This is a genomic window from Streptomyces sp. NPDC002044 (assembly GCF_040296725.1).
Taxonomy (GTDB): Bacteria; Actinomycetota; Actinomycetes; order Streptomycetales; family Streptomycetaceae; genus Streptomyces; species Streptomyces antarcticus.
Genome location: NZ_JBEOXU010000002.1, coordinates 1 through 56,178, shown reverse-complemented (window position 1 = coordinate 56,178; position 56,178 = coordinate 1). Strand labels below are relative to the sequence as shown.

At 72.6% G+C, this 56,178-nt stretch carries 53 protein-coding genes and 1 pseudogene (1 of these 54 only partly in view); 29 read left to right on the top strand and 25 right to left on the bottom strand.

Features of this window, described 5'->3' with window-relative positions:
* A protein-coding gene (gene eccD / locus ABT106_RS01015; protein WP_351270396.1) for a type VII secretion integral membrane protein EccD crosses the window boundary here: on the bottom strand, positions 1-1,022 show its 5' portion. The gene continues 334 nt to the left of window position 1, outside the view; 1,022 of the gene's 1,356 nt are visible here — the first part of the coding sequence; its start codon is at positions 1,020-1,022; the stop codon falls past the left edge of the window.
* A gap of 266 nt (positions 1,023-1,288) precedes the next feature.
* Positions 1,289-1,576: pseudogene (locus ABT106_RS01010) on the bottom strand (hypothetical protein); the annotation flags it as partial.
* A 293-nt stretch (positions 1,577-1,869) separates the two neighbouring features.
* Here ABT106_RS01010 and ABT106_RS01005 point away from each other — a divergent pair.
* Both ABT106_RS01005 and ABT106_RS01000 read left to right on the top strand, forming a co-directional pair.
* Positions 1,870-3,093, top strand: a complete 1,224-nt coding sequence (locus ABT106_RS01005; RefSeq protein ID WP_351270393.1) for a serine hydrolase domain-containing protein — start codon at positions 1,870-1,872, stop codon at positions 3,091-3,093.
* A gap of 100 nt (positions 3,094-3,193) precedes the next feature.
* On the top strand, positions 3,194-3,700 hold the full coding sequence (locus tag ABT106_RS01000; protein ID WP_351270391.1) for a GNAT family N-acetyltransferase: 507 nt from the start codon (positions 3,194-3,196) through the stop codon (positions 3,698-3,700).
* A 64-nt stretch (positions 3,701-3,764) separates the two neighbouring features.
* Here ABT106_RS01000 and ABT106_RS00995 read toward each other — a convergent pair whose 3' ends face one another.
* On the bottom strand, positions 3,765-5,513 hold the full coding sequence (locus ABT106_RS00995; RefSeq protein WP_351270388.1) for a bifunctional 3'-5' exonuclease/DNA polymerase: 1,749 nt from the start codon (positions 5,511-5,513) through the stop codon (positions 3,765-3,767).
* A 231-nt stretch (positions 5,514-5,744) separates the two neighbouring features.
* On the opposite strand from ABT106_RS00995, the gene ABT106_RS00990 reads away from it, so the two are divergent.
* On the top strand, positions 5,745-6,923 hold the full coding sequence (locus tag ABT106_RS00990) for a DUF2786 domain-containing protein (RefSeq protein WP_351270385.1): 1,179 nt from the start codon (positions 5,745-5,747) through the stop codon (positions 6,921-6,923).
* Between the two features lie 32 nt (positions 6,924-6,955).
* Here the strand turns inward: ABT106_RS00990 and tatA are convergent, their stop codons facing one another.
* Positions 6,956-7,129: a Sec-independent protein translocase subunit TatA gene (gene tatA / locus ABT106_RS00985; RefSeq protein ID WP_351270383.1), complete on the bottom strand. Its 174-nt coding sequence runs from the start codon at positions 7,127-7,129 to the stop codon at positions 6,956-6,958.
* A 138-nt stretch (positions 7,130-7,267) separates the two neighbouring features.
* Between tatA and ABT106_RS00980 the strand changes: the two genes are divergently transcribed.
* Together ABT106_RS00980 and ABT106_RS00975 are read left to right on the top strand one after the other, a co-directional pair.
* On the top strand, positions 7,268-9,313 hold the full coding sequence (locus ABT106_RS00980; protein ID WP_351270380.1) for an FUSC family protein: 2,046 nt from the start codon (positions 7,268-7,270) through the stop codon (positions 9,311-9,313).
* A gap of 118 nt (positions 9,314-9,431) precedes the next feature.
* Positions 9,432-9,677 (top strand): DUF397 domain-containing protein, encoded by a 246-nt coding sequence (locus tag ABT106_RS00975; protein ID WP_069920830.1) that lies wholly within the window; start codon positions 9,432-9,434, stop codon positions 9,675-9,677.
* A gap of 91 nt (positions 9,678-9,768) precedes the next feature.
* On the opposite strand, the gene ABT106_RS00970 is transcribed toward ABT106_RS00975, so the two are convergent.
* The gene (locus ABT106_RS00970; RefSeq protein WP_351270377.1) at positions 9,769-10,278 is read right to left on the bottom strand and encodes an ATP-binding protein; all 510 of its coding nucleotides are present in this window, start codon (positions 10,276-10,278) and stop codon (positions 9,769-9,771) included.
* Positions 10,279-10,635: 357 nt separating this feature from the next.
* On the opposite strand from ABT106_RS00970, the gene ABT106_RS00965 reads away from it, so the two are divergent.
* The 9 genes from ABT106_RS00965 (at position 10,636) to ABT106_RS00925 (ending at position 20,077) form a co-directional block, all read left to right on the top strand.
* Positions 10,636-11,514 (top strand): Sco1979 family transcriptional regulator, encoded by an 879-nt coding sequence (locus ABT106_RS00965; RefSeq protein WP_351270374.1) that lies wholly within the window; start codon positions 10,636-10,638, stop codon positions 11,512-11,514.
* An 89-nt stretch (positions 11,515-11,603) separates the two neighbouring features.
* Positions 11,604-13,061, top strand: a complete 1,458-nt coding sequence (locus tag ABT106_RS00960; protein WP_351270371.1) for an aldehyde dehydrogenase family protein — start codon at positions 11,604-11,606, stop codon at positions 13,059-13,061.
* A gap of 61 nt (positions 13,062-13,122) precedes the next feature.
* Positions 13,123-15,216 (top strand): penicillin-binding protein 2, encoded by a 2,094-nt coding sequence (mrdA, locus tag ABT106_RS00955; protein WP_351270368.1) that lies wholly within the window; start codon positions 13,123-13,125, stop codon positions 15,214-15,216.
* Positions 15,217-15,336: 120 nt separating this feature from the next.
* Entirely contained in the window at positions 15,337-15,849 is a 513-nt protein-coding gene (locus ABT106_RS00950) for a DinB family protein (RefSeq protein ID WP_351270365.1), read from the top strand.
* A gap of 13 nt (positions 15,850-15,862) precedes the next feature.
* Complete coding sequence (locus ABT106_RS00945) at positions 15,863-16,477, top strand: PadR family transcriptional regulator (RefSeq protein ID WP_351270363.1); 615 nt, start codon at positions 15,863-15,865, stop codon at positions 16,475-16,477.
* Positions 16,478-16,563: 86 nt separating this feature from the next.
* Positions 16,564-17,562: an ATP-binding cassette domain-containing protein gene (locus ABT106_RS00940; RefSeq protein WP_351270360.1), complete on the top strand. Its 999-nt coding sequence runs from the start codon at positions 16,564-16,566 to the stop codon at positions 17,560-17,562.
* Positions 17,563-17,597: 35 nt separating this feature from the next.
* A complete protein-coding gene (locus tag ABT106_RS00935) occupies positions 17,598-18,344 on the top strand; it encodes an ABC transporter permease (protein ID WP_351270583.1) in 747 nt (248 codons plus the stop codon).
* Between the two features lie 93 nt (positions 18,345-18,437).
* Positions 18,438-19,196, top strand: a complete 759-nt coding sequence (locus tag ABT106_RS00930; protein WP_351270357.1) for a MerR family transcriptional regulator — start codon at positions 18,438-18,440, stop codon at positions 19,194-19,196.
* A gap of 182 nt (positions 19,197-19,378) precedes the next feature.
* The gene (locus ABT106_RS00925) at positions 19,379-20,077 is read left to right on the top strand and encodes a VTT domain-containing protein (protein ID WP_502979139.1); all 699 of its coding nucleotides are present in this window, start codon (positions 19,379-19,381) and stop codon (positions 20,075-20,077) included.
* A 156-nt stretch (positions 20,078-20,233) separates the two neighbouring features.
* On the opposite strand, the gene ABT106_RS00920 is transcribed toward ABT106_RS00925, so the two are convergent.
* Entirely contained in the window at positions 20,234-21,898 is a 1,665-nt protein-coding gene (locus tag ABT106_RS00920) for a threonine/serine exporter family protein (protein WP_351270355.1), read from the bottom strand.
* Between the two features lie 171 nt (positions 21,899-22,069).
* Positions 22,070-22,564 carry an inorganic diphosphatase gene (locus ABT106_RS00915; protein ID WP_267723126.1) on the bottom strand — a complete coding sequence of 165 codons (495 nt, stop codon included), beginning with the start codon at positions 22,562-22,564 and terminating at the stop codon, positions 22,070-22,072.
* A 132-nt stretch (positions 22,565-22,696) separates the two neighbouring features.
* Between ABT106_RS00915 and dacB the strand changes: the two genes are divergently transcribed.
* The 6 genes from dacB (at position 22,697) to folE (ending at position 30,217) form a co-directional block, all read left to right on the top strand.
* Entirely contained in the window at positions 22,697-24,151 is a 1,455-nt protein-coding gene (gene dacB, locus ABT106_RS00910; RefSeq protein ID WP_502979138.1) for a D-alanyl-D-alanine carboxypeptidase/D-alanyl-D-alanine endopeptidase, read from the top strand.
* A 38-nt stretch (positions 24,152-24,189) separates the two neighbouring features.
* Complete coding sequence (locus ABT106_RS00905; RefSeq protein ID WP_351270349.1) at positions 24,190-25,335, top strand: Rv3626c family coenzyme F420 biosynthesis-associated protein; 1,146 nt, start codon at positions 24,190-24,192, stop codon at positions 25,333-25,335.
* A gap of 247 nt (positions 25,336-25,582) precedes the next feature.
* On the top strand, positions 25,583-26,644 hold the full coding sequence (gene tilS, locus ABT106_RS00900; protein WP_351270346.1) for a tRNA lysidine(34) synthetase TilS: 1,062 nt from the start codon (positions 25,583-25,585) through the stop codon (positions 26,642-26,644).
* A 66-nt stretch (positions 26,645-26,710) separates the two neighbouring features.
* The gene (hpt, locus tag ABT106_RS00895) at positions 26,711-27,271 is read left to right on the top strand and encodes a hypoxanthine phosphoribosyltransferase (RefSeq protein ID WP_351270344.1); all 561 of its coding nucleotides are present in this window, start codon (positions 26,711-26,713) and stop codon (positions 27,269-27,271) included.
* 207 nt (positions 27,272-27,478) lie between these two features.
* Complete coding sequence (ftsH, locus tag ABT106_RS00890) at positions 27,479-29,512, top strand: ATP-dependent zinc metalloprotease FtsH (RefSeq protein ID WP_351270341.1); 2,034 nt, start codon at positions 27,479-27,481, stop codon at positions 29,510-29,512.
* A 96-nt stretch (positions 29,513-29,608) separates the two neighbouring features.
* The gene (gene folE, locus ABT106_RS00885) at positions 29,609-30,217 is read left to right on the top strand and encodes a GTP cyclohydrolase I FolE (protein WP_351270339.1); all 609 of its coding nucleotides are present in this window, start codon (positions 29,609-29,611) and stop codon (positions 30,215-30,217) included.
* A gap of 107 nt (positions 30,218-30,324) precedes the next feature.
* On the opposite strand, the gene ABT106_RS00880 is transcribed toward folE, so the two are convergent.
* The 6 genes from ABT106_RS00880 to ABT106_RS00855 all read right to left on the bottom strand — a co-directional run bounded on the left by ABT106_RS00880 (position 30,325) and on the right by ABT106_RS00855 (position 35,249).
* Complete coding sequence (locus tag ABT106_RS00880) at positions 30,325-30,813, bottom strand: DUF3180 domain-containing protein (protein WP_351270336.1); 489 nt, start codon at positions 30,811-30,813, stop codon at positions 30,325-30,327.
* Between the two features lie 52 nt (positions 30,814-30,865).
* Positions 30,866-31,474: a 2-amino-4-hydroxy-6-hydroxymethyldihydropteridine diphosphokinase gene (gene folK / locus ABT106_RS00875; protein ID WP_351270334.1), complete on the bottom strand. Its 609-nt coding sequence runs from the start codon at positions 31,472-31,474 to the stop codon at positions 30,866-30,868.
* On the bottom strand, positions 31,471-31,830 hold the full coding sequence (gene folB / locus ABT106_RS00870; RefSeq protein WP_351270331.1) for a dihydroneopterin aldolase: 360 nt from the start codon (positions 31,828-31,830) through the stop codon (positions 31,471-31,473). The genes folK and folB overlap by 4 nt, the downstream gene beginning before the upstream one ends.
* Before the next feature lie 131 nt (positions 31,831-31,961).
* Complete coding sequence (locus tag ABT106_RS00865) at positions 31,962-32,405, bottom strand: nuclear transport factor 2 family protein (RefSeq protein ID WP_351270328.1); 444 nt, start codon at positions 32,403-32,405, stop codon at positions 31,962-31,964.
* 22 nt (positions 32,406-32,427) lie between these two features.
* Positions 32,428-33,297 (bottom strand): dihydropteroate synthase, encoded by an 870-nt coding sequence (folP, locus tag ABT106_RS00860; RefSeq protein WP_351270325.1) that lies wholly within the window; start codon positions 33,295-33,297, stop codon positions 32,428-32,430.
* A gap of 101 nt (positions 33,298-33,398) precedes the next feature.
* Positions 33,399-35,249, bottom strand: coding sequence for a phosphatidylglycerol lysyltransferase domain-containing protein (locus tag ABT106_RS00855; protein WP_351270323.1), 1,851 nt, complete (start codon positions 35,247-35,249; stop codon positions 33,399-33,401).
* Between the two features lie 152 nt (positions 35,250-35,401).
* Between ABT106_RS00855 and ABT106_RS00850 the strand changes: the two genes are divergently transcribed.
* A complete protein-coding gene (locus tag ABT106_RS00850; protein ID WP_351270320.1) occupies positions 35,402-36,511 on the top strand; it encodes an alpha/beta hydrolase in 1,110 nt (369 codons plus the stop codon).
* Between the two features lie 80 nt (positions 36,512-36,591).
* On the opposite strand, the gene ABT106_RS00845 is transcribed toward ABT106_RS00850, so the two are convergent.
* The gene (locus tag ABT106_RS00845) at positions 36,592-37,566 is read right to left on the bottom strand and encodes an ABC transporter ATP-binding protein (protein ID WP_351270317.1); all 975 of its coding nucleotides are present in this window, start codon (positions 37,564-37,566) and stop codon (positions 36,592-36,594) included.
* Between the two features lie 179 nt (positions 37,567-37,745).
* Here ABT106_RS00845 and ABT106_RS00840 point away from each other — a divergent pair, with 179 nt between their 5' ends.
* The 4 genes from ABT106_RS00840 to ABT106_RS00825 all read left to right on the top strand — a co-directional run bounded on the left by ABT106_RS00840 (position 37,746) and on the right by ABT106_RS00825 (position 41,380).
* Complete coding sequence (locus tag ABT106_RS00840) at positions 37,746-38,444, top strand: ABC transporter permease (protein ID WP_351270314.1); 699 nt, start codon at positions 37,746-37,748, stop codon at positions 38,442-38,444.
* Between the two features lie 4 nt (positions 38,445-38,448).
* Positions 38,449-39,117 carry an ABC transporter permease gene (locus ABT106_RS00835; RefSeq protein WP_351270311.1) on the top strand — a complete coding sequence of 223 codons (669 nt, stop codon included), beginning with the start codon at positions 38,449-38,451 and terminating at the stop codon, positions 39,115-39,117.
* Positions 39,118-39,149: 32 nt separating this feature from the next.
* Entirely contained in the window at positions 39,150-40,136 is a 987-nt protein-coding gene (locus tag ABT106_RS00830) for an ABC transporter substrate-binding protein (protein ID WP_351270308.1), read from the top strand.
* Between the two features lie 98 nt (positions 40,137-40,234).
* Positions 40,235-41,380: a hypothetical protein gene (locus tag ABT106_RS00825; RefSeq protein ID WP_351270305.1), complete on the top strand. Its 1,146-nt coding sequence runs from the start codon at positions 40,235-40,237 to the stop codon at positions 41,378-41,380.
* A 94-nt stretch (positions 41,381-41,474) separates the two neighbouring features.
* On the opposite strand, the gene ABT106_RS00820 is transcribed toward ABT106_RS00825, so the two are convergent.
* The 3 genes from ABT106_RS00820 to ABT106_RS00810 form a co-directional block, all read right to left on the bottom strand.
* The gene (locus tag ABT106_RS00820) at positions 41,475-41,690 is read right to left on the bottom strand and encodes a hypothetical protein (protein WP_351270302.1); all 216 of its coding nucleotides are present in this window, start codon (positions 41,688-41,690) and stop codon (positions 41,475-41,477) included.
* An 80-nt stretch (positions 41,691-41,770) separates the two neighbouring features.
* Entirely contained in the window at positions 41,771-42,628 is an 858-nt protein-coding gene (locus tag ABT106_RS00815; protein WP_351270300.1) for an arylamine N-acetyltransferase family protein, read from the bottom strand.
* A 46-nt stretch (positions 42,629-42,674) separates the two neighbouring features.
* Positions 42,675-43,817 carry an NADH-quinone oxidoreductase subunit D gene (locus tag ABT106_RS00810; RefSeq protein WP_351270297.1) on the bottom strand — a complete coding sequence of 381 codons (1,143 nt, stop codon included), beginning with the start codon at positions 43,815-43,817 and terminating at the stop codon, positions 42,675-42,677.
* 76 nt (positions 43,818-43,893) lie between these two features.
* Here ABT106_RS00810 and ABT106_RS00805 point away from each other — a divergent pair, with 76 nt between their 5' ends.
* Together ABT106_RS00805 and ABT106_RS00800 are read left to right on the top strand one after the other, a co-directional pair.
* The gene (locus tag ABT106_RS00805; RefSeq protein ID WP_351270294.1) at positions 43,894-44,385 is read left to right on the top strand and encodes a PH domain-containing protein; all 492 of its coding nucleotides are present in this window, start codon (positions 43,894-43,896) and stop codon (positions 44,383-44,385) included.
* Between the two features lie 26 nt (positions 44,386-44,411).
* On the top strand, positions 44,412-45,764 hold the full coding sequence (locus tag ABT106_RS00800) for a PH domain-containing protein (protein WP_502979133.1): 1,353 nt from the start codon (positions 44,412-44,414) through the stop codon (positions 45,762-45,764).
* Positions 45,765-45,829: 65 nt separating this feature from the next.
* Here the strand turns inward: ABT106_RS00800 and ABT106_RS00795 are convergent, their stop codons facing one another.
* Both ABT106_RS00795 and ABT106_RS00790 read right to left on the bottom strand, forming a co-directional pair.
* The gene (locus ABT106_RS00795; protein ID WP_267723059.1) at positions 45,830-46,507 is read right to left on the bottom strand and encodes a response regulator; all 678 of its coding nucleotides are present in this window, start codon (positions 46,505-46,507) and stop codon (positions 45,830-45,832) included.
* Positions 46,508-46,554: 47 nt separating this feature from the next.
* A complete protein-coding gene (locus ABT106_RS00790; protein WP_351270291.1) occupies positions 46,555-47,754 on the bottom strand; it encodes a sensor histidine kinase in 1,200 nt (399 codons plus the stop codon).
* Between the two features lie 106 nt (positions 47,755-47,860).
* On the opposite strand from ABT106_RS00790, the gene ABT106_RS00785 reads away from it, so the two are divergent.
* A complete protein-coding gene (locus tag ABT106_RS00785) occupies positions 47,861-48,856 on the top strand; it encodes an SAM-dependent methyltransferase (protein ID WP_351270288.1) in 996 nt (331 codons plus the stop codon).
* A gap of 82 nt (positions 48,857-48,938) precedes the next feature.
* On the opposite strand, the gene ABT106_RS00780 is transcribed toward ABT106_RS00785, so the two are convergent.
* Complete coding sequence (locus ABT106_RS00780) at positions 48,939-50,492, bottom strand: M28 family metallopeptidase (RefSeq protein ID WP_351270286.1); 1,554 nt, start codon at positions 50,490-50,492, stop codon at positions 48,939-48,941.
* Between the two features lie 285 nt (positions 50,493-50,777).
* Positions 50,778-51,902, bottom strand: coding sequence for a DUF5937 family protein (locus ABT106_RS00775; protein ID WP_351270283.1), 1,125 nt, complete (start codon positions 51,900-51,902; stop codon positions 50,778-50,780).
* Between the two features lie 199 nt (positions 51,903-52,101).
* On the opposite strand from ABT106_RS00775, the gene ABT106_RS00770 reads away from it, so the two are divergent.
* Positions 52,102-52,338 (top strand): hypothetical protein, encoded by a 237-nt coding sequence (locus ABT106_RS00770; protein WP_351270280.1) that lies wholly within the window; start codon positions 52,102-52,104, stop codon positions 52,336-52,338.
* Positions 52,339-52,354: 16 nt separating this feature from the next.
* Here the strand turns inward: ABT106_RS00770 and ABT106_RS00765 are convergent, their stop codons facing one another.
* The 4 genes from ABT106_RS00765 to ABT106_RS00750 all read right to left on the bottom strand — a co-directional run.
* Positions 52,355-53,164 carry a type III pantothenate kinase gene (locus ABT106_RS00765; protein WP_267723052.1) on the bottom strand — a complete coding sequence of 270 codons (810 nt, stop codon included), beginning with the start codon at positions 53,162-53,164 and terminating at the stop codon, positions 52,355-52,357.
* A gap of 3 nt (positions 53,165-53,167) precedes the next feature.
* Positions 53,168-54,145 carry a carboxylating nicotinate-nucleotide diphosphorylase gene (nadC, locus tag ABT106_RS00760; RefSeq protein WP_502979132.1) on the bottom strand — a complete coding sequence of 326 codons (978 nt, stop codon included), beginning with the start codon at positions 54,143-54,145 and terminating at the stop codon, positions 53,168-53,170.
* Entirely contained in the window at positions 54,142-55,890 is a 1,749-nt protein-coding gene (locus ABT106_RS00755) for an L-aspartate oxidase (RefSeq protein WP_351270275.1), read from the bottom strand. Before ABT106_RS00755 ends, nadC begins: the two co-directional genes overlap by 4 nt.
* Positions 55,887-56,178, bottom strand: a 292-nt coding sequence (locus ABT106_RS00750) for a pantoate--beta-alanine ligase (protein WP_351270272.1), incomplete at its 5' end; no start/stop codon positions are given. The genes ABT106_RS00750 and ABT106_RS00755, both read right to left, overlap by 4 nt.

Here is a 56,178-nt window from a genome sequence, read left to right as displayed (position 1 = left end):
ACCGTCCACACGGTCGGCTCCGCGGCCAGCGTCAGCAGCCAGCCGGCCGCCGCGGCCGAGACCGCGGTGACGATCGTCGCGAGGGCGAGCCCCCGGTGCGTGGCGGCGAGCGCGTTGCCCACCTCGTGGCGGCTGACCGAGGCGCCGCCCGAGCGGCGGTCGTCGAGCGCGGTGAGCCCCGAGGCCATCAGGGCGAGCCGCGGCAGCAGGCCGAGCAGCACCACGGAGAAGAGGAGCATGACCGCGCCGAGCCGGGCCGGATCGCCTTGGACGGCGGCGACGGCTTCCCATACGGCGGTGATCACCGCGGTGACCACGGCGCCGATGAGCCCGCCCCGGCCGAGCGGCGAGAAGTAGCCGAGCAGCACCAGCGTCAGGACGAGCGCGCCCGCGACGGCGGCGAGCCGTGCGCCGCCCGACCAGTGGTGGGCGTCCGCGGCGGTCCACGCGGTGAGGACGCCCAGAGCGCCGGAGGCGAGCAGGAGGGCGGTGGCCAGGCCCCGGTTGCCCTGCCCGATCCGGGCGACGAGCGCACCGGCCGTCAGCAGGACGAGCGTGACGCCGCCGAGGGCCACGGCCAGGGCGTCGAGGGTGAACTCGCGGCGGGCGAGCAGCGCGGCCGTCACCGCGAACGCGACGGTCGCCGCGCCCGCGCTGCGCCGGCGGGCGGCCGGCCGCCAGCGCCAGGCCCGCAGGTCGAGGTCGTCGGCCACCAGGTCGGTGACGTCGTGGACGACGGGCGCGGGCGGCGCGGAGTGGGACCGTACGAGCCGTAGGACGGCGCCGTCGGCTATCCCGGCCGACGCGAGCGTGCTGTCGTGCGGCAGCGCGGAACCGTCCGCCGTGATCAGCTGCCGCGTCATCGGGCGGGACGCGGCCCGGTCGTCGAGCAGGTGCAGAACGTCCGGGAGCAGTTGCCCGATCGGAGTGTCGGAGGGCAGGACCATGTCGGCCCGGCGCCGCTCGCCGACCAGGGTCACCCGGCTCAGTTGCGCCCGGGAAGTCGTTGCTGTGCTCACCACTTACCGGAACCTATCATCGCGGAATGGCGACCTTTCGGGGCGAAGGGGGCATAGTTCTGCTGCGGGGCGGTGAGCTTTCCCGGATCTGCACACGTCTGCGTCCCCACTTTCTCCCACTGCCCCTACGACGCCGCCGGCTGGGGCGGCTTGGGCGTACGCGTGGGCTGGGGCGACTTCTGGGGCTTGCGCGACGACGACGCGCGGGGCGAAGCGGACGCGTGCGGCGCTGCGGACGAGTGCGGCGACGAGGACGCGGGGGGCGCCGCGGCCGGGCCCGTCGGCCGCGGTGACTTCGCCGGCGGCACTCCCTGTTCCACACGGCTCTGCTGCCGCTGCTGCTCGGCCTTCTGCTTGGCGAGCGTGTGCTGGATGAAGGACCACCCGACGCAACCCGCACACAGGACAGCCGCGATGGCGATGCCCGCGAACAGCTTCCCGAGCCGCTCGTCCGCCGTGCGCCGCGCCCGCTGCGCGCCGAACAGCAGCGCGTCGCCCATCCTGCGGCGGCGTACCGTCACCGACTCCAGGAGCTGGCTGTCGTAGTCCCTTGCCATCCGTCGTCCGTCGCCTCAGTCTCGGCTCAGTCTCGGCTCGTCGAGCGCCAACAACCGCTCCGGGGCGCGGATGCTGCGCCTGCGCCATGAGAAGTCCCCCGTGTTTTGCCTCTGCAACATAAGGCATGGAACAACCTCGGGCACACCCCGGTCCACGGAGGGAACCTCTGCCCTCGGGGCGTCACCGGACGCGGCCGTCCGCGCCGGTCCGGCAGTGGTCCGGTCGCCCGGGGCGGGGCCCGAGGCTAGCGTGGAGGGAGGATTTTTCGCCTCGGCACCGCAGGAGGCCCGTCATGGCGACCCGATGGCGCAGTGCGGCGGCCGCGGCGGCCGCGGTCGGGCTCGTGGTGGCGCCCCTCGGCGGTGGCGCCGCCCACGCCCGGGGCGCGGCGGCGCCCGTCGCGGCGGTCGCGGCCGCCGATCCCGCGGCGGTCGCCTTCCCGCAGCTCACCCCGGCCGTGGCCGCGCGGCTGGACGAGGCGGTCCGCGGGGTCATGGACGAGGCGAAGGTGCCGGGGGTGATGGTGTCCCTGTCGGCGCCGGGCAAGGGCGAGTACGTACGGGCCTTCGGCGTCGCCGACAAGGCGACGGGCGCGCCGATGACCCCCGGCCTCTATATGCGGATGGGCAGCGAGACCAAGACCTTCACCGTGACCGCCCTGCTCCAGTTGGTGGACCAGGGCCGGGCCGGCCTGGACGATCCGATCGGGAAGTACGTCCCCGGCGTCCCCAACGGCGACCGGATCACGCTGCGCGAGCTGGCCGGGATGCGCAGCGGGCTGTTCAACTACTCGGAGGACGAGGGCTTCTTCAAGGCCCTGACCAGCGATCCCCGGGGGAACTTCACCCCGCGCGAGCTGCTCGCGTTCTCCTTCTCGCACCCGGTCCAGTTCGAGCCCGGCGCGCGGTTCCAGTACTGCAACACGAACCTGATCCTGCTCGGCCTGGTCGTCGAGAAGGTCACCGGCACCCCCCTCGCCGAGTACGTCAACAAGGAGGTCGTCGCGCCCGCCGGGCTGAAGCACACGCTCTTCCCGCTGGGCGCCGAGTTCCCCGCGCCGCATGCCCACGGATACACGAACCAGACGGCCTCCGGGAAGACCGAGGACGCCACCGACTGGAACCCCTCGTGGGCGTGGGCAGCCGGCGCGATGGTCTCCGACCTCGCCGATCTGAAGGTCTGGGCGAAGAGCGTGGCCACCGGGCAGTTGCTGACGCCGGCCACCCAGGCGCAGCGGCTCAAGACCAGCCCGGCCGGGAACCTGCCCGACACCGGCTACGGTCTCGGCATCTTCGACGCGGAGGGCTGGATCGGGCACAACGGCTCGCTGCCCGGCTACCAGTCGCTGACCGTGTACCTGCCCGAGGCGCGGGCCACGATGGTGGTCCTGCTCAACACCGACATCGCCGACGAGGGGTCCGAACCCAGCTCCCTGTTCGGCCAGGCGATCACCGAGGTGGTGACCCCGGACCACGTGTTCAAGCTGCCCGGCCAGCCGGCCGCCGGCAAGCAGTAGGCGCGCGGATCCCCCGCGCGGACCCGCCCGCCCCTCACCTCCCCGTCCCGCGCACAATGGGCTTCCGCGCGGGTCGTCGGCCGAGGGAGAGATGACGTACATGAACGGTCAGGCATCGCAGGGGCGGCAGCCGGACACCGGGGTCGTGCTCCGCACCGCGGGGGAGGCGGACCTCGACGCCGCCGCCGCGCTGTTCCGCGGCTACCTCGACTTCTACGAGGTGCGCGTCGAGGACCCGGACCGGCCGAGGGAGTTCCTCGCCGAGCGGATCGCCAAGGACGAGTCGCTGGTGCTGCTCGCCGAGGTTCCGGGAGCGGGGACGGTCGGGTTCGCGCAGGTCTACCGCACGTTCTCCTCCCTGGCCCTGCGGCCCGCCTGGATCCTCGGCGACCTGTACGTCGCCCCGGCCGGGCGGCGTACGGGCGCGGCGACGGCCCTGCTGCGCGAGGTGCTGCGCCGCGCCGCGGCGTCGGGGGCGGCCGCGGTGCAGCTGGAGACGGCGTACGACAACCACGTCGCGCAGGGGCTGTACGAGGCGGAGGGCTTCGTCCGCGACGAGTTCCACCTCTACGTCCACGAGCTGAAGGGGCTGGAGGGCCCGGCCTGACCCCGGGGCCGGTGCGGGGCCGGTTCCGGGCGGGCCCGGCCCCGGGGGCAGCCCCGGGCCGCGGTCACTTGGCGTCGGCGTAGCACTCCACGATCGCCGTCGTGAACGGGAACCGGACCGGGGTGTCGCCGAAGGCGATCCGCCCGGCCCGGTCCCCGGCGGTGCGGATCGCCTCGGCGACCGCCGCGGCCTCCTCGGCGGGACAGTGCACGATCACCTCGTCGTGCTGGAAGAACACCAGCTCGGCCCGCATCCCGGCCATCGCCTGCCGCAGGGCCGCGAGCAGCAGCAGGGCCCAGTCCGCGGCGCTGCCCTGCACCACGAAGTTGCGCGTGAAACGGCCGCGCGCCCGGGTGTTGGCCGAGGCGTGGCCCGGGGTCCAGGCGTCGTCGCGGTCCCGGGAGGGGCCTGTCTCGCCGCCCTCCCCGCCGCCGTTCCCGTGTCCGTCCCCGAGTCCGTCCTCGTCCTCGTCGGCGGGGGCCACGGGGGGAGGGCTGGTGCGGCCCAGCCAGGTCCGCACGAGCCGTCCCTCCTCGCCCGCCCGGGCGGCGTCGTCCACGTACGCCACCGCCTGGGGGAAGCGGCGGCGCAGTGCGGCGAGGTTCTTCAGGCCGTCGCCGGAGGTCTGCCCGTAGACGGCGCCGAGGACGGCGAGTTTCGCCTTGTCCCGGTCGCCGGAGAAGCCCTGGCGGGAGACGGCGGTATAGAGGTCCTCGGGACGGCCGGCCACCTCCATGAAGGCGGGGTCGCGGGAGATCGCGGCCAGGACACGGGGCTCCAGCTGGTCGGCGTCGGCGACGACGAGCCGCCAGCCGGGGTCGGCGACGACCGCCTGGCGGATCACCTTGGGGATCTGCAGGGCTCCGCCGCCGTTGGTGATCCAGCGGCCGGTGAGGGTCCCGCCGGGGATGAACTCGGGGCGGAAGCGGCCGTCGTGGACCCAGTCGGCGAGCCAGCTCCAGCCGTGGGCGGTGTAGATCCGGTACAGCTTCTTGTGCGCGATCAGCGGCTCGACGGCGGGGTGGTCCAGCTCCTGGATCTCCCAGCGGCGGGTGGACTTGAGCTTGATCCCGGCTTCGGCGAAGGCCCTGATCACGTCGGCGGGCAGGTCGGGGCGCACACGGCGGCCGAACGCGGCGGACACCTCGTCGGCGAGTTCGGCGAGCCGGCGGGGTTCGCCGCCGCCGCCGTACCGCTCGCCGAGCAGGCCGGTGAGCAGGGCGCGGTGTACGTCGGCCCGCCAGGGCAGGCCCGCGCGGTTCATCTCGGCGGCGACGAGGAAGGCCGCGGACTCGGCGGCGACGAGCAGCCGCATCCGGTCGGGGCGGGCGGTGACACCGAGGCGGGCCGCCTGGTCGGCGTGGACCGCGAGCAGGGCGTCGAGGGGTACGGGGGCGGGCTGGGGGTCGAAGAGGGAGTCCTGTGTGCCGGGCAGGGCGGCCCGCTGCGGCGGGTCGGGCGGTACGGGCTCGTTCCTGAGCCGGGCCCAGGCGGCCGCCGCCGAACGGGGCTCCCCGAACCGGCCCTCGTGGCCGAGCAGCAGCAGTTCGGCGTTCTCGACGTCGTGGCACCGCTCGACGCGGACGCCGGCGGCGAGCAGGCGGGGGTACACCGCGGGGGTGGACCGCCACACCCATCGCGTCCCGGCGGGGGCGGCCCGTACCGCCTCGGCGGGGTCGCGGACGCGGACCCGGGGCCCGGCGGGGCGCGGCGGGGTTCCGGTCCCGGTCGGGGGCCCGGGGGTGACGGGCGCGGCGTGCCACCACCCGTCGGCGTCCTCGGCGAGGGCCCACCGGCCGGTGTTTTCGCTCACGGGTGCGAGTGTCCCACCGGGGTCTGACAGGAGGGCGGCGCCGTGCCGGGCCCCGGCCGGGGGCTTGGGGGGTTCGGGGCCGTGCCGGGGGAGTCGGGCTCGGGTGCCGCGCCGTTGCCGGGGCTCCGCCCCGGGCCCCGCGCCTCGAACGCCGGCGGGGCTGGAAGGGCGCCGCCCGGGCTGAAAGGGCGCCGGCCGGGGTGGAGTGGGGGACATGCCAAGCTGGAGGGTGTGAGAGACCTTGCCGAGACCGTCGACCGAGCCTTCGCCGCCGCCCTCTACGCCCAGGACGACGCCGGGCTGGACACCGGCGCCTCCGTGCTCGTCGCCGAGCCCGCGCTGTGGCCCGGGGTGGGGCAGGAACTGCTCGCGCGCGGGGAGGCGTACGTACGGCAGGGCTGGGAGCGCGGCTGGCGGCCGGCCGACGTGCTGCGGCTGGTGCGCCGCGACCTCGACGAGCGGCACCTGAGGATCACCGGCGACCTGATCGCCGCCGAGGCGCGCCGCTACGCCCGGCTCCCCGCCCGGTGGACGGACGCGGAGGCGTGGTGGGGGAGCGACGGGGAGTACGCCGACCGGCTGGCGCAGCGGGAGCGGACGGACCGGTTCACGCTGGCCGGCGCGGTTCTGGAAGTGCTGCGGCTGCTGATCCGGCTGCCCTCGATCGAGCCGGTGGGCCCGCTGCCGGGCGACCCGGCGGACCCCGGGGGGGAGCACGCGCACATCGAGCCGCGGATGCTCGGCCGCATCCGGGCCCTGCTCGCCAAGGCCGAGGCGACCACGTTCCCGGAGGAGGCGGAGGCGCTCAGCGCCAAGGCCCAGGAGCTGATGGCCCGGCACACCGTGGACGAGGCGCTGCTCGCGGCGCGCGGCGGCGGGCCCGCGCGGGTGCCGGGGGCGTGCCGGATCGGTGTCGAGCCACCGTACGAGGAGGCCAAGGCGGTCCTGCTCGACGCGGTGGCCACCGCCAACCGCTGCCGGGCGGTGTGGAACAGCGGCTTCGGGTTCTCCGCGGTGGTCGGCTTCGAGAGCGACCTGGAGGCGGTGGAGCTGCTGTACACCTCGCTGCTCGTGCAGGGCACGGCGGCGATGACCCGCGCGGAGGCCGCGCAGCGCTCCGGCGGACGCAAGCGGACGAAGACCTTCCGGCAGTCGTTCCTGCTCGCGTACGCCAGCAGGCTCGGCCAGCGGCTCGCCGAGACGGCCGGGCACACGGCCGCCGAGGCCCCGGACAACCTGCCGGCCCTGGTGGCCCGCGACGTGGCGGTGACCTCCCGGGCGGACGAGATGTTCCCCCGGACCACGACGACCCGGCTGCGCGGCGCCACCGACCACGCGGGCTGGGAGGACGGCACGGCGGCCGCCGACCGCGCCCACATGGGCGGCAGGCGCAGCCCGCTGCCCCGCTGACCGGGCACGGTCCGGTCCGGACCGGCCACGGTCTACGGCGTGGTGGAGTCGTCCTCCGCCCGCAGGGCCCGGGTCTCCGACTTCAGGATGCGCATCGACTTGCCCAGCGAGCGGGCCATGTCGGGCAGCTTCTTCGAGCCGAAGACCAGCAGGCACACGACCAGCACCACGAGCAGGTGCCACGGCTGCACGGCGTTGCGGAACACGTGAGGGCCCCCTCGGACGGCTGTCGAACAGCGCTCGGGATGATGACCGGACCCATGGAACAGCCGCGGACCGGGTCAGGACAAATCTGAAGAAGTCCTGAAAGCCGAACCGGCCCCCGCGCGGCTACGCTCGACGCCATGAGCTGGCTCCGGGCGCTGAAGGACACCGCCCGGTCGGGCGTGAAGGTCGAGCGGGCACGCCTGGAACCCCTGGTCGCGCTGCGCGCCGCCGTCGGCCTCGCGATCGTCATCGGCGCCGGGCTGGCGCTCCTCGGTCCGGGCGCCGCCGCCAGTTCCGCCTTCGGCGCCTTCATGGCCGCCATCGCCACCTTCCAGCAGAGCTGGCGGCCGCGGCCCGTCCTCGCCCTCGCCTCCGGCCTGACCCTGGCCGTCTCCACCTTCGTCGGCTACCTCGTCGGCTCCTCGCACACCGCGCTCTTCCTCGCCCTCCTCGCCGTCTGGACCTTCGCCGCGAGCCTGATGTGGGCGGCCGGCCCCACCGCCGGGATCATCGCCTCGGGGAACGTCGCGATCATGCTGGTCACCGTCACCCTGCCGACCTCCGTCCCGCAGGCCGCCGGTCACGCCGCGATGATCGCCGCGGGCGGGGTGGTCCAGGCGCTGCTGATCGTCCTCTTCCCCATCCGCCGCTGGGGCGCCCAGCGCGACGCCCTGGCCGACGCGCTCGCCGCCGAGGCGGACTACGCCCGGCGGCTGCGCCACGACCCCCACGCGCCCTTCGACCCGCAGCCGCTGATGCGGGCCCGGGCCGCCGCCACCGTCACCGCCCGCCAGGCCCGGCGGCGCCCCGCCGAGCTGCACGGCGCGCGGGGGCTCGCCGAGCGGATCCGGCCCGTGCTGGCCTCGCTCGCCGACCCGGCCGTGGGGGCGCCCGCCGAGGGGCCGGGACGGGACCGGGTGCGGGAGCTGCTCGCCGCCGCCGGGGCGGTGCTCGACGCCGCCGCGCGGGCGATCCGGCACGGGGAGCCGGTCCGGCCGCCCGCCCCGGCCCTCGCCGTCCTCAGGTCCCCCGACACGGCGGACCTGCTCACCGGCGCGCCGCGGCGGGCCGCGCGCCGGCTCGCCGCCCTGCTGGACGACGTACGGGAGACGGCCGAGCCCGGCTCGGGGCGCACCGCCGAGCCGGGGGAGTCGATGCTGCGGCCCACCCTGTGGCGGATGGCGCCGCTGGTCCTGAAGGCCGTACGGGCGGAGCTGCGGCCCGGATCGCCGATCCTGCGGCACGCCCTGCGCGTCACCGCCGTGGCCTGTACGGGCCTGGTGATCGGGCTGGCGCTGCCGCTCGGGCACGCCTACTGGGCCCCGATGGCCTCGGTGATGGTGATGCGGCCGGACTTCACCCAGACCTACTCCCGCGCCGTCGCCCGCTTCGCCGGGACCCTGGCCGGGGTCGCCGTCGCCACCGGCATCGTGCAGCTCGCCCAGCCGGGCATGTACCTGTCGGGCCTGCTCGCCGTGGTCAGCGCGGGCCTGATGTACGTCCTGATGCGCACCGGGTACGCCGTCGCGCAGCTCTTCGTCTCCGCGTACGTCGTCTTCCTGCTCGGCATGGGCGGGGTCCGCTGGGACCAGACCGTGCCCGACCGGGTGACCCTCACGCTGGTCGGCGGGCTGCTCGCGATGGCCGCCTACGCCCTCTACCCGGCCTGGGAGACCCCGCGGCTGCGCACCCGCCTCGCCGACTGGCTGGCCGCCGACGGACGGTACGCGGCCGCCGTGCTCGGCCAGTACGCCGATCCGGCCGGGGCCCGCCGCGCCGACGTCCGCGCGGCCCTGCTGGACACCCGCGACGCCCGCATCGCCTGGCAGGACGCGCTCGCGCGGGCGTCGGGGGAGCCGGTGCGCCACCGGGGGCTGTCCCGGGCGGCGGCGGAGGGGGCCGGGGACGCCCTGGCGGCGCTGGGCCGCCACGCGATGCTGCTGGAGGCCCACCCCCCGGACCGGGACGGAGCCCCGGTGCCGGGCGCGGCCGAGTTCGCCGGGGCGCTGCGCGCCGCGACGGAGGCGGGGGCCAAGGCCGTACGGGAGCGGCGCGTTCCGCAATGGGACGGCGTACGGGACCTGCTGACGGCCTGGGACACCCCCGCGTCGGGAGTGCTGCGCGGGGCGGCCGAGCAGCTCGTGGACTCCCTCGACGAGGTGTCCGAAGCGCTGCGGCCCTGAAGGGGGCCCTTTTGTGATCAGTGGACCACCCTCCGTGCACGTGCATCTGCCCATGCAGGCGCTTGTGAACACAGCTATGATCCGGTGCAGTTGACATCTGCACTATCGGGGGCTTCCTGTGGACCACGCGTACAACGGGATGGCAGCTGCAGAACTCGCTTCCTTGTTTGAGCTGACGTGGCAGAAGAGCAGACACAGCAACTCGCAGGGCTCTTGTGTGGAGTTCGCGAGACTGCCCGGCGGCGACGTCGCCATGCGCAACTCACGCTTTCCCGACGGACCGGCGCTCGTGTACACGCCCGCCGAGATCGAGGCGCTGCTCCTGGGGGTCAAGGACGGCGAGTTCGATCACTTGATCGGCTGACGGAACAGCGCACCCATACAAGCCATGCACGTGCACCGGCCGGGATTGATCGCAGTGATCAATCCCGGCCGGTTGGCGTGTACGGGTGGGTTCAGTCGTGGAGCAGGAACAGCGCCCAGACGACCTTGCCGGTGAGCCGTCCCGCGAGCGGGTGCCAGCCCCAGCTGTCGCTGTAGGAGTCGACCAGGAACAGCCCGCGGCCGGACTCCAGGTCGAAGTTCTCCTCCGTGCGCTCCGGTGAGAAGGCCCCGCCGGGCCGGTCCTCGCTGGGGTCGCGCACCGCGCACACCAGCCGCGTGCTCCACCGCATCAGGTGCAGCCGCACCGGCGGCTCCGCCTCGGCGCACGTACCCCGCGCGTCCTCGGGCAGGGCATGGCGCAGCGCGTTGGTGACGAGCTCGGAGACGACCAGCGACACGTCGTCGAAGCGGTCGTCGAGACCCCACTGGGACAGTGTCGAGCGGGTGAAACCACGGGCGCCCCGCACCGCCTCGAACCGGGCGGGCAGAGCGCAGGAGGCGGACCCGGAGACAGCCGTGGGGTCGACCGGGGGAAGCCCCTGCCGTAACGGCTCGAGCATGGTCGATCCATTCGTCCCCATGCGAGGCACTCCCGGGATTCGCGGGCGAAGCGGCGGCCTCGTCCAAAGAGAACTGCGGGGTGGGTCCGTGCGCCGGCGCGAACAGCACGCAGGTGCGCGGGGACCATCGTTCCGAATGGCGGAGCCGGATGCAAGGGCAGATGCACGTGCACGCGCCGGACCTGTCCGCTCACGTGACGGTTCTTGCTCATTTCTTCCTACGTATACGGACGGACTTCTTTCCCCACAGGCGGGATTCCGTTACAGAACGAGTACGGGCCGATGCGTTTTGGTGGCAGACTGCGGCCCCTGGGGTACGGGGGCCCCGCTGGCTGTCCCGCCCGCGCGAGAGTGCGGAAGGGGCGCACATCCATCGCGATGGGGAGGGCAGGACTAGTGACCGCAGAAGCCAGCGGTTCTGTGGTGCGCCGAATCCTCCTGGGCTCGCAGCTCAGGCGACTCCGTGAATCCCGCGGCATCACCCGCGAGGCGGCCGGCTACTCGATCCGCGCATCCGAATCGAAGATCAGCCGCTTGGAGTTGGGAAGGGTGAGCTTCAAGGCACGGGACGTCGAGGACCTCCTCACGCTCTACGGGGTCACGGACGACGCGGAGCGCGAATCCCTCCTGGGACTGGTCCGCGAGGCCAACGCCACCGGCTGGTGGCACAGTTACGGAGACGTACTGCCCGGGTGGTTCCAGACGTACATCGGTCTGGAGGGCGCGGCCTCGCACATCCGCATCTACGAGGTCCAGTTCGTCCACGGACTGCTCCAGACCGAGGCATACGCCCAGGCCGTCGTCCGCCGCGGCATGCCCGGCGCCACCACGGCCGAGATCGACCGGCGCGTCGCGCTGCGCCTGGAACGGCAGAAGGTCCTGGTCTCCGAAAGCGCCCCGGTCTTCCACGCCGTGCTCGACGAGGCCGCCCTGCGCCGCCCGTACGGCGACCGCGACGTCATGCGCGGCCAGCTGGAGCACCTCATCGAGATCTCCCAGCGGCCCAACGTGCAGCTCCAGGTCATGCCGTTCTCCTTCGGCGGCCACGCGGGCGAGAGCGGGGCCTTCACCCTGCTGCGCTTCCCCGAGTCGGACCTCCAGGACATCGTCTATCTGGAACAGCTCACCAGTGCCCTCTACCTGGACAAGGACGAGGAAGTGGGGCAGTACGGAAGGGCCATGGAGCGCCTTCAGGCCGACTGCCCGGACCCCGGCCAGACAAGGGATCTTCTTCGCGGCCTGCTCCAACTGTCTTGATTCGCACGTACTATGACGTCTGATCAGTGCATGACGACCGATCGGTCTCCGGTGCAGCGCACGGGTGCGCGCTCGCAGTAAGGGATGGCATGTCCATATTCAGCGACCTGGCTCACCAGTACATCGACGGCGAATGGCTGGCCGGTACCGGTTCGTGGGACATCATCGACGTCAACCCGTACAACGGGGAGAAGCTCGCCGCCATCACCGTGGCCACCGTCGAGCAGGTGGACCAGGCGTACCGCGGCGCCGAGCGCGCCCAGCGCGAGTGGGCGGCCACCAGCCCCTACACCAGACGCGCGGTCCTGGAGCGCGCCCTGCGGATCACCGAGGAGCGCGAGAAGGAGATCGTCGAGGCGATGATCGACGAGCTCGGCGGGACCCGTCCCAAGGCCGAGTACGAGGTCCACAGCGCGATGGAGTTCATCCGCGAGGCGATCCAGCTGGCCGTGCGCCCCGAGGGCCGCATCCTGGCCTCGCCGGTCGAGGGCAAGGAGAACCGGGTCCAGCGCCTCCCGGTCGGCGTCGTCACCGTGATCAGCCCGTTCAACTTCCCCTTCCTGGTCACCCTGAAGTCCGTCGCCCCGGCCCTCGCCCTGGGCAACGCCGTCGTGATCAAGCCGAACCAGAACGCGCCCGTGGTCGGCGGCGGGGTCATCGCCAAGATCTTCGAGGACGCCGGGCTCCCCGCGGGCCTGCTGAACGTCCTGGTCACCGACATAGCGGAGATCGGCGACGCCCTCCTGACGCACCCCGTCCCGAAGGTGATCTCCTTCGCCGGTTCGGACCGCGTCGGCCGGCACGTCGGAGCCGTCGCCGCCCGCCACTTCAAGCGGACGGTCCTGGAGCTCAGCGGGAACAGCGCGCTCGTCGTCCTCGACGACGCCGACCTGGACTACGCGGTGGACGCGGCCGTCTTCAGCCGGTTCGTCTACCAGGGCCAGGTCTGCATGGCCGCCAACCGCATCCTGGTCGACGCCTGCGTCGCGGAGGAGTTCACCGAGAAGTTCACCGCCCGGGTCCGCGCCCTGAAGACGGGCGACCCGCACGACGCGGACACCCACATCGGACCGCTGATCAACTCCTTCCAGGCCGACGCCCTCACCGCGCTCGTGGACCGGGCCGTCGCCGAGGGCGCGCAGGCGCTCGTACGCGGTTCTACGCGCGGCAACCTGGTGGAACCGACCGTCCTGGCCGGTCTCCCCGAGGACTCCCCGCTGCTGGGCCAGGAGATCTTCGGCCCGGTGGCCCTGCTGGTCGTCTTCGACGGCGAGGACGAGGCCGTACGGCTGACCAACCTGACCCCGTACGGGCTCAGCGGCGCGGTGCACACCCGGGACGTGGAGCGGGGCGTGCGCTTCGCGCAGCGCATCGAGACGGGGATGATCCACGTCAACGACTCCACGATCGGGGACGAGCCGCTGGCCGCCTTCGGCGGGGAGAAGGCGTCGGGTCTGGGGCGGCTGAACGGCGAGGCCACGGTCGAGGCGTTCACCACCCAGAAGTGGATCTCGGTGCAGCACGGGCGGACGCGCTTCCCCTTCTGAGGGGAGCCCGATCTACACTCGACCGGGCGTACGCGGAGCAGCCGCCCGGGGGAGAACAGAGTTGAGCAACATACCCGAGACCGGCCGGACCCCTCGGGTCCAGAACCGGCTCGTCGTCATCCAGATCGTCGTCTTCTCGCTCCTGCTCACCCTGGGCGGAAGACTCTGGTACCTCCAGATACGCAACGGCCAGGAATACACGGACGAGGCCAAGAACAACCACCTCCAGCGGGTGGTCCAGCCCGCGGTCCGCGGCTCGATCCTGGATTCCCGCGGGGTCCCGCTCGCCGACAGCCAGACCCACCTGGTGGTCTCCGCCAGCCGTACCGAGCTGCTGAAGATGAAGGACCGCGGCACAGGTGTGCTGACGCGCCTCGCCGGGGTCCTGGGCATGAACCCCCAGGACGTCGTCGACAAGGTCAGGCTGTGCGACGCCAAGACGCCGCAGCCCTGCTGGAACGGTTCCCCCTACCAGCCGATCCCGGTCAGCGACGAGGCCACCACCGAGCAGGCGCTCCAGATCCACGAGCACGCCGAGGACTTCCCCGGGATCACCGCCGAGCCCACCGCGATGCGCCGCTACGCCGGACCGGACGGGGCCAACACCTCCCAGGTGCTCGGCTACCTCTCCCCGGTGACCGACGAGGAGATCGCCAAGGCGAAGAACTCCGACTCGCCGTACCTGCGCTCCGACCAGGTGGGCCGCTCGGGCCTGGAGCGGACGTACGACAAGGACCTGCGGGGCAAGGCCGGCATCACCCGCTACGAGGTCGACAACCTGGGGCGCGTCACCGGGCAGGGCCAGACCGACAGGTCGCAGCCCGGCTCGAACGTGGTGACCTCGATCGACTCCCGGGTGCAGGCGGTCGCCGAGCGCGAGCTGAACAACGCCATGGTCGAGGCCCGCAAGACCTTCGACAAGAACAACACCCGCAAGAACTACGTGGCGGACTCGGGCGCCGTCGTCGTCATGGAGGCCAAGACCGGCCGCGTCGTGGCGATGGCCTCGAACCCCACCTACGACCCGAACGCCTGGGTGGGCGGCATCTCCGGCAAGGACTACGCCAAGCTCACCGACAAGAAGTCGAACTACCCGCTGCTGAACCGGGCGATCCAGGGCCAGGCGGCCCCGGGCTCCGTCTTCAAGGTGGTCTCCTCGACGGCCGCGGTGAACGCCGGCTACCCCTTCAACCGGCGCTATCCCTGCCCGAGCGCGTACTCGGTCGGCTCCCAGACCTTCACGAACTTCGAATCCCAGGGCTACGGCGACATCACCATCGGCCGCGCCCTGGAGGTCTCCTGCGACACGGTGTACTACGCCATCGCGGACCAGGAGTGGAAGAAGGACGGCGGCATCAACCCCAAGAAGAACCCCAACGACTGGTTCTTCAAGACCGCCCACGCGTTCGGCCTCGGCAAGCCCACCGGCATCGACCTGCCGAACGAGGTGCCCGGCCGGATCCCCGACCGCAAGTGGAAGCAGGACTTCTTCGAGGCGAGCAAGGCCGCCTGGTGCCGCGACGGCAAGAAGAACGGCACCTTCGCCGAGAAGATCGCCTACGAGAACTGCCGCCAGGGCGACCAGATGCGCGAGGGCGACGCCATCAACTATTCGATCGGCCAGGGCGACACCCTCGTCACCCCCGTCCAGATGGCCTCCGTCTACGCGGCCATCGCCAACGGCGGCACCCTCCACCAGCCCAGCGTCGGCAAGGCCGTCGTCAGCGCCGACGGCAACTCGGTCCGGGAGATCGCCCCGAAGGTCCAGGGCAGGCTGCCGATGGACGCGAAGCTGCGCGACGACATCGACGGGGCCCTCGCCGACGTCGCCACCACCGGCAGCGCCGCCTGGCGCTTCGGCGGCTGGCCGCAGAAGCAGATCCCGATGCACGCCAAGACCGGCACCGCCGAGGTCCAGGGCAAGCAGACCACCTCGTGGTTCGCCTCCTACACCGAGGACTACGCGATCGTCATGACGATCTCCCAGGGCGGCACCGGCTCCGGCGCGTCGGGCCCGGCGGTCCGCAAGATCTACGAGGCCATGTACGGGCTGGACGAGAAGGGCAGCCAGGACCTCGCCAAGGCCCTGCTGCCGAAGCCGGCCACAGCGCTCCCGGCGCTCCGCCCGGACGACGCCGCGAACGCGGCGCGCTGAACGGCGATTGAGGACGGGATCTGACCGCAAGGCTCCGTAGCGTGGTTCTTGTCAGCGGGGGACGGCACGCCCCCCGAGACCTGACACCCACGAGAACCCCACGGAGAGAAGGCGTCGGCCATGGCTCAGGTTTCCACAGAGGTCCCCGGTGACGAGCGCGGCACGCTCCTCGCCTTCGTCGAGGCCCAGCGCGCCGCCCTGCGCGAGGCGGCGCAGGGGCTGAGCGAGGAGCAGGCGGCGAGCCGCCCCAGCGTCAGCGAGCTGTCGCTGTCCGGGCTGCTCAAGCACGCGGCGGAGTGCGAGCTCGGCTGGCTGCGGATGGCGCAGGGCCGGCCCGATGAGACGGTCCGTTCCGAGGCGGACTGGAACGAGGCGTTCCGTCTGGTCGAGGGGGAGAGCGTCCCGTCCGTCCTGGCCTACTGGGACGGGGTCGCGCGGGAGACGGCGGCCTTCATCGCCGCCGTCCCCAGCCTCGACGACAGCTTCCCGCTGCCGCCGGCGCCCTGGTTCCCCGCGGACACCAAGGTCTCGATGCGCTGGCTGCTCCTGCACCTGATGGAGGAGTTCGCCCGGCACGCGGGCCACGCGGACATCATCCGCGAATCCCTCGACGGGACCCGCGCGATGGGGTGAGTAGCCTGGCCCCATGTCTGCGATCCGGCTTCTCGTCCTCGGTGCCGTCCGCCAGCACGGGCGGGCGCACGGGTACCAGGTGCGGGCCGACCTGGAGTACTGGGGCGCCCACGAGTGGTCCAACACCAAGCCCGGATCGATCTACCACGCGCTCAAGCAGATGGCGAAGCAGGGCGTCCTGCTCGCGCACGAGGTGGCCCCGAGCGCCGCGGGCGGCCCGCCGCGCACCGAGTACGAGGTCACGGCGGCGGGCCGCGAGGAGTACTTCAAGCTGCTGCGCGAGGCCCTCGCCGCCTACGACCAGAAGGCGGACCTGCTGTCGTCGGCGATCGGCTTCATGGTCGACCTCCCCCGGGCCGAGGTCCTGGAGCTGCTCCGGGAGCGGCTGGGGAAACTGGCGCGCTGGCGCACGTCGGTGACGGACTACTACACCCCGGAGACCGGTCCGCAGGCCCTGGGGCACATCGGCGAGATCATGCACCGCTGGGTGTACTGCGCCGACGCCGAGGCGGAGTGGACCCGGGGGCTGATCGTCCGGATCGAGGGGGGCGCGTACTCCTTCGCGGGCGAGGGCGGCGAGCCGTTCGTCGGGGTCCTGGCCGACGGCCAGGAGAACCCCTACGCGTAAGCGGTGTAATCAAGTTTGACTAGCCCCTTCGGGGGCAGTACTTTTGCGCAGCCCGCTACTCAAGTTTGACTAGTGAAGGAGTCGCTTTGACGATCTTCGTCGAAGGCGTTCACAAGAGGTACGGGGACAAGCCCGCCCTCGCCGGGCTCGACCTGGAGGTCCCGTCCGGCACCGTCCAGGCGGTGCTGGGCCCCAACGGGGCCGGCAAGACCACGGCCGTACGCATCATGAGCACCCTGCTGCGCCCCGACGCCGGAACCGTCCGGATCGCGGGCCACGACGCCCGGACCGACGCGGCTGCCGTCCGCTCCCGGATCGGGCTCCTGGGGCAGCACGCGGCGCTCGACGAGGAACTGGACGGCCGGCAGAACCTGGAGATGTTCGGCCGCCTCCACCACCTGGGCGCCCGGCGGGCCGGGCAGCGGGCGGACGAGCTGCTGGACCGCTTCGGCCTCGCCGGCACCGGCCGCAAGCCGGTGAAGCAGTACAGCGGCGGCATGCGCCGCCGTCTCGACCTCGCCGCCTCGCTGATCACCGACCCGGAGGTGCTGTTCCTCGACGAGCCGACCACCGGACTCGACCCGCGCGGCCGCGCCGAGGTGTGGGGCGCGGTCCGCTCCCTCGTCGGCGGCGGTACGACCGTCCTGCTCACCACCCAGTACCTGGAGGAGGCCGACCGGCTGGCCGACCGGATCGCCCTGGTCGACGGCGGCCGGGTCGCGGCCGAGGGCACGGCGGACGAACTGAAGTCCCTGGTCGGGGCGGACCGGATCGTCGTCGTCCTGCGGGATCCGGACCGGCTGGCGGAGGCCGCCGCGCTGCTCCCCGACCCGGTGGTGAGCGCGGACCCGCCGACGCTCGGCTTCCCGGTCCGCGACCGGATGGAGGGGCTGGCCCTGACCCTGCGGGCGCTGGAGGGGGCGGGCATCGAGGCCGCGGACGTCGCGGTCCGCCGGCCCACGCTCGACGAGGTGTTCCTGCACCTGACGGACGGGCCGGACGGGCCGCCCGGGCCCGGCGACCCCGGCGGGACCGCTCGGACCGCCCGGACCGGCCGCGCCGACCGTACGGAGGTGTCCGCGTGAGCGCCGCCGCATGGGTGGTCTCGGACTCCTGGACGATGACCCGGCGCGAACTGGCGCACTGGGCGCGGCAGCCGGTCCAGGTGGTCGTCGGGCTGGTCTTCCCGGTGATGATGCTGCTGATGTTCGGCTTCCTGGTGGGCGGCGGACGCGGCGTCGACGGCGCGTACGTCGAGTTCCTCGTCCCCGGCATGCTGGTGCTGACCATGGCCTTCGGCCTGGAGAGCACCATGACGGCCGTCACCCAGGACCTCGGCAAGGGGGTCATCGACCGGTTCCGGGCCATGCCGATGTCCTCATCGGCCGTCCTGGTCGGCCGCAGCGCGGCCGACATGCTCCAGTCGGCGGTGGGCCTCGCCGTCCTGGCCGGGGTCGGCCTGCTGCTCGGCTGGCGCTGGCACGGCTCGGCGGGCGCCGCGCTGACGGCCTTCGCGCTGCTCCTGCTGCTGCGGTTCGCGATGCTGTGGATCGGGATCTACCTGGGCATGGTCGCGGGCCGGCCGGAGCTGGTGCAGGCCGTGCAGATCCTGGTCTGGCCGGTGGGCTTCCTGTCCAACGCCTTCGCCAGCCCGGCGTCGATGCCCGGATGGCTGGGGGCGGTGGTCGAGTGGAACCCGATGTCGGCGACGGCGACCGCGGTCCGCGGCCTGTTCGGCAACCCGGCGGCGGCCTCCGGCTCCTGGGCCTTCGACCACGCCGGCCTGCTCGCCGTCGGCTGGCCGCTCCTGCTGCTGGCGGTCTTCTTCCCCCTGGCCGTGGGCCGCTTCCGGGGCCTCAGCCGCTGACCGGCCCCCGGAGCCGCGCCGGGGCCGGCTTGCACCTCACGCGGCGTGAGGAGCCACAGTGAAGGGCGTACCCAACCGAGAGGAGCGGAAGCGATGGGCTACTCCGTGGGCCAGGTCGCCGGATTCGCCGGAGTGACGGTGCGCACCCTGCACCACTACGACGAGATCGGGCTGCTCTCCCCGAGCGGCCGCAGCCAGGCGGGGCACCGGCGGTACGACGACGCCGACCTCGACCGGCTGCAGCGCGTCCTGTTCTACCGGGAGCTCGGCTTCCCCCTCGACGAGGTCGCGGTCCTGCTGGACGACCCGGAATCGGATCCGCGGGAGCATCTGCGCCGGCAGCACGTCCTGCTGTCCGACCGGATCGCCCGGCTCCAGCAGATGGCCACGGCCGTTGAGAACGCCATGGAGGCACAGAAGATGGGCATCAACCTCACGCCCGAGGAGAAGTTCGAGGTCTTCGGGGACTTCGACCCCGACGTGTACACCGAGGAGGTCGAGCGCCGCTGGGGAGGCACCGACGCCTACGCCGAGTCGCAGCGGCGGGCCGCCTCGTACACGAAGGACGACTGGCGGCGGATCCAGGACCAGGGCGACGACCTCAACCGCCGGCTCGTCGCGCTGATGGACTCGGGCGCCCGCGCCGAGTCGGAGGCCGCCATGGACCTGGCCGAGGAGCACCGCGGCTGGATCAGCGGCAACCACTACACCTGCTCGTACGAGATGCACACCTGCCTCGGCGAGATGTACGTCGCGGACGAGCGCTACACCGCCTACTACGACGTCCAGCGGCCCGGCCTGGCGGTGTTCGTGCGGGACGCGATCACGGCCAACGCGATCCGCAAGGTGTAGCCGCGAGGCCGTGCGGAACCCCGCCGTGTAGACGGAAGGTCACGGATTCGACCCCCGCCGGTCCCTGGAACCGGGCGGGGGTCGTGTGCGTTGATAATTGAGACTGCCCGCACCCGCCCGCCCGTCTGTCTGCCTGCCTGCCTCCGCCGGCACCCCCCCCGATCCAGGAGAGTCCGGAAACCGTGTACACGATCGCGCTCGGCCCTGAGTGGCTGTCCCCGGACTATCTGATCTCGCACTTCGGTCTGATCGGCATCCTGGTCATCGTCTTCGCGGAGTCGGGACTCTTCGCGTTCCTGCCCGGCGACTCGCTGCTGTTCACCGCGGGCCTGCTCGTCGCGGACGGCCAGTACATCAAGCAGCCGCTGTGGCTGGTCTGCACGCTGATCGTGGCCGCCGCCATCATCGGCGACCAGGTCGGTTACATGATCGGCAAGTTCTTCGGGCCGAAGCTGTTCAACCGGCCCAACTCCAAGCTGTTCAAGCGGGAGAACCTCGACAAGGCCCACGAGTTCATGGACCGGCACGGCCCCAAGGCCATCGTGCTCGCCCGCTTCGTGCCGATCATCCGCACCTTCGCCCCGATGGTCGCCGGCGCCGGCTCGATGAAGTACCGCACCTTCCTCACGTACAACATCATCGGCGGCATCGGCTGGGGCGCGGGCGTCACGCTCGCCGGATACTGGCTCGGCCAGATCGAGTTCATCAAGACCAATGTCGAGCCGATCCTCGTGGGCATCGTCCTCGTCTCGGTGATCCCGGTGGTCTTCGAGGTGCTGAAGGCCCGCAAGGAGGGCAAGGCGAAGGCCGCCGAGGCCCCGGCCGCCGGGAACGAGGGCCCGCAGGCCCCGGGCCAGCGCGGCCGCCACGCCAAGCGCTAGCGACCCCCGGCGGCCCTCGGCCGCCCCGTCACGCCCCGGAGGCCCGCTGAGGGCCCCGGGGCGTACGTGTGCGCCGGGAGGCGCGTACGGAGGGCGTGTGCGGAACCGGGGCGCGGTAGGCGGGCGGCGCGGTACGCGGGCGGGAAGCGGCGCGGTCTAGAAGCCGCGGGTGCGCTTCGCCGCGCGGCGCTTGGCGGCGCTCGCGGCCCCCGGGATCCGCATGAACATCCGCGAGGCCTCGGAGCCGAGGTTGACCCCGATCGCGATGGCCAGCGCGATGGCCGCGGCGTTGGTCAGCGAGCCGAGCCCCTGGCTCAGCTCGTTCTCGGCGATCAGCAGCAGCCCGTAGTACGTCGCCGAGCCGGGCAGCAGCGGGCCGATGGCCGCGGTCACGTACGGCAGGGCGGACGCGAAGCGGTAGCGGGAGAAGAGCTGTCCGAACAGGCCGACCAGGCCGGCCGCGATGGCCGTGGACGGCACCGGCTCCAGGCCCCCCGCGTAGTGCAGCGCCCCGTACGTCGACCAGGCGATCCCGCCGTTCAGCGTCACGATCCACACGGTGGAGCGCTCCTGCTGGAGCAGGATCGCGAAGGTGAACACCAGCACCATCGAGGCGGCGATCTGGATCAGCGGCCGCTGCTGGATCTGGAGGACCTCCTCCGGACGCGGCGAGGCGTCGTTGAACTGCAGCCCCACGTACAGCACGACGAGCACGCCCAGGATGATGCCGATGAAGAGGTACATGACCTCCAGCAGCCGGGCGGACGCGGTGATGTAGTAGCCGGTCAGGCCGTCCTGCACGGCCGCGACCAGGGCCCGCCCGGGCAGCAGCGCGAACAGCCCGCCGGTGATCACGGCGGACGCCTTGACGTCGATCCCGGTCATGTTCAGTGCCACGCCGATGGCGGCGGGCGGCATCGCGGCGACGACGAACTGGTAGAACTCGGGCAGTCCCCGGCCGGCGCAGAGCCACGCCAGCCGGTCGCCGAGGACCGCGCCGATCGCGGCCGCGAAGAACACCAGGACCCCGCCGCCGACGAGCGTGGAGGCCGCCCCGGCGAGCAGCCCGGCGGCCGTCGTGAGCATCCAGCCGGGATACGGGTGCCGGTTGCGGCGGATCTCGGCGAGGCGCCGGTACGCCTCCTCCAGCGACACGTCGTCGTGGGTGCTGATGTCGTCCACCAGCCGGAAGACGGCCGCGAGGCGGTTGTAGTCGGTGCCGCGGCGGCGCACGGTGCGGTTCGCCGACACCGGGTCGTCCACCAGCGAGGGCTGGTGGGTGATCGACAGCATGGTGAAGGTGACGGTGGGCTCGCAGCGGTCCAGCCCGTACGAGCGGGCCACCGCGAACATGGCCGCCTCCACGTCCTCGGCGGCCTCCCCGCCCGCGAGCAGCAGCTCGCCGATGCGCAGGGTCAGGTCGAGCACGCGGCCCACGGCGGGGCCGGTGTCCTCGGCCTGCTTGTACACGCGGTCCGGGACGGGGCGCACGTCGACCGGCATGCGCAGCATGGTGCGCATCCGGTCCTGCCAGGGGGACTCCTTCATCCGGGTCACCGGGAACCCCTGGCCGGGGGTGTAGGCGGGCGGGGAGTGGTGGGAGCTGTACGTGGCGGGGTGGGCGAACGCGGACCCCTCGGGTTCCACCGGGAGGGTCGCGAAGCCGTCGGGCACCGAGAACTCGGAGGTCGGCTGGTCCTCCTCCGGCGCCTCGGACGCCATCCCGTGCGGCGTGGTGAAAGCGCTGCGCGCCTCGTCGGACTGGGGCTTCCTGTCCTCTGCCCCGTCGGCCTCCGCCACGCGTCCTCCTGTCGTGATCATCCCTGTGATCATCCGCGCCTTCAGTATGCGGAATCGTTTCGTCCCCGGCGAAAGGGGGGCGGCCCGCACCGGCAACGCACAGCGGGCGGCACCCCCGTCGGGGGGTGCCGCCCGCTGTCGCGTGCGAAGGCCGGGGGCACCGCGCCCCTCGGACCCGCTCACCGGCGGAACCTAGTGGTGGCCGCCCTGCGCCTCGAGGCGCTTGTACGAGTTCTCGATCTCGGCCTCGGCCTCGGTGCGGCCGACCCAGTTCGCGCCCTCGACCGACTTGCCCGGCTCCAGGTCCTTGTAGACCTCGAAGAAGTGCTGGATCTCCAGGCGGTCGAACTCGGACACGTGGTGGATGTCGCGCAGGTGCTCGACACGCGGGTCGGAGGCCGGCACGCACAGCAGCTTGTCGTCGCCGCCCGCCTCGTCCGTCATGCGGAACATGCCGATCGCGCGGCACTTGATCAGGCAGCCCGGGAAGGTCGGCTCGTCCAGGATGACCAGCGCGTCCAGCGGGTCGCCGTCCTCGCCGAGGGTGTTCTCGACGAAGCCGTAGTCGGCCGGGTAGCTGGTCGAGGTGAAGAGGCGTCGGTCCAGACGGATCCGGCCGGTCTCGTGGTCCACCTCGTACTTGTTCCGCGAACCCTTGGGGATCTCGATGGTGACGTCGAACTCCACGTCCTGCTCCTCCATGATCAGCTTCATTGCTCCGGGACTGCATTGCCTCGACTCGCGCGCGGCCGGCCCGGCTCTGCCGGGTGGGCCGCCATGCTCGCGGCAAGACGCAGTGGTTAAGTGTCCCTCACGCATATGTGTGATCGCGAAAGGGGCTGGTCCGAGGTGCCCTCGCTCAAGACGTGGCAGCTCATCGCGGGGTCGGCCGCCGTTGGCCTGGCCCTGTCGGTGGCGACGGTGTCCGCCGCCGGTCCTTGGGACTCGGGCCAGCGTAAGGCCGAGCGGGACAGGGTCGGCTCCTGGGGCCGTACGGGTGGCGCAGATCACGGTGCCGGGCCGCTCCCGCAGGCCGCGCCCAGTGCCCCGGGCGTGCTCGGGGCCGTCGGTCCGGGCGCCGTGCGCGGGCAGGCCGCGGCCGCACCCGGGGGGCTCGGCGCCGCGCTCGGCCCGCTGCTCGCCGACCGCGCGCTCGGCACGGTCCGCACCGCCTCCGTCGTGGACACCGCCACCGGGCAGGTGCTGTACGAGTCCGGGGCGCGGGACGCGATGACCCCCGCCTCCACCGTCAAGATCGCCACCGCGGCGGCGGCGCTGGCCGCCCTCGGGCCCGAGCACCGGATCCGTACGTCCGTCGTGCGGGGCGCCGCCCCCGGGCAGATCGTCCTGGTGGGCGGCGGCGACCCCTCGCTCACCGCCCGCAAGAAGGCGCCCGCCGGCTCCGGCGGCAGCCTCGTCGCCCTCGCCGCCGACACGGCCCAGGCCCTGAAGGCCGCCGGAACCGCCTCCGTGGGCCTCGGGTACGACGACTCCCTCTACACCGGCCCCGCCCGCCACCCGATCGGCGTCAACCCCAACCTCGCGCTCGTGACCGCCCTGACGGCCGACGAGGGCCGCCCCGACGAGTCCTCCTCCGGGCCCGTGGAACGGTCCGAGGACCCGTCGAAGGACGCCGCCCGCGCCTTCGCCGCCCTGCTGGCCGAGCGCGGCATCACGGTCACCGGCGAACCCGCCCGCGCCAAGGCCCCCGCGGACGCCCCGCCGCTGGCCGTCACCCTCTCCACGCCGCTGGCCGGGCTCGTCGAGCGGATGCTGACCCACAGCGACAACGACATCGCCGAGGCCCTCGCCCGGCAGACGGCCCTCGCCTCGGGGCAGTCCGCCGGCTTCGAGGGCGCCGAGAAGGCCGTCGCCGACCGGCTCGCCTCCCTCGGCGTCGACACCGCCGGCTCCCGCTTCGCCGACGGCAGCGGCCTGGCCCGCGCCGACAAGGTCAGCGCCGGCCTGCTGACCGGGCTGCTGGCCAAGGCCGCGGACCCCGGGCGGCCGGAGCTGCGGCCCGTCCTGACCGGGCTGCCCGTCGCCGGGTTCAGCGGCACGCTGCGCGCCCGCAACGCCGGCTCCTCCCCGGCCGCGGGCCTGCTCCGGGCCAAGACGGGCACCCTGACCGGGGTCAACTCCCTCGCCGGAACCGTCGTCGACTCCTCCGGCCGGCTCCTCGCCTTCGCCTTCCTCACCGCGAACAGCCCGGGACCCGAAGGCGCGGAGAAGGCCCTGGACAAGCTGGCCGCGGCGGTCGCCGCCGCGTCGTAGGGGGTCCGCGGAGGGGCCGGTCCACGTACGGTTGACGCATGACGAGCATCAGTGGTGTGGAGATGGTCGACTGGAACCTCGCGGTGGCGACCGCGACCCGGCTGGTGCGGCCCGGCCCGGAGGTCGGCCGGGACGAGGCGCGGGCCGTCGTCGCGGAGCTGCGCGGGCACGCCAGGACCTCGGAACGGCACGTGCGCGAGTTCACCCGGATGATGCCCGAGGGCCTCGTCCTCCCCGACACGCCCGTGCTGGTCGTCGACCGCGCCGGATGGGTCAAGGCCAATGTGGCCGGCTTCCGCGAGCTCCTCCAGCCCCTCCTGGGCAAGATGCAGGACCGCCGCGCCGCCAGCCCCGGCGGCGCCGTCCTCGGCGCGGTCGGCGGCAAGGTCACCGGCGTCGAGCTCGGCATGCTGCTGAGCTTCCTGGCCTCCCGCGTGCTGGGCCAGTACGAGACCTTCGCGCCGCCCTCCCGCGACCTGCCGGGCTCCGCCGCGGGCGGCGGGCGGCTGCTGCTCGTCGCGCCGAACATCGTGCACGTGGAGCGCGAACTGGAGGTGAACCCGCACGACTTCCGGCTCTGGGTCTGCCTGCACGAGGAGACCCACCGTACGCAGTTCACGGCCGTCCCGTGGCTCCGGGACCACCTCGAGGGCGAAATCCAGACGTTCCTGGGCGCCACCGAAATGGACCCGTCGACGGTCCTGGAGCGCATCCGCGAAGCCGCCCAGTCCTTCGCCGGGGCCCGCCCCGACGCCGAGCGGGGCGAGGAGGGCCGCTCCCTCGTCGAGCTCGTGCAGACCCCCGAGCAGCGCGAGGTGCTGGGCCGGCTCACCGCCGTCATGTCCCTCCTGGAGGGTCACGCCGACTTCGTCATGGACGGCGTCGGCCCCCAGGTGGTGCCCTCCGTCGCCGAGATCCGGGAGAAGTTCCAGCAGCGCAGGGCCAGTGGGGCCGGCCGGCTCGACGCCGCGCTGCGCAAGCTCCTCGGCCTCGACGCGAAGCTGCGCCAGTACCGCGACGGCGAACGCTTCGTGCGCGCCGTCGTCGGCCAGGTCGGCATGGACGGGTTCAACCGGGTGTGGACCTCTCCGAACACACTGCCGACCAAAGCCGAGATCGCCCGGCCCGCGGACTGGGTGGCCCGTGTACACCGCAAGGGGAGTGAAGAGAGCGAACGCGGGTGACGCGGGGGGCGTAAACATGACTCACTGGGGGAAGCAGCGTCACCCGTCCGAGGGACCGTAGGCCGTGAAAGGGCGTGCGATGCTCGGGGAACGGCTCGGCTCTGTCACCATCGACGCACTCTGAGTGACATCCCCGCTCGCCGGGGAAATCCGGGCACCACTCCTGAGCACCCCGTCCCCCGGGGCCCTGCCGGCGACAGCCGGGGGAGCCCCCGAGGCATCCGAACTCCACCGAAGGGCACCGGACATGGGTCCCCATCCTGCGGTCGCGGCGATACGCCTGGCGGTCCGCCGCGTACTCCACGACGTCCTCACCGATCTCACCGAACTCCCCCAGACCCGGTCCGGGGCCGCGCCCTGCGCCGACCCGCGCACCACGGCCGGCGGCCCGCCGCTGGTCCTCGTCGCCTGCTCCGGCGGCGCCGACTCGATGGCCCTCGCCTCCGCCCTCGCCTTCGAGGCGCCCAAACTCGGCATCCGGGCCGGAGGCATCACCGTCGACCACGGCCTCCAGGCCGGCTCCGACCTGCGCGCCGCCGAGGTCATCACCCGCATGGCCGCGCTCCGCCTCGACCCGGTGGAGTCCGTCGCCGTGCGCGTCGGGCGGGACGGCGGTCCCGAGGCCGCGGCCCGCGACGCCCGCTACGGAGCCCTCGACGAGGCCGCGGACCGGCTGGGCGCCGCCGCCGTACTGCTGGGCCACACGCGCGACGACCAGGCCGAAACCGTTTTGCTGGGTCTCGCCCGCGGCTCCGGCATCCGGTCCCTCTCCGGCATGGCCGAGAAGTCCGGCGGACCCGGCCGCACCAACCGCTACCGCCGCCCCTTCCTTCAGGTCGACCGGCAGACCGCCCGCAAGGCCTGCATGGTCCAGTCCCTCCCCGTCTGGGACGACCCGCACAACACCGACCCCGCCTACACCCGCTCCCGCCTGCGCCACGAGGGACTGCCCGCCCTGGAGAAGGCGCTGGGCAAGGGCGTCGTCGAGGCCCTGGCCCGTACCGCCCAGCTGTCCCGCGACGACGCCGACGCCCTGGACTCCTGGGCCGCTTCCGCGGAGACCGGCGTACGGGACGACGACGGCCGCCTGGAGTGCGCCAAGCTGTACGCCCTGCCCCCGGCCGTCCGCCGCCGGGTGCTGCGCAGGGCCGTGGTCGCCGCCGGTTCTCCCGCGGGGTCCCTCTTCGCCCGTCACATCGAGGAAGTCGACCGTCTCATCACCGGATGGCGCGGTCAGGGCGCCATCAACCTGCCCGGCCGGGTCGAGGCCCAGCGGCAGGGTGGCAGACTGGTCATTCGGCAGGGCTGATTGGCGCTCGAAACACGGCTGAGTCCTCCGGGGTCGCCCCCGGAGCCCCGGCCGACAACGAAAGTGATGCGGGTGGACGAGAAGGACATGGGCAACGACCTCCAGTCGGTGCTCATCACCAAGGAAGAGATCGACGCGAAGCTGGCCGGGCTGGCCGCGAAGATCGATGCGGAGTACGCGGGCAAGGACCTGCTCATCGTCGGTGTGCTCAAGGGCGCCGTGATGGTGATGGCGGACCTGGCGCGCGCCTTGTCCACCCCGCTCACCATGGACTGGATGGCGGTTTCCTCGTACGGCGCCGGGACCCAGTCCTCGGGGGTGGTCCGGATCCTCAAGGACCTGGACACCGACATCAAGGGCAAGCACGTCCTGATCGTCGAGGACATCATCGACTCCGGTCTGACGCTGTCCTGGCTGCTGTCGAACCTGGGCTCCCGCGAGCCGGCCTCCCTTCAGGTCGTCACGCTGCTGCGCAAGCCCGACGCCGCCAAGGTCGCCATCGACGTGAAGTGGGTCGGTTTCGACATCCCGAACGAGTTCGTCGTGGGCTACGGCCTCGACTACGCGGAGAAGTACCGCAACCTGCCGTTCGTCGGCACGCTCGCCCCGCACGTGTACGGCGGCTGATCACCCTCCCGGCCCCCGGGACCGCTCCCTCGCCGAGCGAGGGGAACCTGGGGGAGCTTCCCGCCGTTGAAGCAGGGGAAGCGGGTCTGTCAGCCGTCCCACGAGGCCGCGGGTGACAATACAGGGGTACATTCCGAAGAACAGTCTTTACTCACAGCAGCATTTACCTACGGGCAGGAGGGACGGGGTGCCTGGCGCCCCGTATGGATGGACGTGAAGCGATACTTCCGTGGGCCGGTCATGTGGATCGTGCTGGCCGTCCTCGCCGTGGTCGTGTTGATGAATGTCGTCGGCTCCGGCGGCGGCTACAAGTCGGTGGACACCAGCGAGGTCATCAAGGCGATCAACAGTGGCCAGGTGGAGCAGGCACGCCTGACCACCGGCGACAGCCAGATGATCAAGATCGATCTGAAGAGCGATCAGAAGCTCGACAAGCGCGACGGCACCAAGTTCCAGGCCAACTACATCGGGGATCAGGGCGTCCAGCTCGCCCAGAACCTCCAGAGCAAGTACGAAGCCGGTCAGATTCCCAAGGGCTACTCCGTCTCTCCGGACAAGACCAGCCCGTTCCTGAGCGTGCTGCTCTCGCTCCTGCCCTTCGTCCTCATCGTCGTTGTCTTCCTGTTCCTGATGAACCAGATGCAGGGCGGCGGCTCCCGGGTCATGAACTTCGGGAAGTCCAAGGCCAAGCTCATCACCAAGGACACCCCGAAGACGACGTTCGCCGATGTCGCGGGTTCGGACGAGGCCGTCGAGGAACTCCACGAGATCAAGGAGTTCCTCCAGGAGCCGGCGAAGTTCCAGGCCGTCGGCGCCAAGATCCCCAAGGGTGTGCTGCTGTACGGCCCGCCCGGCACCGGTAAGACCCTGCTCGCGCGCGCCGTCGCGGGCGAGGCCGGTGTCCCCTTCTACTCGATCTCCGGTTCCGACTTCGTCGAGATGTTCGTCGGTGTCGGTGCCTCGCGTGTCCGTGACCTGTTCGAGCAGGCCAAGGCCAACGCCCCGGCGATCGTCTTCGTCGACGAGATCGACGCCGTCGGCCGGCACCGCGGTGCGGGTCTCGGCGGCGGTCACGACGAGCGCGAGCAGACCCTCAACCAGCTGCTGGTCGAGATGGACGGCTTCGACGTGAAGGGCGGCGTCATCCTGATCGCCGCCACGAACCGTCCGGACATCCTCGACCCGGCGCTGCTGCGTCCGGGCCGCTTCGACCGGCAGATCGCGGTCGACCGTCCCGACATGCAGGGCCGTCTGGAGATCCTCAAGGTCCACCAGAAGGGCAAGCCGGTCGCCCCGGACGTCGACCTGGGCGCGGTTGCCCGGCGCACGCCCGGCTTCACCGGTGCCGATCTGGCCAACGTCCTGAACGAAGCGGCCCTGCTGACCGCCCGCTCGGACAAGAAGCTGGTCGACAACCACTCGCTGGACGAGGCGATCGACCGTGTCGTGGCGGGCCCGCAGAAGCGGACCCGGATCATGTCGGAACGGGAAAAGAAGATCACCGCGTACCACGAGGGCGGACACGCCCTGGTCGCGGCGGCCTCCCCGAACTCCGACCCGGTCCACAAGATCACGATCCTGTCCCGCGGCCGGGCCCTGGGTTACACCATGGTCCTGCCCGACGAGGACAAGTACTCGACCACGCGCAACGAGATGCTCGACCAGCTGGCGTACATGCTGGGCGGGCGCGCGGCCGAGGAGCTGGTCTTCCACGACCCGACGACCGGCGCGGCGAACGACATCGAGAAGGCCACCGCCACGGCGCGGGCCATGGTCACGCAGTACGGCATGACCGAGCGTCTCGGTGCGATCAAGTTCGGCGGCGACAACACCGAGCCGTTCCTGGGGCGCGAGATGGCGCACCCGAGGGACTACTCGGAAGAGGTCGCGGCGCTGGTCGACGAAGAGGTCAAGAAGCTCATCGAGACCGCGCACAACGAGGCGTGGGAGATCCTCGTCGAGAACCGTGACGTCCTCGACAACCTGGTTCTCGCGCTGCTGGAGAAGGAGACGCTGAACAAGGAGCAGATCGCCGAGGTCTTCTCGACGATCGTGAAGCGTCCGGCCCGCCCCGCGTGGACCGGCTCCTCCCGCCGCACCCCCTCCACCCGTCCGCCGGTGCTCTCTCCCAAGGAGCTCCAGCTGACGAACTCGGCGAACGGCACGTCGGCGTCCGCCGCCGCGCCGGTCTCGACGGAGAAGGGCATCGAGGTGGCCCCCGAGGACACCCCCGAGCCCTGATCCGACCGGAATGGAAGCCGCGCCCCCCAGGTTCTAGCCTGGGGGGCGCGGCACTTTCACGTGCCCGTTCGCGTGGCACACAGGAACGAGGATGAGATGACCGACCCAGTGACCCTGACCGGCGGCGAGGGCACGATCGGCGAGTTCGACGAGAAGCGTGCCGAGTCCGCCGTGCGCGAGCTTCTGATCGCGGTCGGCGAGGATCCGGACCGCGAGGGGCTGCGGGAGACCCCGGCGCGCGTGGCGCGGGCGTACCGGGAGATATTCGGGGGCCTGTGGCAGAAGCCCGAAGAGGTGCTGACCACGACGTTCGACCTCGGGCACGATGAGATGGTCCTGGTGAAGGACATCGAGGTCATGTCATCCTGCGAGCATCATTTGGTGCCATTCGTCGGAGTTGCCCATGTTGGGTACATTCCGTCCGTTGACGGCAAGATCACCGGTCTGTCGAAGCTGGCCCGGCTGGTGGACGTGTTTGCCCGTCGCCCCCAGGTCCAGGAACGGCTGACCACGCAAATCGCGGACTCCCTGATGGAGATCCTGGACCCGCGCGGGGTCATCGTGGTCATCGAGTGCGAGCACATGTGCATGACCATGCGCGGGGTCCGTAAGCCCGGTGCGAAGACCATCACCTCGGCGGTCCGCGGCCAGCTCCGCGACCCCGCGACCCGTAACGAGGCGATGAGCCTGATCATCGCCCGCTGAGCCCCGCCCGCCGGTGCCCGCCCGCCGACGGCGCTGATGTGCCACGGCCCCCCTCCGCGCGTTCGCGGAGGGGGGCCGTGGCGTGTGGTGTGGTGCGCTCGCGGCCGTCAGGCGGTGGCCGGGGCCTCCGGGGACTCGTCGTCGTCCTCGGGGAGCTTGAGGACGTGTTCCAGGAAGAGGGCCGCCGCGATGACCGCCGCGCCCGCCAGGACCGAGAAACCGGCGTACCAGGCCTGGTCGCGGCGGGCGGGGACGTCCATGGCCTCGGTGAGCAGGAAGACGCCCACACCGCCGTACATCCCCGCCACGAGGGCCGCGACCAGCGCGCTGGCCTGTCCGAAGACCACCGCGCGGGCCGCCATCAGCGGCTCCACGCCCTTGGCGCCGGGCCGCCGCTCGCGCTGGGCCTTCAGGCGGGCGCGCAGCGACAGCGCGGTGGCCAGCAGGATCACGGCGATGACCGCCAGCACGACCGGGGCGGCCAGCGGGACGCCGGGCAGGGTGCCGTACGCGTTCCACAGGCGGGCGCCCGCCCAGGACAGGACGGCGGCGACCGCGAAGATGCCCGCCAGTACCGCCGGCCTCAGTTGCTTCACTTGCCCGTTCCCCGCTTCCCGCGCCGATCGTCAGCAGCCCACAGGGTAACGACTACTCCGGGAGGCGGAGTTCCAGGTCGGCGCGCGGCGTGACACCGGTCAGGCCGATGGTGGCCAGGAGCGCGGAGACGGCTCCGCGGCCCGGGATCCGGGCCTCCGGGTCGATGTCGTGCCAGGGGGCCAGTACGAAGGCGCGCTGGTGGGCGCGCGGGTGCGGGAGGGTGAGGACCGGGTCCTCGGAGACGACCTCGGCGTACGAGACGATGTCGACGTCGATGGTGCGCGGGCCCCAGCGCTCCTCGCGGACGCGGTCGAAGGCTTCCTCGATGGCCTGTCCGCGCTCCAGCAGGGAGGACGGCGGCAGGGTCGTCTTCACCGAGACGACCGCGTTGAAGTACGCGGGCTGGGAGCCGGGGTCCACGCCCCACGGCTCGGTCTCGTACACCGGGGAGACCGCCTTGACCCGCAGGCCCGGGGTGTCGCCGAGGGCGTCGATGGCGCCCTGGAGGGTCTCCAGCCGGTTCCCGAGGTTCGCGCCGAGCGCGATCACGGCCCACTTGGGGTTGGACAGCGTGACGTCCGCCGCGTCGACCGCCTCCACGACGGACGCCGGTACCGGCTGGACCGTGGGGTCGCTCTGTGCGTTCAGTCCGTTGTTCATGCGCGGCTCCGGGTGATCGTGATGGTCACGTCGTCGAAGGGGACGGTGATGGGCGCGTCCGGCTTGTGGACGACGACCTCCACCTCTGCCACCGCTTCGTGCTTCAGGCACTGCTGGGCGATCCGCTCGGCGAGCGTCTCGATCAGGTCGACCGGCTCTCCCTGGACCACGTCGACGACTTCCTCCGCGACCACCCCGTAGTGCACGGTCTTGGCCAGGTCGTCGTCGGCCGCCGCGGGGCGGGTGTCGATGTGGAGCACGAGATCGACGATGAAGGTCTGGCCCTCCTCGCGTTCCCGGGGGAAGACGCCGTGGTGCCCGCGAGCCTTGAGGCCGCGCAGCGAGACACGATCCACGCGAATCACTCCTGCTTTCGTAGGTGCTGCCGGTCCCGGGACTCCCCGGGGCCATGGGCCTACGCCGAGTGCGGTCGGCGTCGTCCGGCTTCGAATTTACCTGCGAAACACCCCGGGTCCCGCCGGAGGGGTCAGGAGGGGTCGTCCTCGTCGTCCTCGTCGGACTCCGTGAGGACGGGGGAACCGTGGTGGGACCAGAGCCGCCAGCCCCCGGGTGTGCGTCGGAACACATTCGTGGCGACGACCAGCTGGCCGACCAGCGGACCGAGTTCCCCGCCGTCCTCGGCGGGCCCGCCGCTGAGGATGTTCTCCGTACAGGTCACCAGCGCGGTGTCGTCGATGACGGCCACCTTGGTGTCGGTGAGGAAGAACTGGATGTAGTCCGTGTGGGACATGATCAGCGCGTACGAGCGCAGCACCTCGCCGCGGCCGGAGAGGACCGGCCAGCCCGGGTGCACGCAGGAGATCTCGTCCTCCAGCCAGAGCGCCGACAGGGCGTCGAAGTCGCCCGCTTCCATGGCCTCGTAGAAGGCCGTGTTGACCTCTTCGACCGCTTCGATGTCGGTTCTGCTCACAGGGCTCCTCTTCGGTCGGTGGTCACAGTGCCCCTTCCACGGCGCGGGCCACCCGAACCGCGTCCGCGGTGGCCCGTACCTCGTGGACCCGGACGGCCCATGCGCCCTGGTGGGCGGCGATGGCGGAGACGGCGGCGGTGGCCGCGTCGCGCTCGCGGGCGGGCGGCGGGGCGGCGTCCGCGCCGGCCAGGACGCGGCCGAGGAAACGCTTCCGCGAGGCGGCCACCAGGAGCGGGAAGCCGAGCGCGCGCAGGGCGGGCAGATGGGCCACCAGGGCCAGGTCGTGGTCGGCGTTCTTCGCGAAGCCGAGGCCGGGGTCGACGACGAGCCGTCCGGGCGCGATGCCGCCGGCGACGACCGCGTCGAGGCGGTCGCGGAGTTCGGCGGTGACCTCGCCGACGACGTCGTCATAGACGGCGAGGCTGTTCATGCCGGCGCTGAAGCCGCGCCAGTGCATCACCACGAAGGGCACCTCGGCGGACGCGACCGCCCCGATCATCCCGGGGTCGGCGAGCCCGCCGCTGACGTCGTTGACCAGCATCGCTCCGGCGGCGACGGCGCGGGCGGCGACGCTCGCGCGCATGGTGTCGACGGACACGGTCACGCCTTCGGAGGCCAGGCCGCGCACGACGGGGACGACCCGGCGCAGCTCCTCCTCCTCGTCGACGCGGGGCGCACCGGGCCGGGTGGACTCGCCGCCGACGTCGACGAGGTCGGCGCCCTGGACGACGAGGTCGAGGCCGCGTTTGACGGCCGCCGTGGTGTCGAACCAGCGGCCGCCGTCGGAGAACGAGTCGGGGGTGACGTTGACGACGCCCATGACCCCGCAGCGGTCCCACTCGGGAAGACCTGCGACCCGGCCCCTGCCGGGGGCTCCGCGCTTCGTGTTCATAGGTCCAAGGGTAGGGCTGACCTGGATACGGCAGGGCCCCGGAGTCGCGGACCCGGCAGGGCGCGTACTCCGGGGCCCCGGCGGGGTCCGGAAGAGACGGTCTACGCGGCCTGGGCCGAGCGCTCCGTCTGCTTCGGGACCGACGCCACCTGGTGGTGGGCGCAGGTGCGGACCGGCTTGGGCCGCCGGCGGCTGGCGAAGAGCCGCGGCAGGGCCAGCGTCACGAAGCCCTCGGCCTGCATCGCGGCGAAGCCGATGCGGGGCAGGTCGCGGGTGGTGCGGAAGACCACGAAGCGGGGCTCCCAGCGGGGGCGGAACTTCGCGTTGAACTTGTACAGGGACTCGATCTGGAACCAGCGGGACAGGAAGACCAGCAGGCCGCGCCACATCCGCAGCACCGGGCCGGCGCCGATCTTCTCGCCGCGGGCGAGGGCCGAGCGGAACATCGCGAAGTTCAGTGAGACCTTCTCGATCTTCAGGCCGGGAGCGGCCTCCAGGGAGGCCACGATGAGCAGCTCGTTCATGCCGGGGTCGGCGGCGCGGTCGCGGCGCATCAGCTCCAGCGACATGCCGTCGGCGCCCCACGGGACGAAGTGCAGGACGGCCTTCAGGTCGCCGAAGGGGCTCGTGTCGCCCTCCTCGACCCGGTGGGCGGTGGCGATGTAGCAGTCGCCGTCGCCCGGGTCGCCGACCCGGCCCAGCGCCATGGAGAAGCCGCGCTCGGTGTCGGTGCCCCGCCAGGCCTCGGCGGCGCCGCGCACCTGCTCCAGCTCGGTCTCGGTCAGCTCGCTGACCCGGCGGACCTGGGTGGTGTAGCCGTTGCGCTCGATGCGCTTCACCATCTGGCGGACGTTGCGCATGGCGCGGCCCGCGAGGGAGAAGTCTTTGACATCGACAATCGCCTCGTCACCCAGCTCCAGCGCGTCGAGACCCGTCTCGCGGGTCCAGACCTCGCCGCCGGTCTCGCTGCAGCCCATGACGGCAGGGGTCCAGGAGTGGGCCTTGGCCTCCTCCATGAACCGCTCGATGGCGCCGGGCCACGCCTCGACGTCGCCGATGGGGTCGCCGGAGGCGAGCATCACACCGGAGACGACGCGGTAGGTGACGGCGGCCTTGCCGCTCGGGGAGAAGACCACGGCCTTGTCGCGGCGGAGCGCGAAGTGGCCGAGGGAGTCGCGGCCGCCGTGCTTGGCGAGCAGTCCGCGCAGCTGGACCTCGTCGTCGGCGGTGAGCCGGGCGGCCGGGTGCTCGGGGCGGAAGGCCAGGTAGATCGTGGTGAGCGCGGTGAGCATGCCGAGCGCGCCGAGGGAGTAGCCGACGGTCCAGGACACCCGTCCGGCGTAGTCGACCGGGCCCTCGTATCCGAAGAGGCCGTAGACGACGTGGGTGATCTGCTCGTACAGGCTCGGGTTGCCGACGACCTTGCCCGGGTGCACGTTGACGATGACCAGGCCCAGGCCGATGGAACCGGCGCTCATCAGAACGAAGTTCGCGAGCGCCTTCCAGCGGCTGCGCGGGTCGGGCAGCGCCTTGAATTCACTCTGGTGGCGCAGCAGCAGCGCGAGGAGCACCGCCGAAATGATCAGGCCGGCCACCGAGTGACGGTAGGTGAACTGCGCTGCCGCGCCGGCGGGCAGCAGGACGACGGCGGCGCGCCAGGCGCGCCGCTTGTGCCGCTTGAGGCCGTGCGCGAGCAGCAGGAGCAGGACGCCCGCGCTGATGGACAGGGCCGCCGCGAAGGGGCCGAGGGAACCGGGCAGCACTTCGGTCACCGCGTGGATCCGGCTGTGCCGGAAGCGCGGGAAGACCCCCGCCGCGATGTCCAGAAGGCCGACGATCATGACGGCCGTACCTACCAGGCCGGGCACCGACTCCGGCCGTGGTCCGCCCAGAATCCGGCGGACCCCGCTCGGAACCTGTCCCGACTTATCGCCATCTATCCTGCTAGACATCGCTTCCCGTTGCTCCGCGAGAGATCATGTGGCCGAAGGCCGCGACAGCCTCCGGTGTGTGGTGCGTCCAGTAGGACGACATCGACGAGGAGCGGGTTCACTCTTCCGTCGGAAATTTCCAGTCCTGCCATCAGAAAGTCGACTGACTGCTCATGGGTCTCACCAGTTATACGGTCCTGGCGCTGGCCATCTTCGCCGGTGTGCTGCTCTTCGCGGCCACCGTCGTGTTCTGGCCGAAGCTCTCGGGCCGCACCTGGCGCGCGTACGCCGGCCGGATCGGGCTGCTGCTGGCGACCCAGCTCGCGCTGTTCTCGGCAGTGGGTCTCGCGGCCAACAAGTCGTTCCTCTTCTACGGCACCTGGGCTGACCTGTTCGGCCAGGAGACGTCGATCGGCAAGGTCGTCGACCACTCGATGAGCAGCAAGGACATCAAGGTCGTCGACAAGCAGAAGCTGGATGTGCCCGGCGGGGGCAGGCCCCAGGTGGGCGGGCAGATCCTGAAGGTTGCCATATCCGGGCAGAAGTCGAAGATAACGAGCCCGGGCTACGTGTGGCTGCCGCCGGAGTACTTCCAGCCGCAGCACAAGGACCAGAACTTCCCCGCGTCGATCGTCCTGACGGGGTACCCGGGCACGGCCGAGAACCTCATCAAGGGGCTCGACTACCCGATGAAGGCCTTCAGCCTGTCCAAGGCGGGCAAGATGAAGCCGATGATCCTGGTCATGATGCGGCCGACCATCGCGCCGCCGCGTGACACCGAGTGCGTCGACATACCCGGCGGGCCGCAGACGGAGACCTTCTTCGCCGTGGACCTTCCGCAGGCCATCACCGACACCTTCCGGGTCGGCAAGAAGCCCGAGAACATGGGCTTCATCGGCAATTCCACGGGCGGCTACTGCGCACTGAAGATCGCCGCGCACTACCCGCAGACCTTCGGTGCCGCCGCCGGGCTGTCCGCCTACTACGAGGCCCCCGACGACCCGACGACCGGTGACCTGTTCCACGGCGACGCCAAGCTGAAGCAGCGCGCGGACGTCCTGGCCAGCATCGACGCCAAGGCGCCGAGCGGTACGTCCTTCCTCGTCACCAGCAGCGAGAAGGGCGAGCCGAACCTCGGCGACACCAGGAAGTTCATCAAGAAGGTGAAGTCCCCGGACCGCGTGTCCTCGATCATCCTCGACAGCGGCGGCCACAACTTCAACACGTGGCGCCGCGAGATCCCGCCGATGCTGGCGTGGATGAGCGGCCGCATCCAGGCCTGAGCCGGAGGGCGGGCAGGGAGGCACGGGAGGGCCCGACGTCGGTCGGGCCCTCCCGCCGTTTCCGGGGGCCGGCCCCCGGCTCAGGCCCCTTGGAGCTGGGCCCGGCGCAGCGCCCGGTGGACGCCCTCCGGGGTCAGTACGCCGATCAGCGCGCCGGAGGCCGGGTCGGTGACCCCGATCCGGCCCGAGTCCTCCTGGAGCAGGGCCGCGAGGGCCTCGCGCAGGGTCGCGCCGAGCGTGACCGAGGCCGCCGGGGCCGGGGCCTTCGCGTCCGCTTCCGCGTCCGTCAGGTCGGCCTCCGCGACGGCGGTGACGGCGAGCCGCTTGAGCCCCCGGTCGGCGCCGACGAAGGAGGCCACGTAATCGGTGGCGGGCGCCCCGAGCACGGCCGCCGGGCGGTCGAACTGCTCGATGGTGCCCGTGCCGTAGACGGCGATCCGGTCGCCGAGCCGGATGGCCTCCTCCAGGTCGTGCGTGACCAGCAGGATCGTCTTGCGCACCGTCTTCTGGAGCGTCAGGAACTCGTTCTGCAGCCGCTCGCGCACCACCGGGTCCACCGCGCCGAACGGCTCGTCCATCAGCAGCACCGGCGGATCGGCCGCCAGGGCGCGGGCCACGCCGACGCGCTGGCGCTGCCCGCCCGACAGCTGCTCCGGGTAGCGGCCGCCGTATACGGCCGGGTCCAGGCCGACCAGGTCGAGCAGCTCGGCCGCCCGCGCGCGGGCCTTGGCCTTCGGGGTGCCGATCAGCTGCGGCACGGTCGCCGTGTTCTCCAGCACCGTCTTGTGCGGGAACAGCCCGACCTGCTGGATGACGTACCCGATCCGGCGCCGCAACTCCACCGGGTCGGCGGCGGCGATGTCCTCGCCGCCGAGCAGGATGCGGCCGGAGGTCGGCTCGATCAGCCGGTTGACCATCTTCATGGTGGTCGTCTTGCCGCAGCCGGACGGGCCCACGAGCGTGACCAGCTCCCCTTCCGCCACCTCGAAGGACAGATCCTCGACGGCTGTCGTCCCGTCGGGGTAGCGCTTGGTCACGTGCTCGAATCGGATCACCCTCCCATCCTTCCCCAAGAGGGCGGTCGTATGGGCTGCGGGTTTGTTAGGGGAGTGTTGCGCGCCTGCGAAGGTTTCCGGCCAATGTGGGTACCTGGGGTTAAGGTCGCTCCTGGCTGTGGCATTCGGCAAGGACGTATGTTCGATGAGCGTTCGGTGAAAAGGGGGAGGTGAGGAGCGTGGCGGAGCGGAACTGCCTGGTGGCGAACGACTGGATCTGCTGGGACTACGTGACCTCCCGCTCCCAGGAACTCACCGACGCCACCCTCGAACATCTCTGGATCACCGGCGCCTCGGTCCTCATCGGCATCGCCCTGTCCGTCCCCCTCGCGCTGCTGGCCCGCCGCGGCCGCCGCTGGGCGGCGCCCGTACTGGGCCTGACCACCCTGCTCTACACGGTGCCCTCGCTGGCCATGTTCTCCCTGCTGCTCCCCGTCTTCGGGCTCTCGGCGACGCTGGTGGTGACCGGCCTGGTGCTGTACTCGCTGACCATCCTCGTCCGCAACGTGCTGGCCGGCCTGGAAGCCGTCCCCGCGGAGGTGAAGGAGGCGGCGCGCGGCATGGGCTACGGCCCCGCTCGGCTGCTGTGGCAGGTGGAACTGCCGCTGGCGCTGCCCGCGCTGCTGGCCGGTGTGCGGATCGCGACGGTCTCGACCGTGGCGCTCACCACCGTCGGCTCCATCGTCGGCAAGGGCGGCCTGGGCAACCTCATCGCCCCGGCCGTCAACACCTCCTTCAAGGCGCAGGTGCTCACCGCCTCCGTCCTGTGCGTGCTGCTCGCCCTGGCCGCGGACCTGCTGCTGCTCGGCGTGCAGCGCGCGCTCACCCCGTGGACCCGGGCCACCGGGCGCCCGGCCGCCTCCGGCAAGGGGGCCTGAGGCCGTGGGCGTACTGGAAGGAGCCTGGGACTGGCTGGCGAACGGCGCCAACTGGTCCGGGGAGAGCGGTGTCTGGCACCGGCTCGGCGAGCACGTCTACGTCAGCGGGATCGCCCTCGCCCTCGCCTGCGCGCTGGCGCTGCCGGTCGGCCTGTACCTCGGCCACCTCGGCAAGGGCGGCGCGCTCGCGGTCAACATCTCCAACATCGGCCGGGCCGTCCCCGTCTTCGCGGTGCTGGCGCTGTTCATGGTCTCCCCGCTGCGCAACTCCGGCTATCTGCCGACCATCGCCGCCCTGGTGCTGTTCGCCATCCCGCCGCTGCTGACCAACGCCTACGTCGGCATGCGCGAGGTGGACCGTTCCGTGGTCGAGGCCGCCCGGGGCATGGGCATGTCCGGCGGGCAGCTCTTCCTGCGGGTGGAACTCCCGCTCGCCCGGCCGCTGGTCATGACCGGGCTGCGCTCCGGCGCGGTGCAGGTCATCGCCACCGCCACCATCGCGGCGATGGTCGGCCAGGGCGGCCTGGGCCGGATCATCACCGCCGGCTTCAACACGTACGACACCGCGCAGGTCGTCGCGGGCGCCCTGCTCGTGGCGGCGCTGGCCCTGCTGGTGGAGGGCGCTCTGATCGCGGCGGACCGGCTGCTGCCGCGGGCCGCGACGTCCCGCTGATTCCTGTCCATCGCCTCGAACGGAGTACCCCCATGAGCAAGACCACGCGCGTCCTCGGCGCGTCCCTGGGCGCCCTCGCCCTGACGGTGTCGCTGGCCGCGTGCGGCGGCGACAGCCTGGAGAAGAGCAAGGACGGCGGATCGGCCTCCACCGAGCCCTCCGCGGGAGGCGCCAAGGGCAGCCTGGTGATCGGCTCGGCCGGCTTCACCGAGGCCAACGTGCTGGCGGAGCTGTACGCGCAGGTCCTCAAGGACGCGGGCTACAGCACCTCGGTCAAGACGGTCAACAACCGCGAGCTGTACGAACCGTCGCTGGAGAAGGGCGAGATCGACGTCGTCCCCGAGTACGCGGCCACCCTCGCGGAGTTCCTCAACGCCAAGGTGAACGGCGCGAAGGCGCCGGAGGAGAAGCCGGTCGCCTCCAGCGACGTCGCGGCGACGGTGGCGGCGCTGGAGAAGCTCGCCGGCCCGCTGGGCCTCAAGGCGCTCCCGGCGGGCGGGGCCGTCGACCAGAACGCCTTCGCGGTGACGAAGGAGTTCGCCCTGAAGAACAACCTGAAGACGCTGTCCGACCTCGGCACGTCCGGGCTGAAGGTGAAGATCGCGGCGGGTGACGAATGCGCCGTCCGTCCCTTCTGCGCCCCCGGCCTGACGAAGACGTACGGGATCCAGGTGGCCGGAATCGACCCGAAGGGCGTCGGCACCCCGCAGTCCAAGCAGGCGGTCAAGGACGGCGCGGACCAGCTCGTGCTGACCACGACCACGGACGCCACCCTCGACGGCTACGGCCTGGTCCTGCTGGAGGACGACAAGAAGCTCCAGAACGCCGACAACGTCCTGCCCGTGGTGAACGCCAAGGACGCGGGCGCCCCGGAGGTCGCGGCCGCGCTGGACAAGCTGACCAAGGCGCTCACGACGGCCGACCTGATCGACCTGAACCGCAAGGTGGACGCGGAGCGCGCCAAGCCGGCGGACGTGGCGAAGGCGTACCTGGAGTCCAAGGGCCTCGTCAAGAAGTAGCAGTTACACGGTTGGTGGAGAAATGTGGGGTAACCGCCCGGCAAGGATTTGCCGGGCGGGTACCCCACTCGGCCTCAACGCCCTGTAAATTTCTGGCCATGCCCCGTGGACGCCACCGCAATCCCGAACCCCTGCACCGGCTGCTCACGCCGACGACCGTCGCCGGTGTCTGCGCCGTCGGCGCCGGCGCGGCCTGGCTGCTCGCGGAACCGCTGGCGCTACGGCTGCTCGTGGCCGTCACGGCCACCGCGGGGATCGCCGGCGCCGTCGTCATGCGCGCCTGGGACCAGTCGGCAGGCCGCCGGGTCGCGGAGCTGGCGCGCGAGCGGGTCAAGGACGAGTGGAAGACGGACGAGCGGATAGCCGAGCTCGAATCCGACCTCGAAGAGGCCCGCGTGCTGCGGGGCAGGCTCGACACCAAACTGCGGGCCAAGCGCGTGGAACTGGCCGGGCTGCGCGGCGAGCACGCGGCGCTCCTGCGCCGGTACGCCACCGCCGAGACCGAGCGGGCGAGCGCCCTGGAGCGCCGCCGGCTGCTGGCCATCGAGGCGGCCGCGGCCCCCGCCGCCGCGGCACCGAAGGAACTCCCCGCCGTCTCCGAGGAGCGCACCGCCGCCGGCGCGCCCACCCCGGTCGGCTACGCCCGGGCCAACGCGGCCCTGGGGGCGCTGGCCCGCAAGGCGAAGACCCCGGCCCTGCCCGCCCCGCCCAGGCCGCCGGCCGCGCCGGTTCCGGCGCCCGCGCCCTCCTCCACCGCCCCCGCCGCCCCCGCCTCCTCCGCTGCCGCCCAGGCGCCCTCCCGGGCTCCGGCGCCCGCCGCCGTACCGCCCGCCGCCGCACCGCCCGCCCCCGGCCCTGTTTCCGGCGCGGCCGGCGGCCACGCCCGTCCGGTGCCCTCCGGCGCGGCGGCGGCGCCCGCGCGCCGGCTGGCGGCGGCCGTCGCCCCGTACGCGGCCCAGCGGCGGTCGGCGTCCCGCGTCGAGGGCGGCTTCGACTTCTTCGGCACCAAGAACGCCGCCCAGGCCCGCGCCGTGATCGAGGCGGTCCAGAACGAGGACCTGGCCGACGTGGTCGGCGCCGAGGTCCTCGCCGCGCACAAGGCCGAGGCCGCGCGGAGCACCACCGAGCCCCGGTTCAAGCCGGCCACCGCGGAGACCCGCGCGGTGGGCCAGGTCATCGACCTGACCGCACACGACGAGACCGAGCCGATCGACGTGGCCCGGCTGCGCACGGCGATCTCCTAGAGCTGCCCCCAGCAGGGCCGGCGGCGATGCCCCGGCCCCGCTCGGCGGCGCAGAACCTGACCAGCCGGGCCGGACGGGCGCCCGTGGACGGGGATCAGAACAGCGGCAGCTGCCCCGGGTGTTCGGACAGGACGAAGCCGTCCAGGGTCGGCGCGCAGGCCCCGAGCATCACCCTGGCCCGGGAGCCGGGGCAGGACACCAGGTCGCCGCGGCCGCTCGCGCCGGGAGGGTCGTGGCGGGCGATCCGGCCCGCGGTGACGGCGCAGTCGCGGCCGCAGGCGGGGCAGGCCCGGCGAGGGGAGTGGGACATGGCCCCAGTCTGCCCTGCCGCACCGACACCGACGTGACCACTCCTCCAGCCGGAGCTGCCCGGTCAGGCCCCGGGCCCCGTCAGGCCCCCGCGGCCCGCCGGGACAGCCATGCCTCGTGGGACCGGCACGCCGCGGCCCACAGCGCCGTCCGGTCCGCCGGGGTCAGGTCGTCGAGCCGCCGCCCGAAGACGCCCTCGACCACCGCGTGGAACTCCTCCTGCCCGGCCAGCTCGCGCTCGCTCGTTCCCTTCGCCGGATCGATCCGGCTCAGCACCCGCCCCCGCAGCACGTCCACGCCGTCCGCGTCCCGCCGCAGCAGCGCGAGGGTCCGTACGAAGGGCGATTCGGCGTCGGTGGAGAGCCGGGTGTCCATCGCCGCGAAGTCGGCCATGGCCGCCGGAGCGTCGCGGAAGTTCACCCGGGGCATCGGCCCGCCGGGATTGCGGTAGGTCCAGCCCGGGCCCTCGCCCTCCAGCGGCTCCAGCCGTTCCATCGTGTACCGGAACCGGCCCTGCCCGTACGTGCCCTCGCGCAGCGGCAGCGGCTCGTGCGGGCCGTCGCCGAGCCCGGTGTCCACGAAGTACCCCGTCCCGCCGACCCGGACGGTCAGGGCGAGGTGGTCGCCGCTCACCGTGCGGGAGGCGGCGTCCGCGGTGACCCCGCCGGCGTGGCGGGTGACCGCGTAGCCCAGGGACTCCAGGAGCAGCGCGAAGGCGCCGTTGAGGTGGAAGCAGTAGCCGCCGCCCCCGGCGGCGATGCGCCGGGCCGACCGCTCGGGGTCGATCCCGGGCGGCCGGCCGAGCTGGATGTCGAGGTTGTCGTAGGCGACGCGTTCCAGGTGCGCCCGCTGGAGGGCGAACAGTCCCTCGGCGCAGGGGACGCCCGGATCGGTGACGCCGAGCCGCCGCAGGTAGCCGGCGCGTATGCCAGGACTCATCCGGCCACCCTAGAGCGCGGCGGCCGGGAAGCGCGGGGAGCGGCCGCTACTTGTCGATGTCGCCGACGACGAAGAACAGCGAGCCGAGGATCGACACCATGTCCGCGACGAGCTGCCCGGGCAGCAGTACGGCGAGGGCCTGGATGTTGTTGAAGGAGGCACTGCGCAGCTTCAGCCGGTACGGGGTCTTCTCGCCCTTGGACACGAGGTAGTACCCATTGACGCCGAGCGGGTTCTCCGTCCAGGCGTACGTGTGCCCCTCGGGCGCCTTGAGCACCTTGGGCAGCCGCTGGTTGACCGGCCCCGGCGCCAGTTCCGCCATCCGGTCCAGGCACGCGACGGCCAGGTCCAGCGCGTTGTGGGTCTGGCCCAGCAGGACCTCGAAGCGGGACAGACAGTCGCCCCCGGTGCGCGTGACCACCTTCAGGACGTCCTGGAGCTCGCCGTAGGCGAGGTACGGCTCGTCGCGGCGCAGGTCGAAGTCGACGCCGGAGGCGCGGGCGATCGGGCCGGAGACGCCGTACGCGTGGACCGCCTCGGCGGACAGCACCCCGACGCCGCGCGTGCGGCCGCGGAAGATCTCGTTCCCGTGGACCAGCTTGTCGTAGACGTCCATCCGGGTGCGGACGTCGGCGACGGCGGCGCGGGCCCGGCCGAGCCAGCCGGCCGGGAGGTCCTCCTTGAGGCCGCCGACGCGGTTGAACATGTAGTGCATGCGGCCGCCGGAGATCTCCTCCATGACGGCCTGGAGCTCCTCGCGCTCGCGGAACGCGTGGAAGATCGGCGTGATGCCGCCCAGTTCGAGCGGGTACGAGCCGAGGAACATCAGGTGGTTCAGCACCCGGTTCAGCTCGGCCAGCAGGGTCCGCATCCACACGGCCCGCTCGGGGACCTCCATGCCGAGCATCCGCTCGACCGCCATGACCACGCCCAGCTCGTTGGAGAACGCGGACAGCCAGTCGTGGCGGTTCGCGAGCATCACGATCTGCCGGTAGTCGCGGGCCTCGAAGAGCTTCTCGGCGCCGCGGTGCATGTAGCCGACCACCGGTTCGGCGGTGACGATCCGCTCCCCGTCCAGGACGAGGCGGAGCCGCAGGACGCCGTGCGTGGAAGGGTGCTGGGGGCCGATGTTGAGCACCATGTCGGTGCTCTCCGCCGCCCCGCCGATGCCGACCGTGGTCTCCGTCATGCGGGCATTGTCTCAGCAGGAAGAGCGCGGCCGTCGATCCGTCCGGCCCGACGGCCCGCCCGCCTAGGGTGGACGCATGGAAACGGGGACGACGGGTGGGACGGGCGGGCCCGAGTGGGTGGGGCTGCCGGGCGGGCTCCTCACGCTGAGGCGGCTGCTGCTGGTGATCTGGATGACGCTGCTCGCGGCGGTGACCGCGGTCGTACTGGGCCTGGCGGTCGGTCCGGCGTGGGCGGCGGCCGGGGGCGTCTGGCTCGCGGTGCTGGCCTGGGGCTGGGTGCTGCTGGGCCGCAACTGGCGGTCGTGGCGGTACGCGGAGCGCCCCGACGACCTGCTGATCAGCCGGGGCGTGCTCTGGCGGGAGCAGACGGTGGTCCCGTACGGGCGGATGCAGCTGGTCGAGGTGACCTCGGGCCCGCTGGAGCGGCGGTTCGGGCTGGCCTCCGTCCAGCTGCACACGGCGGCCGCGGCGACCGACGCCAAGATCCCCGGGCTGGTGCCGGCCGAGGCGGAGCGGCTCCGCGACCGGCTCACCGCGCTCGGCGCGGCACGGTCGGCGGGCCTGTGACCCCGGGCCGGACGGGAGAGGACCCGGTGGCGGCGGAGCCCGCGGCCGTGGAGCCCGCGGCCTCCGAGCCGGCGGCCCCCGAGCCCGCGGCCTCCGAGCGGCGGCTGCATCCGTTCACCCCGCTGCGCCGGGCGTGGGTGCCGATCGCCGCGACCGTCGGCGTGATCGTCCAGCAGGGCGACCGGGCGGGGGAGTGGGTCGCGGACCTGTCCGCCCTGCTGCGCGTCCTGACCCTGCTGGCACTGGTCCTCGTCTTCGGCCTGTACGGGTTCCTGAGCTGGTGGTTCACGCACTTCGCGGTGACCGACACCGAACTGCGCATCCGCACCGGGCTGCTCTTCCGCCGCACCGCGCACATCCGCCTCGACCGGCTCCAGGCAGTGGACGTGACCCGGCCGCTGCTGGCCCGGCTCACCGGGGTCGCCTCCCTGCGGCTCGACGTCATCGGGACCGACGACAAGGACGAGCTCGCCTTCCTCGGCGAGAAGGAGGCCGTCGCCCTGCGCGCCGAACTCCTCGCCCGCGCCGCGGGCTTCACCCCCGAGGAGGCCGTGACGCTGGGCCAGGCCCCCGAACGGGAGCTGCTGCGCGTCAGCCCCCGCGACATCGCCGTCTCGCTCGCGCTGAGTCTGAGCGTGCTCGCGGCGCTGGCCGGCGGGGTCCTGGCGCCGGTGTTCGTCTGGTGGATCAGCTCCAGCCCGTGGGCGGCCGTCGTGACCCTGCTCCCGATGCTCGGCGCCGTCTGGGCGGGCAGCGTGGGGCGGTTCCTCACCGAGTACGACTGGACGGTCGCGGAGTCCCCCGACGGCCTGCGCCTGGACCACGGGCTGCTGGACCGGGCGCACGAGACCGTGCCGCCGGGGCGCGTGCAGACCGTACGGATCGTGGAGCCGCTGCTGTGGCGGCGGCGGAACTGGGTGCGGGTGGAGCTGGCCGTGGCGGGCTCCAAGAACGACGTCCTGGTCCCGGTGGCCTCGCGGGACGCCGCGTACGCCGTGGTCGCCCGGGTCCTGCCCGGGGTGGACCTCGCGGCGCTGGTCTTCGAGGGCTCGCCGCGCTCCGGGTCGCGCTGGGTGGTCCCGCTGTGGTGGAAGGGGTACGCCCTGGCCGTCTCCCCGGACGTGTTCGCCGCCCGGCACGGCCGCCTGTGCCGCCGTACGGAGATCGTCCCGCACGCCAAGGTGCAGAGCGTCCGCCTCTCCCAGGGCCCCTGGGAGAGGGCCCGGGGGCTGGCCGACGTCCAGGTCGACACCGGCGCCAACGGCACCGTGACGGCCCGGCTGCGGGCGGCGGACGAGGCCGCGGAGCTGCTGCACGCGCAGGCCGCCCGCTCGCGCACCTCCCGCGCCTCGGCCCGCCCGGACCGCTGGATGACGTGAGGCCCGGGCGGGACGGCGTGGCGGCGGTACTGCGGGGCGGCGGCGGCACGGAGGGTCGGGCCGTCCTAGGCCGCCGGGCCGCCGCCCGCGCGGACCAGGCCGGTCTCGTACGCGAGGACGACGACCTGGACGCGGTCGCGCAGCCCGAGCTTGGTCAGGATGCGGCCCACGTGTGTCTTGACGGTGGCCTCGGAGAGGACGAGCCGGGCCGCGATCTCGCCGTTCGACAGGCCCTGGGCGACCAGCAGCATGACCTCGCGCTCGCGCTCGGTCAGCCGGTCGACCTCCTTGTTCCGCGGTTCCTCCGTGGTCGTCGGCAGCATCGGCGCGAACCGGTCCAGCAGCCGCCGCGTCGTGGACGGGGCGACGACGGCGTCGCCGCTGTGCACGGAGCGGATCGCCGCCAGCAGCTCGGCCGGCGGGACGTCCTTCAGCATGAAGCCGCTCGCACCCGCCTTGAGCCCGGAGAAGGCGTACTCGTCCAGGTCGAAGGTGGTCAGGATGATCACCTTGGGGTGCTCGGGCGGTTCGCAGATCCGCCGGGTCGCCTCGACCCCGTCGAGCTTGGGCATGCGGACGTCCATCAGCACCACGTCCACCGTGGTGGCCCGGAGCACCTCCAGCGCCTCCAGGCCGTTGCCCGCTTCGGCGACGACCTCCATGTCCGGCTGGGCGGCGAGCACCATGCGGAAACCGGTGCGCAGCAGCACCTGGTCGTCGACGAGCATCACGCGGATGGACATCAGTTACCTCGTCCTCTTCAACTTCAAGAACTCCATGGACTTCACGTTCAACTCTTCTTCAGGGGAAGCAGCGCGCTGATCCGGAAGCCGCCGCCCGGCCGGGGTCCGGTGTCCAGGGTTCCCCCGACCATACCGATCCGCTCGCGCATGCCGATCAGCCCGTGTCCCGCGCCGTCGGCGCCGCCGTCCTCGTACAGCTCGTGCGCGGCGCCCCGGCCGTCGTCCTCGACGAGCAGGCCCAGGCCGTCGTCGAAGTAGACCAGCCGGACGCTGGCCCGCGCCTCCGGGCCGCCGTGCTTGCGGGTGTTCGTCAGCGCCTCCTGGACGATCCGGTACGCCGTCAGCTCCACCCCGCTGGGCAGCTTGCGCGGCGCTCCCTCGATCTCGAAGTCCACCGAGAGCCCGGCCGCCCGTACCTGCTCGACCAGGACCTCGATCTGCTCGACGTCCGGCTGCGGCACGTAGTCCTCGGACTCCTGGGGCTCGCCGGTCCGCAGTACGCCCAGCAGCCGGCGCATCTCGGCGAGGGCCTGGCGGCCGGTGCCGGAGATGGTCTGGAGGGCCTCCTTGGCCTGCTCGGGGGCCACGTCCATGACGTACGCGGCGCCGTCGGCCTGGACCACCATCACCGAGACGTTGTGCGCGACGACGTCGTGCAGCTCACGGGCGATCCGGGCGCGCTCGGCGGCCACGGCCACCTTGGCCTGGGCCTCGCGCTGGTTCTCCAGCCGTTGGTTGCGCTCGATGAGCTGGGCGTAGTAGGCCCGGCGGGTGCGCAGCGAGTCGCCCGCCACCCAGGCGAGGGCGAAGGGGACGATCACGAAGAGGGCGAAGAGGACGCTCTCCGGGTCGCTGAGGCCCTTGTCCACGCCGAAGCGCAGGAAGTACAGCGGCGAGGCCAGCAGCCCGACGCCCAGCGCGGTGCGCGAGATCCAGCGCGGGAGGTCGCCCGCGGCCACGGTGTAGAGGATCACGAGCATCGCGGCGTCGGTGAACTGCGCCTCGATGCCGAGGGCGAGCTGGTAGAGGCCGGCGCCGAGGGCCAGCCAGAACATCGCCTGCGTCCACTTGCGGCGCAGCGCCACGACGGCGGTCATCGCCAGGGTCACGGGGACCGCGGCGAGCCGGAGGCCGGTGCTCGCGCTCATCGACGCCACGTTCAGCATCGAGAACCCGAAGAAGAAGACGGCCCAGAAGCTGTCGACGCCCGTCGGGTGTCTGCGGAGGAATTCGTAGAGGCGCTGCACGTAACCCAGCGTAGGGAAAGGAGATAGGTGCTGGAGTCAACCACAGGTGCGACCTTGCACCGGGGGCGTACTCCCGAAGGTGGACCCTGAGCTTAGCCTTGGTGCGATGAGCACCCAGGGTGAACGCGCGATTCCGGTCCGCTGGCGGGCGGCGATGGAGGCCGCGCTGTACGGCCCCGGCGGCTTCTACGTGCGTCCGGACGGCCCGGGGCCCGCCGGGCACTTCCGGACCTCGGTGCACGCCTCCGGGCTGTACGCGGGCGCGGTGGCCCGGCTCCTGCTCCGGGTGGACGCCGCCCTCGGGCACCCGCCGGAGCTGGACCTCGTCGACGTGGGCGCCGGGCGCGGGGAACTGCTGGCCGGGGTGCTCGCCGCGCTGCCGGCGCGGACGGCCGCGCGGGTGCGCCCGTACGCCGTGGAGCGGGCGGAGCGGCCGCCGGGGCTCGACCCGCGGATCGGCTGGGGCGCCGTACCGCCCGAGCGCACGATCGGGCTGCTCTTCGCCAACGAGTGGCTGGACAACGTGCCGCTGGAGGTGGCGCAGGACGGGCGGTACGTCCTGGTCGCCCCGGACGGTACGGAGACCCCCGGCGGCCCCCTCGACGACGCGGACCGGGCCTGGCTGGAGCGCTGGTGGCCGGGCGGCGGCCGGGCGGAGGTGGGCCGCACCCGGGACGAGGCCTGGGCGGCGGCCGTGGCCACCGTGGAGCGGGGCCTGGCGGTGGCGGTGGACTACGCCCACGTACGGGAGGCACGGCCCCCGTACGGGACGCTGACGGGCTTCCGGGCGGGCCGGGAGGTGGCGCCGGTCCCGGACGGCGGCTGCGATGTGACGGCGCACGTGGCCCTGGACGCGTGCGCGGGGCCGGGCGCGGTGCTCCTGACCCAGCGGGAGGCCCTGGCGGACCTCGGCGTCTCGGGGGCCCGGCCCCCACTGGCGCTGGCCTCCACGGACCCGGCGGCCTACGTCCGCGCCCTGGTGGCGGCCGGCGAGGCGGCGGAGCTGACGTCGCCGGCGGGCCTGGGCGCGTTCGGCTGGCTGGTCCAGCCGGCGGGCATCGCGGCGTGGCCCGCGGCCGGAGCCGCCGCCGGGCACGGCTGAGGGGCCGGAACCCCCACGGGATCCCGGCCCCTCCTCCCCCGGGGCGGGCGACCGCTGTGGGCCACCCGCCTCCGGCTGTTGCCTACTGCTTGATCTCGTCGTGGCCCGGGTGCAGGCCGCCGCCACCGCCGCTGCCGCCGGGGGTCGGCACCGAGACGACCGGCTTGGCCAGCGGGGCCAGGTCGTGCGCGTAGTGGCCGACCGCGTCCGCGATGACGTCGACGTTGATGTCGAGCGCCTTCTGGTCGATGTTGGTGATGTCGTCACCCTTGCCGTGGTAGTTCACGTCGTAGGCGACACCCGCCTGACCACCGAACTTCGCGGCCTCCTCGGGCGTCTTGATGCCCTCGGCGCCGGTGAACGTACCGCCGGACGGGATGCCGACCTCGATGAACGGGCCGTAGTCCGAGCGGCCGGAGAAGTCCGTGCCCGCGTGCGGGATCTTCTTCGAGTCGAGGAAGTCGGTGATCCCCTTCTCCAGCTGGGCCGAGCCCGCCGGGCCGGGGCCCGCGCCGGTCGCGTCCGAGTCGTCGCCGTCGTAGACGAAGTACGCGGCGTTCGGCGAACCGATCATGTCGAAGTTCAGGTAGAGCTTGATCTGCTTCTTCTGGGCGTCGGTCAGGCCGGCGACGTACGCCTCGGAGCCGAGCAGGCCGAACTCCTCGGCCGACCACCAGGCGAACTTGACCTTGTTCTTGATCTTCGTCTGGCTGCTCGCCAGGCGCTGCGCGACCTGGAGGATGCCGGCCGAGCCGGAGCCGTTGTCGTTGATGCCGGGGCCCACCGCGACCGAGTCGAGGTGCGCGCCCAGGAAGACGGTGTTGTCCGCGTCGCCGCCGCGGGTCTCGGCCACCACGTTGTACGTCTTGCGGTTCTCGCGCAGCTCGCGGATGTCGAGGGTGACCTCGACCGGGCCGGCCGCGGCGTCGGCGGTGAGCTGCTCGCCCTCGGCCTGGGAGACGCCGCCGGTCGGGACCTTGCCCGCGGCCGGGTCGCCGAGGGTGCCGTTCAGGGCGCCCGCCGTGTTGTTGAAGATGATCGCGCCGACCGCGCCGGCCGCCGCCGCGTTCTCCTGCTTGACCGCGAAGGTGCAGCCGCCGCGCTTGACCAGGGCGATCTTGCCGGTGAAGGCGCCGGCGGCGAAGTCGCCGGGCTCGCAGCCGTTGGTGCCGTCGGCGTCGACCGGGGCGACCGCGAGCGGGGCCGTGACGCCCTCCTCCGGACCGCTCTTCGTGTACGTCATCAGGTGGATCGGGACGTCGCGCCCGTTGGAGCCGTTCACCGTGAGCGTCTCGGCGACGGTCTCGACGTACACGAAGTCGAACTCGTTCTTCGTGACCTTGTACCCGGAGGCGCGCATCACGGCCTCGACGTACTGGGCGGACTGCACGTGACCCTTCGAGCCGGCCACGCGGGTGCCCTTGTTGTAGTCGGCGATCGCCTGGAAGACCTTCAGGTGGTTGTTGGCTCCCTTACCGGTCGCCTCCTTGACCAGCTTCTTGGCGAGCGCGTCACCCTTGGCGCGGTCGCTCTGCGGGCCGCCGGTGGCACCGGCCGGCCCGGCGAGCAGCAGGGGGGAGACAAGGGCCGCGGCCGCCAGGGCGGCGGTTGCTGCGGCTATACGGCGTGAGGGCATGTAGGTCCTTCCACGACAAAAGACGAGCAGAGCAGGTCAGGCGGAGCGGTGGGACGGAGTACCGTGCGCGAGGGTCGGCGGCAGCGGTGGTCGCACGTTAAACAGCAAGTGGCCACTCTGGCCAGAGTTTTCACTGATTCCGGTTTATGAATTCCGTATATCGGTGAATCTGCGCCGATCAAAACAGGCCAAAGCCAGGCCCCGTTCGGCCAAGGTCGGGCCTGGTCCGGGCAGGTTCAGGCCATGTGCCGGCCACGAGGGGGCCGCCGGCCGTCGGCCGGGCCCTCAGCGCAGGATGCCCTCGATGAAGTCCGACCCGATGCGGGCGACGGCCGCCAGGTCCAACTGGTGCTGGACGTAACGGCCCTGGCGCCGCGTGTGCATCAGCCCGGCCTTCTTCAGGACGGCCAGGTGTCGTGACACCTCCGGCGCGGTGATCCCGTACACGGCCGCCAGCTCGCTCGTCGTGTACGGGGCCCGGGCCAGGCTCCGGCACAGCCGCATCCGCATGGGATGCGCCAGCGCCTCCATCCGCAGCTGCAGCAGCTCCACCGAGCCCGGCGCGGAGGCCGGTCCGGGCGAGCCGAGCGGATAGTGGATCACCGGCCGCCAGCCCGGTGCGTGCAGCACGAGCAGGTGCGGCCAGCCGAAGTTGGTCGGCACGAGGACCAGGCCGCTGCCTATTCGGGGGTCGGTGGCGGTGGTCGAGCCGTTCACCATCTTGTCGGCGGTGACGGTGGTCAGCGCCTCGTCGACGCTGAGCGCGGAGGAGACCTCCTTCAGCGCCGCGGGCAGGCCCTTGCGCCGCAGCACCTCCGCCTTGTGCCGGGCGTCGGCGCTCTGCCCGGGCTCGATCCGCTTCCAGGTCTCCGCGAAGAACGCCTCGTCGCAGTCCTCCAGGAGCCGCCGCATCCACACCCGGACCCCGGCGGTGTCGTCCAGCAGCCGGACCGAGAAGGCCAGCTGGCGCGGGCCCCGCGCGGCAGACGCCTCCAGAGCCCTGGTCCGGGCCGCCGGGTCGGTGAGCGGCGAGGGACCGCCGCCCTCGTTGTAGAGCGCCAGCCAGCAGTGCTCCAGGGCGGCCATCACGAACTGCTCGTCGTCCATGTGGTCGAGGACGTCGAGCTCCCCGGCCAGGGTCGAGGCGGGCCGGCCGCTCCCGCCGGGGGTGCCGGCGAAGGCCATGAAGATGTCGGAGAAGGAGCTGCGCCACATGAAGTCCGCCTCCAGCAGCCGGTCCGCGAGGTCCGGGTCCAGCGCGGCGGCGGTGGCGGTCGTCCACGAGGTCAGCCGGGGGTGGTGGGAGGGCTGCGCGAGCGCGTGCAGGGCCATGCAGAGCTCCGCGAGCGGAGAGGGCGCGAAGGTGATCCGCTCCGCGGGGAGCCCGGCGATGTCGATGGTGACGCTCATCAGCCCATTCTGCCGGTGGGACCGCCCGCCGGGGCGCGGGGGGCGGGGCCGGACGGCCTACCGGCGGTCCGCCGCCACCCGCCGCCGCGACCCGCCGCGACCCACCGCCGCGACCCACCGCCGCGACCGCCCCGCCCGTCGATTGACGGCGGCCGTCAATCGGCGCGCGAGGGGTCCGCGGCGGGGTCAGGGTGGAGGCATGAGCGCCATCGAGCAGTACCTCATCGACACCTACCGGGCGTCCCGGCACGGCGACCCGATGCCCCCGCCCCCGGGCCGGGACGACATCGCCGCACTGCGCGCGGTCCGGTCCCACGCCCAGGCCGAAGCCGTCCTGGAGGGCCGCCCGGCCGGGCACCCGTGGCGGGCCGCCCTGCTGCGGCTGCTGCGGCACCCCGGAGGGCCCGGCGGGGCCTGCGCCACCCCCCGGGGGTGACGCGGGCGACGCCCGGCTACTCGAAGTTGGGCGCGTTGCGCTCGTACACCAGCCGCAGGCCGATCAGGGTCAGCCACGGCTCGTGGTCGTCGATCACCGCGGACTCGCCGAGGACGATCGGCGCCAGGCCGCCCGTCGCGATCACCCGGACGTCGTCCGGGTCTCCGTTCGGGCCCGCCAGCTCCTTCGCCATCCGGGCGACGATCCCGTCGACCTGGCCCGCGAAGCCGTAGACCACGCCCGACTGCATCGCCTCGACCGTGGACTTGCCGATCACGTTGCGCGGCCGGGCCAGCTCGATCTTCCGCAGCTGGGCGCCCCGTACGCCGAGGGCCTCCATCGAGATCTCGATGCCCGGGGAGATCACCCCGCCCACGTACTCGCCCTTCGTGGACACCGCGTCGAACGTGGTGGCCGTGCCGAAGTCCACCACGATCGCCGGACCCCCGTAGAGCTCGACCGCCGCGACCGCGTTGATGATGCGGTCCGCGCCGACCTCCTTCGGGTTGTCCATCAGGATCGGCACGCCCGTCTTGATCCCGGGCTCCACCAGCACCGCCGGCACGTCCCCGTAGTAGCGCCGGGTGACCTCGCGCAGCTCGTGCAGGACCGACGGCACCGTCGAGCAGATCGCGATGCCGTGGATGCCGTCGCCCAGCTCGGTGCCGAGCATCGGGTGCATGCCCATGAGGCCCTGCATCAGCACGGCCATCTCGTCGGCCGTGCGCCGCGGGTCGGTGGAGATCCGCCAGTGCTCGACGATCTCGTCACCGTCGAACAGGCCCAGGACCGTGTGGGTGTTGCCTACGTCGATGGTGAGGAGCACGGGTTACACCGCCTCGCGCAGATCGAGACCGATGTCCAGGATCGGGGAGGAGTGGGTCAGGGCGCCCACCGCCAGGTAGTCCACACCGGTCAGGGCGTAGTCGCGGGCCGACTCCAGCGTCAGGCGGCCGGAGGACTCCAGCGTCGCGCGGCCGGCCACCAGGGCGACGGCCTCGGCGGTCCGCGTGACCGTGAAGTTGTCCAGCAGGATCAGGTCCGCCCCGGCCTCCAGGGCCTCGCCGACCTGCTCCAGGGTGTCGACCTCGACCTCCACGGGCACGTCCGGGAAGGCCTCCCGCACGGCCGCGAACGCCTGCGCGACGCCGCCCGCCGCGATGACGTGGTTGTCCTTGACCAGCGCCGCGTCCGAGAGGGACATGCGGTGGTTGACGCCGCCGCCGCAGCGCACCGCGTACTTCTCCAGCGCGCGCAGGCCCGGGGTGGTCTTGCGGGTGTCGCGGACCTTCGCCGTGGTGCCGTCCAGCACGTCCGCCCACCGGCGGGTGGCCGTCGCGATGCCCGACAGGCGGCACAGGATGTTCAGCGCGCTGCGCTCCGCGGTCAGCAGGTCGCGGGTGCGGGCGCGGACCGACAGCAGCAGCTGCCCGGCCTTGACGGCGTCGCCGTCCTCCGCGTGCCGCTCCACCTCGAAGGACTCGGTGCAGACCACGGAGAACACGGCCTCGGCGATGCGCAGGCCGGCCACGACGCCGTCCTCGCGCGCCACGAAGTCGGCGATGGCCTCGGCGTCCTCGGGCACGGTCGCCACGGTGGTGACGTCCACCCCGCCGTCCAGGTCCTCGGAGAGCGCCATGTGCGCGATGTCCTCGACCTCGATCGGGTCCAGGCCGGCGTCCTCGAGCAGCTGGGCCAGCGCCGGGTCGAGCCCGGTCTCCTCGCCGTCGCCGCAGCCGCAGTCGTCGCCGCAGCCGCCTTCGTTGCCGTCGATCAGGGGGAGTTCGTCGGGGGTGCTCACGGTCACTGCTCCAGGCTCTGGGTGGTGAGGGGGTGTCGTACGGACGGGAAGTCCGCGGAGTCGGTGGGGATGACGACCAGGGCCCGCTTCTCGGTCGCGGAGAGCCGGACGACGAGGTGGCGGCGCCAGTCGGCGTCGTCCCGGTCGGGGTGGTCCTCGCGCCAGTGGCAGCCGCGGGTCTCCACCCGCTGCCGGGCGGCGGCGACCAGGACGCGGGCCACGCACAGCAGGTTCGTGGCCTCCCAGGTGTCCACCCCCGGTTCGGCGGTCTTGCCGTGCGCCTCCAGCTCGTTCAGGGCGGTGGCGTACAGCCCTTCGAGGGCCTCGGCCGCGGTCCGCAGCGATCCGGCCGAGCGGAGCACGCCCGCGCCGTCCGTCATGATCCGCTGGACCTCGTACCGCGCGCCCGCGGGCTGGAGCGGGCCGCTCGCGGGCACCGGGACGCCGGGGCCGCTGCCGGCCGGCGGGGAGGCGACGATGTCGTCGGCGATCCGCTCGGCGAAGACCAGACCCTCCAGCAGGGAGTTGGACGCCAGCCGGTTCGCCCCGTGCACGCCGGTGCAGGCGACCTCGCCGCACGCGTACAGGCCGGGGACCGTGGTGCGCCCCTGGAGGTCGGTGCGGACGCCGCCGGACGCGTAGTGCGCGGCGGGCGCGACCGGGATCGGCTCGGTCACCGGGTCGATGCCGTGCGCGCGGCAGGAGGCCAGGATCGTCGGGAAGCGCTGCTCCCACATCTCGGCGCCGAAGTGCCGGGCGTCCAGGTACATGTGCGCGGCGCCCTGCTCCTGCATCCGGCGCATGATGCCCTTGGCGACGATGTCGCGCGGCGCCAGCTCGGCCAGCTCGTGCTGACCGGTCATGAAGCGCACGCCGTCCGCGTCGACCAGGTACGCGCCCTCGCCCCGGACCGCCTCCGACACCAGCGGCTGCTGCCCCTCGGCGTCCGCGCCGAGGAAGAGCACCGTCGGGTGGAACTGGACGAACTCCAGGTCCGAGACCTCCGCGCCGGCCCGCAGCGCGAGCGCCACCCCGTCGCCGGTGGACACCGACGGGTTCGTGGTGGCGGAGAAGACCTGCCCCATGCCGCCGGTCGCCAGGATCACGGCGGGCGCGTGCACGGCGCCCACCCCGTCGTGCTGGCCCTCGCCCATGACGTGCAGGGTGACGCCGGCCGTACGGCCCCGCGCGTCCTGCAGCAGGTCCAGTACGAGCGCGTTCTCGACGGTCTCGATGCCCGCGGCCTGCACCGCCCCGACCAGCGCCCGGGAGATCTCGGCGCCGGTGGCGTCGCCGCCCGCGTGCGCGATCCGGCGCCGGTGGTGGCCGCCCTCCCGGGTCAGCTCGATCTCGCCGGTCTCGGCGGAGGTGTCGAAGACGGCGCCCGCGGCCATCAGCCGCCGCACCGCGCCCGGGCCCTCGGTGACGAGCAGCCGTACGGCCTCCTCGTCGCACAGGCCCGCGCCCGCGACCAGGGTGTCGTCCAGGTGCTGTTCGGGGGTGTCGCCGTCGCCGAGGGCGGCGGCGATGCCGCCCTGGGCCCAGCGGGTGGAGCCGTCGTCGAGCCGGGCCTTGGTGACCACGACGGTACGGCGGCCCCCGGCCGCGCAGCGCAGCGCGGCCGTCAGGCCCGCGACGCCGGAGCCGACGACCACGACGTCCGCGTCGAGGGACCAGCCGGGGGCCGGGGCGTGCAGCCGTATGCCGGTACCGGCGCCGGTGCCCGCGGTGCCTCTGCCTGGGGTGCTCACGAGTGTGCTCCGAACTCCAATGGGATGTTGTCGATCAGCCGGGTCGTGCCCACCTTCGCGGCGACGGCCAGGACGGCCGGCCCGGTGAACCCGGGGACGGCCTCGGTGAAGTCCCGCGGGTCCACCAGCGCCAGGTAGTCCAGGACGAGGGGCGGCTCGTGGCGGCCCGCCTCCTCCAGCACGTGGCGCGCGGCGGCCCGTACGGCGTCCGGCAGTCCCGCGCCCGCCGCCGACACGGCGTGCGCGTCCGCGGAGGCGCGGATCTCGCCGAGCCGGGCCAGCGCCGAG

What these genes read in the sequence shown, in the direction of transcription:
- ABT106_RS01005 (WP_351270393.1), top strand. Translation starts at nt 1,870, where the DNA reads ATGGCGACCCGATGGCGCAGTGCGGCGGCCGCGGCGGCCGCGGTCGGG.
- ABT106_RS01000 (WP_351270391.1), top strand. Translation starts at nt 3,194, where the DNA reads ATGAACGGTCAGGCATCGCAGGGGCGGCAGCCGGACACCGGGGTCGTG.
- ABT106_RS00980 (WP_351270380.1), top strand. Translation starts at nt 7,268, where the DNA reads ATGAGCTGGCTCCGGGCGCTGAAGGACACCGCCCGGTCGGGCGTGAAG.
- ABT106_RS00970 (WP_351270377.1), bottom strand. Translation starts at nt 10,278, where the DNA reads ATGGGGACGAATGGATCGACCATGCTCGAGCCGTTACGGCAGGGGCTT.
- ABT106_RS00965 (WP_351270374.1), top strand. Translation starts at nt 10,636, where the DNA reads ATGGGGAGGGCAGGACTAGTGACCGCAGAAGCCAGCGGTTCTGTGGTG.
- ABT106_RS00960 (WP_351270371.1), top strand. Translation starts at nt 11,604, where the DNA reads ATGTCCATATTCAGCGACCTGGCTCACCAGTACATCGACGGCGAATGG.
- ABT106_RS00950 (WP_351270365.1), top strand. Translation starts at nt 15,337, where the DNA reads ATGGCTCAGGTTTCCACAGAGGTCCCCGGTGACGAGCGCGGCACGCTC.
- ABT106_RS00945 (WP_351270363.1), top strand. Translation starts at nt 15,863, where the DNA reads ATGTCTGCGATCCGGCTTCTCGTCCTCGGTGCCGTCCGCCAGCACGGG.
- ABT106_RS00935 (WP_351270583.1), top strand. Translation starts at nt 17,598, where the DNA reads ATGACCCGGCGCGAACTGGCGCACTGGGCGCGGCAGCCGGTCCAGGTG.
- ABT106_RS00930 (WP_351270357.1), top strand. Translation starts at nt 18,438, where the DNA reads ATGGGCTACTCCGTGGGCCAGGTCGCCGGATTCGCCGGAGTGACGGTG.
- ABT106_RS00920 (WP_351270355.1), bottom strand. Translation starts at nt 21,898, where the DNA reads ATGATCACGACAGGAGGACGCGTGGCGGAGGCCGACGGGGCAGAGGAC.
- dacB (WP_502979138.1), top strand. Translation starts at nt 22,697, where the DNA reads ATGTGTGATCGCGAAAGGGGCTGGTCCGAGGTGCCCTCGCTCAAGACG.
- ABT106_RS00905 (WP_351270349.1), top strand. Translation starts at nt 24,190, where the DNA reads ATGACGAGCATCAGTGGTGTGGAGATGGTCGACTGGAACCTCGCGGTG.
- tilS (WP_351270346.1), top strand. Translation starts at nt 25,583, where the DNA reads ATGGGTCCCCATCCTGCGGTCGCGGCGATACGCCTGGCGGTCCGCCGC.
- hpt (WP_351270344.1), top strand. Translation starts at nt 26,711, where the DNA reads ATGCGGGTGGACGAGAAGGACATGGGCAACGACCTCCAGTCGGTGCTC.
- ftsH (WP_351270341.1), top strand. Translation starts at nt 27,479, where the DNA reads ATGGACGTGAAGCGATACTTCCGTGGGCCGGTCATGTGGATCGTGCTG.
- folE (WP_351270339.1), top strand. Translation starts at nt 29,609, where the DNA reads ATGACCGACCCAGTGACCCTGACCGGCGGCGAGGGCACGATCGGCGAG.
- folK (WP_351270334.1), bottom strand. Translation starts at nt 31,474, where the DNA reads ATGAACAACGGACTGAACGCACAGAGCGACCCCACGGTCCAGCCGGTA.
- folP (WP_351270325.1), bottom strand. Translation starts at nt 33,297, where the DNA reads ATGAACACGAAGCGCGGAGCCCCCGGCAGGGGCCGGGTCGCAGGTCTT.
- ABT106_RS00855 (WP_351270323.1), bottom strand. Translation starts at nt 35,249, where the DNA reads ATGTCTAGCAGGATAGATGGCGATAAGTCGGGACAGGTTCCGAGCGGG.
- ABT106_RS00850 (WP_351270320.1), top strand. Translation starts at nt 35,402, where the DNA reads ATGGGTCTCACCAGTTATACGGTCCTGGCGCTGGCCATCTTCGCCGGT.
- ABT106_RS00830 (WP_351270308.1), top strand. Translation starts at nt 39,150, where the DNA reads ATGAGCAAGACCACGCGCGTCCTCGGCGCGTCCCTGGGCGCCCTCGCC.
- ABT106_RS00825 (WP_351270305.1), top strand. Translation starts at nt 40,235, where the DNA reads ATGCCCCGTGGACGCCACCGCAATCCCGAACCCCTGCACCGGCTGCTC.
- ABT106_RS00820 (WP_351270302.1), bottom strand. Translation starts at nt 41,690, where the DNA reads ATGTCCCACTCCCCTCGCCGGGCCTGCCCCGCCTGCGGCCGCGACTGC.
- ABT106_RS00815 (WP_351270300.1), bottom strand. Translation starts at nt 42,628, where the DNA reads ATGAGTCCTGGCATACGCGCCGGCTACCTGCGGCGGCTCGGCGTCACC.
- ABT106_RS00810 (WP_351270297.1), bottom strand. Translation starts at nt 43,817, where the DNA reads ATGACGGAGACCACGGTCGGCATCGGCGGGGCGGCGGAGAGCACCGAC.
- ABT106_RS00805 (WP_351270294.1), top strand. Translation starts at nt 43,894, where the DNA reads ATGGAAACGGGGACGACGGGTGGGACGGGCGGGCCCGAGTGGGTGGGG.
- ABT106_RS00795 (WP_267723059.1), bottom strand. Translation starts at nt 46,507, where the DNA reads ATGTCCATCCGCGTGATGCTCGTCGACGACCAGGTGCTGCTGCGCACC.
- ABT106_RS00785 (WP_351270288.1), top strand. Translation starts at nt 47,861, where the DNA reads ATGAGCACCCAGGGTGAACGCGCGATTCCGGTCCGCTGGCGGGCGGCG.
- ABT106_RS00780 (WP_351270286.1), bottom strand. Translation starts at nt 50,492, where the DNA reads ATGCCCTCACGCCGTATAGCCGCAGCAACCGCCGCCCTGGCGGCCGCG.
- ABT106_RS00775 (WP_351270283.1), bottom strand. Translation starts at nt 51,902, where the DNA reads ATGAGCGTCACCATCGACATCGCCGGGCTCCCCGCGGAGCGGATCACC.
- ABT106_RS00770 (WP_351270280.1), top strand. Translation starts at nt 52,102, where the DNA reads ATGAGCGCCATCGAGCAGTACCTCATCGACACCTACCGGGCGTCCCGG.